Here is a 45,753-nt window from a genome sequence, read left to right as displayed (position 1 = left end):
GTATAGCGAAGGCGCTCTTATTTATAAAACCCGGTTCTATTGGTGAGGACGATATACCATACAATGGAACGGCTTTTTGCCATCTGGAGTCTGACGTTCATAGGTATCCGTCAGCTCGAACCCAGCGGCCTTGTAGGCTCGGATAGCCCGCTGATTCCAAGTAAGCACCTCTAGGTCAATTTCATTCTGCGGATGGCGTCGTCTGGCTTCCTCGGCAATGGCCCGGACAAAGGCGGAGCCTTGGCCATGTCCACATCTGTCGGGGTGCATTCCAAGACCCAGCCGGGTCACACCGACCATAGGGAAATATTGAGCAAATCCCGTCAGCTCATTCTCTTCAATTAGTACGGCAACATATTGCTCTTGGCGAAGCGTGGGACTTCCAAATTCGACTTCAAGTGCCTTCATTTGTTCCCAGGGAAGCCAACCGTATATGTTATAGGGGGGATCATAGCGCCACTCGCAGATTTCAGCTGCTTGATGCTCGTCCATCGGTACGATCCGGTAGTTGGATATTGAGGCAGGCACTTTTCATTCCTCCTTGTGCAGGTACTTCAATCATTAACAACAGATTGTAGACAAGTTGTAGGGGAATGGCAAGCGTGTTTATTTCGTACCTAAGTCGGGTATACATTCAATAAGAAGGATTTACTGCTCATATGCTCCCCCCAGCGGTGACGGTAAAACCGACGATGTTCGCTAAAACTGAAACCTTTTGAGGAGTCAGTTCGTCAGTAATGATAATGATTACTGATATTGTGAACATAAAAAACCGCAATTCGATTCCGGCCAGAATCAAATTGCGGCTAGGGTTAGCTTGCTGAGCGGTAGTTATTCTACGTTGTCGTCATCAGGAATGTCTGAAGCTACGGAATGGTATGCGTCTGTGCTCATAATTCTTTTTGCACCGACATAACGGTTAGCGTAATAATTTTCGTTCAGTGAGCTAACTACTACACCACGTGAAGTCGAGGAGTGGGCAAATTTCCCTTCACCTACGAAGATACCTACATGAGAAATGCCTCTCCCTGTGGTGTTGAAGAACACCAGGTCGCCTGGTCTCATTTCATCGCGAGATACAGAAGATCCCATTTTGAATTGTGATCCAGATTGATGCGGCAGTTTAATTCCCAATTTGTTGAATACATACATTGTGAAGCCGGAGCAATCGAATCCCTCGAGTGTAGTGCCTCCGCTTCTGTAGCTTGTTCCTTTGGCATCTTGGATGACCTGGTCCATCTTGGAGTCTGCAAATGCACTGCCCCCACCGAATGTAAAAGATGTAAATGCAATGGCGAGACCCATGGCTGCGATCGTTAGCTTCTTCTTCAAAAAAAATATACCCCTTCCAATGCCTGCGAGGTTAGCTTAAGGATTCGGTAGAAGGTTCCCCTATGACCACTCTGTTGCGAGATCAATTCACCCAAACTGGTTCCCCCGCTTCCTAGGTGCCAGGAATTAGGCTTAACTTAAGATGTGCACCTTGGAGAGCAGTATTCACGATAACGATGTTTTTAAGATAAAGGTTACAATAAAGATTACAAAGTTGTTACTATCAGTTCACTGCGATTATTGTAACAAAGACAGCAGGCTTTGGCAAATGTTTCATTGCAAAAAGTTACAAAAAAAATCTGTTCCTGACGCTACAGGAACAGATTCTGTTAACAGTATTCAGTTATGTGCTGTTTGCGCGGATAAGAAAAAAGTTTTTTCGACAGCCGAAAATGCAGGAGAGAGCACAAGGGAGGGGCTAACCTCTGCTGGAGATATCGATATGCCATAGCCGGTACTGTGAACTGATATGCCACAGCCTGACCAGACTGGTAACAAAATGATACGATTGCTGGAGAATCAGCGCCAGCATACCCGTCCAAATCATCGCCACAGTGCCAAATAGACCGAAGACCAGTAGCACACAAGCACCAAGCAAAAGGGATACGCCTACAGCCGGAAGAAGCTGATGAAAGAAGGCGAGCAGGGACGATAGGATGGCGTGCCCACTGACAGTGCCTAGCTGCATATACAGGATGCACTGCCGAATGAACCATCCATAAGCTACATATCCAACGGCATAGGGCAGCAAATGCATCAGATAAGAGGGAGATTGCAGTGCTCCTGCTACAATAGGATAGAGTCTCGGTACCACCCAAAAGGCGGGAAGCAGCAGCAGACCCAACTCAATGATGTAATACAACATCGACGACATACCATGGCGTTTCATCCCCTTGAAGAAAGACAGGCTTTGTGGTTCGGATGCATCGGTATGCAGGCTTTGATATATGCCAGCTCTAATGAAGGGAGTGATCAGCATGCGTATTACAGTTGCCGCTAATAATATCCACAAATACACATGCACTTCTTGGCTGTCCATTAAGGCGATCTGGCTCTCCATCCAAAACAAGGTTTTCCCCAACTCGTTTTGGGTCTGATCAGGATAGCGAAGCAGCAGCGGGATAACGGCAGACTGCACCAGCCGATAGAGAAATACTCCCCATAGCAGACGATACAGAAATAAAATAATAACGATATAAAAGCGTATGCGCACCAGCGCCCAGCCTTCTTTTATAACAGTCCGCATCTATAGACACCTCACCATGACAGACTTCCAAGCAGTGTCTCCAACAGCTTGGTTACACTCACACTCCAACGGGTTTGTTGTTTTTCGTTTAATTCAGCCTTCAGATTATTATTAATATGCTTGTTCTCCAGTGCAATAGTGTATAGAGGATCAACGGTCACAGAGGACACGGGGGAGGCGCTTTTGAGCCGAAAAGTTGTGCTTTTGCCCGTACCGTCCCATGCCTTGAATATCGTTGTGCCATCCTTGAAGGTAAATTGAACAGGGATCTTAGGATAGTCCCCTCCTTTTTTGCTGAGCGTCACGACTGCTTCATATCCATTCTCCAACTTGCGGTTCATGATACGATCGACTGAAAAGTCCGCCATCTGTCCGTCATATACATACTGTTCAAAATAGTGGCTCCATGAACGTCCAGTGACCCTCTCCACAACACGCTGAAAATCCTGTGAGGTCGGATGCTTGAATCGGTAAGTCTGGACGTAGGTCCGCATAATTCGGTCCATCTTTTTCATACCCACCTGACGTTCAATGCTTCGTAGTACCAATTTGCCTCGGGAATAGGCATTTTGTGCATATTCAGCTGCCGATCCGTACTTCCAGGACTCGCGGTTTAGCGGCTGTGGAGAAGCTACCTGTCCCGACTGTAATGGCAAGTTGGGGGTAAGCCCATATTCTTGTTCCATGAGCCGTTCTTCTGCATAGGAGGTGAAGCCTTCATCCAGCCAAGGCTCCTCAAATTCATTATTCGCTACCATTCCGTAGAAATATTGATGTCCAATCTCATGAACCAGCGTCCGTTCCAGATTGTAGCCGGGATTCAGTTGATCCGCAGCTGCGGCCGTGACGAGTGTCGGATACTCCATACCGCCGGCTCCACTGCCTGTTTTGGGTGGAATGACGATGGATAGCGTGGAATATGGATAAGGCCCGTACCATTTGCTGTAATACGAAAGGGCGGCCTTGGCTGCGCTCATGTATCGTCCTTTGAGCTCCTTATGGGACGGGTCCAGATAGAGCTTAATTTTGACACCAGGAATCTCAGTAGAGGAAAAGGGTTCTTCTACGGCTACAAAGTTGGACGAAGCGGACCAAGCGAAATCGTGTACATCATCGGCATAAAATTGATATATTTTCTGACCGTTCTGTCGTACTGCACCCCGGGTGGGAAATCCGGTCGCTGCAACGATGTACGTCTCAGGCACTCGAATTCGTACACTGTAAATCCCAAAATCCGCATAAAACTCGGAGTTGCCATGATACTGATGGAGGTTCCAGCCCTCCTCAGCGCGCCCGCGTTGTCCTGCGGTCTCATAGACGCTCAGCTTTGGAAACCACTGTCCAGCCATTACAAAATCATCTGTCGCACCCATACGAGCGAAGATGGCAGGCAGTTTGACCTCAAACTTCATATATAGTGTGATTTCCTCGCCACCTCTTACTGGCTTGGGTAGACGCACTTTCATAAGTGAACGGTCGCCTGCGTTGCCGTCATCTGGTTGTACATATTGGGTGCGATGCATGAGAGATAAACCGTCTTCAGTTTTTAGTTCAGTTAGCGTCATGGAGCCAAAGCCGTCCTTGGGCATTGTGTCCCCGCGCAGCTTTCCTCCGGATTCTTTCATAAAGGTGGTTTCCATGGAGGAGAAGGCATTCGGGTATAGATGAAGATACAAATCATTCACGGTTTTCTTACCCGGATGTTTCCAGGTCAATGTCTCAGTACCTCGCAAAACCTGTCCTTTTTCCAGAGACACGTCAATGTGGTACTCCACCACCCGTTTGCTGAGGATTTCCGTAGCGGACTGTGGAGGGTTCTTGGGTAGGTCAGGCAGGATGTTAGCCCCTAAGGGCTTGCCCATATTTGGCACAAGCGCAGACTCAGACTCGGAACCGTATAATGGTTTGCCTGCGGACTGAGGGGCGGATTGCGATTGGGGCTGCCAGGCCAACCATAACGTCCCTGCAAGGAGTCCGAGGGCTAGTGTGGACAATAAAACGATTTTGGTGCGTGCTGGGGTCATACAATGGATACCTCCCGTTGACAAGCATCTACAGCATGTATATGTTTGCTTTCGGGAGATTATTAGTTAAAATATTTATAGTGTAGAATGAGTGTGAAGACGGAAAATGGAGGCCTAGTGACGCATGAGTGAAAATCAGCCAGACGGCAAAAAGCAGATTGCACTGAATATTGTCAGTGGCAAGAGTAAACATAAGGGCTTCGGCGCAGGCTCAATCGACCTAAACAGCATGTCCCCAGTCATTATTGACCGAGGGGAGGCGAAAATTGATATCGGTGCCATGCATGCCAAAAGTAAAGTAGAACGTGGAATCAAATTCTCCACGAATAAAGAAGATGTACCGAACGGACGCCAGGTATGGCTGGTATGGGTAGCTGTCGACCGTACGCCTGAGGGACGTATGTACGGCGGCGCGACCGCTTGCGAGATGCTGATTGACGATGAAGCCAAACGCGGCTGGAAAGTTCTCGCTGATCATGTTAACCGTATGGATTATGCACTCAAGCGCCGTTTCATGCTGGATGATCTCAGCAGCGAAGACAAAGCAGCGCTCAGAAGCCTGCTGATTTCGCATAACCAGGAATGGTGGGACGCTTCACCTGAAGAATTGAAGCAAGCGCTGGAAGGATAAGCTTAACGTTAACGCAGTAATAGTATTGTAGAAAAGCAGCCCCATTTGTGGGCTGCTTTTTTTACTGTGGAGGGTGTCGTTGTTATGAAGTTATTTGAACTTATGATAAAGAAAGTGATACACATAGATTGTACTTATATACATAAAAATAATTTTCTCTGGGAGGGTTTTTTGAATACAAGGATTTCTGAGAAAGGTGAGAAGGAAAGACCTGTATTTACGTTATAAAATGAGTTATACTCAGGTAAGAATAGTAAAGGAGCCGTGCGTCAACACGACTCCAGTGTACACACCTGCTTAAAGAGCAGTCGGCAGTAAGGTTCAGAAGTAGACCGATACCTTGGTTGGGGGCGGTCTACTTCTTTTTCATGTAGGTAAGCAATGCTAGCAATGCTAGAATGAACATGCCAAACATGATCATCAAAGAAATTGCATCTTTAACCTCCATGGGCATCACCTCCCTTCGGGAGACTAGCCGACCGCCCTTTTAGCCGTATGTTGTACTAGAAGAGCATACCATGAAAAATCCGTTTTTTAAGATATAAAACACTTGAATACGTAATTCGTTAGAGCACCTCTAAGTTACCTAAAATTAATTGTGAAAATATATAGTTATGAACATCAGCGCCTTGACATCATGGAAAGGCATTCACTATAATTCAAATAGAAATCGGTTTCACTCCGGTTTTTATTTAATTAATAGTGGAACCGGTTCCTAAAAGGGTATAGTTATTTCTTATCGCTGTTTATGAATGTAATCTCTAAATAAGGTGGCATCGTTATGTTTAAATGGTTGAAAAAGAAGGCGGCTCCCCGTATTGAAGAATTCGACATGGTAGCGCCGGTTAAAGGAAAAGTGGTTTCCCTGGAAGAGGTTCCGGATCCTGCGTTCTCGACAAAAGCTATGGGGGATGGCATCGCTATTCATCCGTCTGAGGGTAGGGTCACCGCTCCTTTCGCGGGAAAAGTCGCCCATGTCATGGAGAAAAGCAAACACGCTCTGATCATTGAGCATGAATCCGGCGTACAAGTTTTGATACATGTCGGAATTAATACCGTTTCCCTCAAAGGACAGGGATTTAATCCTAAAGTCCAAGTAGGAGATAGCATTAAAGCAGGGCAATTATTGATGGAATTTGATCTGGATGCAATTCAACAGGGTGGATTACCTGTAATTACTCCAGTAATCGTTCCAGACGGGCAAGATATGATCAGTCATGTGGAAATACTGGATAATCCATCTGCTTCCTCAGATGTCCCTGTGTTAAGAGTTCACTTAAAAGCATAGTTAGTATTTTTGTTTCCTACTATCATGCTCATCGAAAAGATCTTTTGAGTGTAAACGTAAAATATGTAGAAGAAGACTAACCAGGAGATCTTGGTTGGTCTTTTCTTTTCATAAGTAAGTCCAGTTTAGAATAATGTAGAATGGTTTTGAAAGGGGAGATGTAGATTGAATGCAAATCGTATTTTAAAATTAGAAAAGGCGTTGTTTCAGGCTTGGTCTTTGGAGTCTAGCTCTAAATGGGCAGTCGATAATCCTGCCGCCGGACAATGTGGCGTCACAGCGCTTGTCGTTCAGGACAGACTTGGTGGTGATATTTTGAAAACATGGCTGGATAGCAGCTGGCATTATTATAATCGCATCGGTGAGGACATTATAGATTTTACGGAATCACAATTTTCAAGCCTTCCACAGTATCAGCATGTACAATCCAACCGGGAAGAGGCCTTTTCAGACACCAACGCAGAGCAATATGCAGCCTTAAGCCGGAGATTAGAGGAAACTCTCAGCGAAAAGGTATAAGTGTATTTTTGAGATATTTGACGATGAAAAGGCTGCAGTGATGACATCCAATATTCTTCATGCTACATCGCTGGAAGAGGGGACTTTTGCTCAGTTTAGAGGAGCAACAGTGAAATTTTTGAAGATAAAAGCTATTTCCTTTTCATCGCATTAGTCGTTTTTGAGATGTTAATTACTTAATTACGTTTTTTAAGGATAGCTATAGATTGAATCTAATGTAACCAATGACTGGGAACGCTTAAAGACGAGGGCAGTTTGGTTTTACAATTGCCTTTAGCCGAATTTAATTGCGCTTGTGTAAGAAAGATACTTCCTTCCAGATTAGCCCCACTTAAATCAGCATCTCTAAAATCTGCACCGATGAGGTCAGTCATGCTCAAATCAGCTTCTCGTAGGTCAGCAGCAATCAGTAAAACGCCTCTCAGGTTGGCCCCTCTAAGATTAACGCCTTTTAAGTTGGCCCCGATAAGGTCTCTACTTTTGATTTTTTTACTCAGTTTATGGTGCTCCATGTTTTTCTTACATTTTTCTCGCACTAACTCACTCGTTTGTACAAGTAAATCATTGACTAGCGCCCTATGGGTGGGTACATGAAGATCCATGAGGGATTTTGGATCTTGATCCGTAAGCTGCTCGGTTGTCGCCATTGCTTCTTGTAACTCGGTATAGATAGAGTGAGTTTCTTGTAAGCTAAGGGCTTCATTTAGGTAATAGAGCATTTCATGAAGCTGCTGCATGATGGGAAATAGATTGAACATTTCATCAGCTATTGCCGGGTCGTCTCGCCAGCTTTTTCCGTTGTATGTAACTTGGGAAATTCTTTGGCCTGCCCCAAAGCAGTCATATACTGTACAGCCTCGTAAGCCTTTATTCCTTAGGTTCTTATGAATGCCACAGCGATAATCCGCATTTAGATGTTGACAGGGAGTTCCTCCATCCTTGTTAAAGGCAAAATCAGTAGATTTGGCATAAGGCAAGGCGACACAGCATAAACTAAAACATTTTTCACAATCGGCAGTATACAATAAACACACATCCTTTTATCAGCACCTACTACATGTAATAGTACCAAAAAAAGATGAGGAATGGTCTATGCTAATTAAAATGGTCGGTTACCCTTTTGCCAGGTTTAATTGCCATGAAACTCCATACTTGTCTTCGACCCAGCCAAACTGTTGGCTTACGGGCGAAGCTTCAAGGGGCATTAAAATACGTCCTTCCTGAGACAGCTGACCAAACACACGATGAATTTCTTCTTCCGAGTCACAAGTGACGAATAGTGATAGAGCTGGGGTAAAAGGGTGCTTGTCCTGATGGTTATAGTCTATAGCCATAAAGGTTTGCCCTTTGAGGTTGAATACAGCATGTAACACAGTCCCATCCTCATGATGAAAAATACTCATGATACCAGACGGCTTAAATACAGAGATATAATATTGCATGGCTTCTTCTGCTTGGCCGGGGAACATGAAAAAGGTTGTGATTTTTGAGCTAGAATCCTGCATCGGATGATCAGTTCCTTTCAAAATGGATTATAGATGCTAACATTTTTTCTCTTTTATAATAGAAATATTCACGATTAGAGAAGTACTTCATAATGAAAGATAGGCATATCTGGGAAAGGAGAAAACCGGATGATAGACGCGACAGTAAAGCTTATTGATATGTTGGACTCAGGCAATAAACTGGATGCCAGCATCATTTCTGCCTATACGGATGTAGTTGCCCAATACGGAACCGTGGAGGATGCCTGGGAGTTATATCGGCTTTTTATAGAAGCTCCTGATCACTATGTCAGGGGTTTGTTACTTCAGCCGATCATGAGATGCGGAAATGTTGCGTTGGCGCAGGATATGTACGAGCGTTATGTTCGAAATCAGGCATCCCCGGAACATATACCTGATGGTGTGCTGCATGTGATAGGTTATTTGGGTTATGTGGAAGCTGCGGCTGATCTCGTCGCATGGGCGAACGGGTCCTATGGTGCAGTGTCTGTGGATGCTTGCTTGGGACTCGTGCATCTTCCATGCGAATCGTTCCGCGAACGACTGGCGACTGAATTGGAACAAGCAGTGGATCAGAATCTATTTAATGAGTTCTTGCCTCTACTGAGCTTTAAATGTACTACTGAGGATATGGTTCCGCGATTGGTGCATTGGGGGGAGCAACATGCTTCTGTAGACTGTAATGCAGGCATTATTGCTGGAATTGCATTGTTTGGAGAAGAGCAGAAGGATACGATCCGATCTATTTTGTGGAATCCGCTTTGGGAGGCTCATGGAACGGCTACGGGAAGTTGTGTGTGGTCATATATTGCTATGCAGCATGTGGGGCTGACCTTTAGGGAGCTGATTCAGGATATAAAAAGCTACGATGCATCCAAAGCAGATGTACAGGCCCTGGAGCACCGTTTGGATGTGTTGTATGAAATGTTGGAACTAAAGCTCAGCTATAGAGCTCGACCAATCCGGTTCACTCGCCGCAACGAGGAATCATTTGTTCAGCTCTATAGCGATTTGTTCAGCTGGTCCACGGAGCATAAGGATGACTCTATGATAGGTTGGATGAACGAGCATCTGGGGTATAGGCATCGACTGCTGGAGCAATATGATGAACTAAGGAAACGAGTCGAGATTAGAATGGTACATGAAATCGAACTGGAGCTATCTGCACAGGGATTATTTGAGCCGGGATATAAGAAATTTTGAAATAAAAAGACGGAATAAGGAAGTGTGACGAGGATATGGGGATTCGCCCAGTCCACGGGCTGGTGTCCCGCATAGGATACATCAGCCTAGAACACAAGGAGTGAAACACATGTCTTTACTGCCACAAGTTCCTATCGGAACGCAACCGGGTACTCCGGGTCCATTCACACCGTCAGGTCCTTCGATTCCACAATTCCCTGATATGCAGGGTTCTTTCTCGTCTCCGATAGGTCCGCCACCAGGACCAGGAGCATTTTCGCCACAGCCGTTCTCACCACCACCACAGGGGGCGTTCGGTCCGCAAGGGGGGCAGCAAGTTCAAGCACCAACTTCTCCACCACCGCAGTTTACGCCACCAAAGCCACTGGTTTCGACCTTTGCGGTTGATCCTGGAGCCATGTTCGGTTGCTTGTTCCGCTACACGTTTGTATGGCTGACGAATGGGGATCGTTTTTGGATGTACCCAGTCTTTATAGGCAGAACATCCGTAGCGGGATTTCGGTGGAGTGGACGTTTTTGGTTTTATTTTGGTGTAGACACCAATCGTATCGAGTCGTTTAGCTGCTTTTGGTAATAGCACTGCTTTAGGGAAGAACGGGACTTAACTGGGTGATGGCTGATGGCACTGGCAAGAGAGCTACAATGGGCGAATGAGATAAATGAATTAAAGATAAAAAAGACTGGGAGAGTGCCTATGGCGTTTTCCCAGTCTTTTTTGCTATTACTCCATCCACCATCGCTTAAAATTGCCCCACCACGATTTTTTTTCAGCCTGGCGCTCTGCTTGGTCGGTAGGTGTCGATGCCTGTGGGTTATTTTGTCCCGATAGGGTCTCCTTCGGCTCGGTACCGCTAACGAATACCTCCAGCCGCTTATCGGGGCTGTCCGGCGCAGCCAGCTTGCCGCTGGCTGGATCAATATAGGCGCTGACTACGCCGTCAGGTATAGGAAAGATTTTGGGCGGCACATTTTCCAGCGCTTTTTCCGTATACTGCGCAAAAATCGGTGCCGCCCGCCGGGCATCCTGCGTGCTGATGTCCTTGCCCTTGTCATATCCGACCCAAACAGCGGTGGATAGCTCGGGGGTGAAGCCGACCATCCAAGCGTCTGTATTGGTCGTGCCGCTTTTGCCGGCAACCGGGCGCTTGATCATCTTCGCGACCCGGTTGCCGGTGCCGCCTTCTTCGAACACGCCTTCCATAAGGCGTGTGAGGACATAGGCGGAGGCGGGCTTCACGACCTGCACGGGTGCGGCCTGCGGCGCTTCGTACAGCGATCGCCCGGCCGCATCGGTGATGCGCAGCACCGCTACCGGAGCCACCTTTTGCCCGCCACTGCTAATGACCGAGAAGGCCGAGGCCATCTCGAACGGGCTGACGGGCGACACGCCCAGCGCCAGCGATGGCACGGGCTTGAGCTCGCTCGTAATGCCCATTTTGCTGGCGAGGTCCATGACCTTATCTGCCCCCACCTGCAAAATGGTGCTTACAGCATAAATATTATCAGACGCCGCAATGGCGCGCCGCAGATCTATCTCGCCCAAATATTTATCTCCAAAATTTTTGGGTTTATAAGTCTTGCGGTTGTTGTCGTAGTGAAACAATGTCGGCCGGCTTTCGAACTTGGACGTACTTGTCAATTCACCAGAATCCAGCGCGCTGAGATACATTATCGGCTTAAAAGAGGAGCCTGGCTGCCGGGTTGTGGCTAGCGCATGGTTATATTGATTCCCTACATAGTTCGTTCCGCCGACCATAGCCTTGACATGTCCGTTCCGTGGGTCCATGGAGATTAATGCAGTTTCCAGCCCGTTGCTGTTCTTCATACCCTCGTTAACAGCCGCCTCGGCTGCCTGCTGCATATGCATGTCCAGCGTCGTATAAATGCTCAGCCCGCCATGCTCAAGCACCGCCTCGCTAATCCCAAGTTGATGCGTCACCAACTGGCGGACGTAATCGCGAAACCAGGGAGCAGCTTCCACTGTCCGACGCTGGCTCTCAGGCCGCAGGGGCAGTATTTCCTCATAAGCCTTGCTTGCTTCAGCCGGTGTAATTTTGCCGATGAGTGCCATGGAGTCCAGTACAATTTTCTGCCGATCCTTTGCATTTTTCATATGATTATATGGTGAATAATAGGTTGGCCCTTTCGGGATACCCGCCAATAGGGCGCTTTCGGCCAAATCGAGATCCTTTGCGGATTTACCGAAGTACATTTGCGAGGCCGCTTCAATGCCATAGGCGCCATGACCATAGTAAATTTCATTCAGATACATTTGCAGCAGCTCATCCTTGGAATACTTCATTTCAAGCTGTGCGGTATAGATGGCTTCCTTGGCCTTGCGCGTCCACGTTTTCTCGTGAGATAAGTACAGATTGCGTGCAAGCTGCTGAGTCAGCGTGCTGGCTCCTTGCGACATATCCCAGCGGGTTAGATTAACGATTACCGCTCGGCCCAGACCTTTAAAATCAAAGCCAAAATGATCGTAAAACTTCCGGTCTTCCACGGCCAGTGTAGCTGCTATTAAATCGGGCGAAATGTGATCAAGCTGGACGGGAATAGATTCCTTGCCTCCGGCAGAGAAGGTGGCAATGACTTGTCCCTGACTATCAAGCAAACGTGAATTTCGATCTGTATCGGCGAGCGGAAGGCTGGTTGTGTACAAATAGGCGAGCAGAATGCAGGCGGCGATGACCGTCAAAATCGTGAGAGACATCAGTCCTTGAAAGCATCGAAGCCAAAGCGGTTTACGCTTGGAGGATCGTCCGGTAGTATCGGTCATCATGCCACCCCCTTCCATAGTTGATGTTCTCAGTATAGTCAATCCGAAAGCGTCTATTCATCAGATGCGTATACGTATCTATTTTAAACAGGATTAAGTCCTAAAAATGCTTTTGCAGTCCATTCGGGTATCACTTATAATGCAAAAAGTGTGAAATTCAAGTGTGTTTGGTACAATAAATATAGCAGACTCGGCGTTTGCGTGTTGCAGTTATTAAGGGAAGTCCATGTTTATGCTACCGGATTGCCGGACACATACTTTGATAGGAAGAAGGTTGGAATGATGGACTTGTGGTTTACGGAGAAGCAGACTCCCTCTTTCGGCATTACAGCAAAAATCAAACAAACCTACGTCTCTGAGAAAACAGATTTTCAGGATCTGGCGATGATCGAGACAGAGGAATTCGGTAATATGCTTGTTCTGGATGGCATGGTGATGACAACGGTTAAAGATGAATTTGTATATCATGAAATGGTAGCGCATCCGGCGCTGAATACACATCCGAATCCGAAAAAGGTCTTGGTTGTGGGTGGTGGTGATGGCGGCGTTATCCGTGAGGTCATCAAGCATCCTGAAGTGGAAAAGGCTGTATTGGTTGAGATTGACGGTAAAGTCATTGAATATTCCAAAAAGTATTTGCCTGAAATTGCCGGGAAGCTGGACGAGCCTAATGTAGAAGTGCTGGTCAATGACGGGTACATGCATATTATCGAACACAAAAATGAATACGATGTGATTATGGTCGATTCGACCGAGCCAGTGGGTCCGGCAGCGCCGCTATTTGAATGCGGGTTCTATCAAGGTATTTTTGAGGCGCTGAAGGAAGATGGCATTTTCGTGGCGCAGACGGATAATCCGTGGTTCAAGGCTGACCTGATCCAGAAGGTCAACAAAGATGTAAAAGAGATTTTTCCGATTGTGCGTGTGTACGGTGCAAACATTCCAACCTATCCGAGCGGTCTTTGGACATTCACGTTGGGCAGTAAGAAATATGACCCGCTTGAAGTGGACGAGACTCAAATTCCGGAGATGGATACCCGATATTACAGTTCGCGTCTGCACAAAGCGGCGTTTGTACTGCCTAAATTTGTGGAAGATTTAACAAAATAAACATTTGAAGAAGCGTCTTAGTGTTCTTTATTGCCAGTGTAGGCGAGAAGAGCGCTATAGACGCTTTTTTGTGTTCAATCAGTTTATGGTAGGCATAAAAGTATAGTGGACACCGAATTTCCTTTTAAGATAAAAGAAGGAAATTTAAGGGTGTGTGTAGAACATACAAAAAACCAGACATTTAACAGATTTGTAATCGACAGGGGAAGTTTGGTTATGGGAATACATAATTTGGCGATGTACCAAAGAGGGGGAAACTTTTTTGATCAGACGCTCTTTTTATTACCTGTGGGGGTCTCAGACGATCTCCAACGCAGCAGATATCATCTACATGTTGAGTGTGGTGGTGCTGGTATTTAGTTCAAGTAATTCCTTAATGACGACTATTTTAATCCCGTTGTTCCGTTTGTCGGCTCAAGTGATTAGTGGGCTTGTTGCACCGATCGTGCTCGGTCGATTTCGACTGACGCAGGTTTTGCTATTTTCCCAGTTTGGGCAGTTTGTCATTTTCACGCTGTTACTTCTTTATTTATGGTTCGTACCTGAGCAGGGATCGTTTCTGTTTATTTTTGTGATGGTATTTGGTATGTCTTTTTTGGATGGATGGACTAATCCTGCGCGTAATGCGCTTGTACCCCGTCTGGCTACTGGCGAAGGACTTATGCGGGCTAACGGTATGGTGGCGGTTAGTGATCAGGTGGTCAGATGTGCAGGCTGGGCGCTGAGCGGAATGATTGTTGCTTGGCTGGGTTCCCTGAATACGCTTGTGATCGCATCCTGTTGTTATCTCGTGGCTGTAACTGTCACGTCCTTCATTCGTGATCCGCTGGATCATGAGGAATTAAACCCCGAAGCTTCAAAGTCCCCAACAGTTGTAGTAGAACCCGCAAAGGAAAAGGAAAAAGGCTCCCAGTGGAAAGAACTTGGGGAAGGATGGAAAATCATTTGGCATAACCGTCGTATTCGTTCTCTGATGATTGTCGATAGCGTGGATAGTATTGGGGGAGTCTCCTGGCTCGGCGTATTTATTTTGGCATACGTCACTCAAGTCCTGCATCGGGATGCGAGCTGGTGGGGTTTTATGAATGCGTCCTTTTTCTCCGGCACCATTTTGGGTGGATTGATTGTGGTTGGCTTGGTCAAGCGATTGCAAAAGAACAGCTTTTTGTACATGCTCGGAGCGTTGCTGGTGTATGTACTGATTACCATTGTATTTGCGCTGAATACCATTCCCGTGGCTGCGCTTGTTCTTTTCGCTGTATCAGGCTTGCCTGTTCAAATGGCGGGCATTATTCGCCGCACCTTGCTGCAAACCAGTGCACCAGCAGCCCAACTGCCCAAAGTGATGGCAGGGATTGATGTGCTTACCAATCTCGCTTTCGGCTTGGCCTTATTATTCATGGGCTGGTATGCTGACCGATTCGGTATGGTGCAGGTGTATTTACTGGCTGCGGCTATGACTACCGTTGCTGTTCTGATCGGCTGGTGGTATCGGCGTGATTTTCAGGAAGACGAACCGATTGATCATCCGACCACTACAGGCGCTGGGATTTAAGATTGATGTTCTCGTTAGGCATGATATTCATTCATTGGATGACTACATAATTAGTGCAGGTTTAAAATCGACCGTGACGATTGGGGAGAAAGTCTGCCAATTTCGTCAAATTTACAGGAACACCACTGGAATACGTTGACGGTGGTGTTCCTTTTAAAATTCTATAGCACCTCTGCTGATCGGGATGCGCCATTCCTAATGTCAGACCCGCTTGCTCGTAAGATATGTTTTAACGGCAGGAGGAGTATAATTTGTGAATTTATGTAGGATTCCTTGCGGAGTAGTATCCGTAATTACCATCGAATTATATTTTTCCTGCATAAATTGTTCCGTGGCCATACGATCAAACAAGGAAATAAGAGGATCGTAATAATAGTTAATATTTAAAAGCCCACATGGCTTTTCATGCAAGCCTAATTGTCCCCATGTGAAAATCTCAAAATATTCCTCCATCGTACCTGGACCACCTGGTAAAGCAATGAAACCGTCCGCCATCTCTGTCATTTTAGATTTGCGTTCGTGCATGGAATCAACAATGATTAATTCGCTCAGGCCATTATGTGCAATTTCACGGCTTTGTAAAAAGTGAGGTAGCACACCGATAACGTGGCCTCCAGCATGAAGTGCTGCGTCAGCCACTGCACCCATTAGACCAACACTTGCTCCTCCGTAAACCAGAGTTATTTCCTGTTTGGCAAGTTCCTTGCCCAGAGCAACAGCATGGTCTCGATAAACCTCAGACGCTCCATTACTAGAACCGCAAAAAACAGCAATACTTTTCATATGAGTTTCTCCTTATGTATATCTTTTTGCAAGTTTTTGCTGGTGTGTTCGAAATATATCCTCCAAGGTGATGTCATACTTGTTGGCGATCACGATGAGATTACCCAGTACGTCTCCAAGTTCTTCGGTTAAATGTTCCTTGTTCTCCTCGAATGAACCGTCGATCTCATCCGGCCGGTCTCTGCCAATTTCCAGAGCGCGAATAGCTCTCGCAACCTCCCCCGTTTCCTCTGCCAGGAAACCAATTCGGCCAAAGATGTCCAAGTCTGACCAGCTTCTCTCCTGATAATATTGCTTTACCCACTTTTGAAATTCATTAATGTCCATATTCAGTCCCCCAACTGCAACTCCCTGCCATAAATGTTGGTCAATCACAAAAACCATAAGGTTTAAGATGTGATGGAAACATTTGTTCGCGTTTTAATTATATAATATAAGGTGGGTTTTATCAACGAAAAATAAAAAAGCCAATTGCTTAAAAAGCAATCGACTTTTTTAAAGACGTTGACCATACTGATGCGACCTTATCCGCTCAGCCTTTTAAGCTGTAGTGAACTGGCTGTTATAAAGCGAGGCATAATGGCCGCCGCTTGCGAGCAGTCCTTCATGGGTGCCACTTTCGACGACATCGCCGTTTTTCATGTATAAAATTAAATCGGCTTCGCGAATGGTTGATAGCCTGTGGGCGATGACAAAGCTGGTACGCCCGTCGATCATTTTCATGAAAGCCTTTTGGATGCGGGCTTCTGTAAGGGTATCTATACTGCTAGTAGCTTCATCCAGAATGAGCATAGGTGGATCGACGAGGATCACCCTCGCAATGGTGAGCAGCTGCTTTTGCCCTTGCGACAAGCTGTCGCCCGATCCGCTGATGACCGTATCATAACCATGAGGCAGACGCTTGATAAAGCTATGCGCATTGGCAGCTGTTGCAGCCGCGATAACTTCTTCGTCTGTGGCCTCTGGCTTTCCGTAAGCGATATTGTCCCGAATCGTTCCGCTGAACAGCCATGTATCCTGAAGCACCATGCCAAAGTTAGTCCGCAGGCTGTCCCGGCTCATATCGTTGATATTCACTCCGTCGATGGAGATCGAACCGCTGTCTACATCGTAAAAGCGCATGAGCAGGTTAACGAGTGTTGTTTTGCCTGCTCCGGTCTGTCCGACAATAGCTACGCGAGTGCCTGGTTTGACCTCCAAACTAAAGTTCGTAATGAGCGTCCGTTCCGGATTATAGGAAAATTTCACATGATCAAACAAAATCGTTCCTTTACTGTGCTCCAGCTGGACGGCGTTTGATTTTTCCGGTTGCTCCGGTGGCGAATCCAAAATAGCAAATATACGCTGAGCAGAAGCTGTAGCAGCCTGAAACTGAGTCAGCACACCTGTAATTTCATTAAAAGGCTTGGCGAACAAATTGGTGTATATGAGAAAGCTCGACAAACCGCCTACCGAAATCCCGCCCAAAATGATCGAGATACAGCCAATCATAGCGGTGACTGAAAAAGTCATGTTATTGACCAAACGGGTGGAAGGGTTGGACAAAGATCCATAAAACTGTGATTTCACTCCGGCCTGATACAATTGTTCGTTTCTGGCGGAAAATTCCTCAAGCGAGCGATTTTCGTAATGAAAGGCCGTAACTACCCGCTGTCCGCCAATCATTTCTTCCACATAACCGTTCAGGCTTCCCAAAATTTTGGCCTGTTCACGGAACATGCGTTGCGATCTTGTAGTAATGAACCGTGCAACGCCATATGTGATGGGGGCAGACACTAATACCACCAGCGTCATCACTGGACTGATATACAGCATGAGTACAATCGAACCAATAATAGTAATCAATCCGGTAATTAAGGTGGAAAAGCCCTGTAGCAAGCCATCCGATACGGCATCCATATCGTTCACAAAACGGCTAATGCTATCTCCTTGCGGATGATTGTCATGAAAGCTTAACGGAAGGATATTAAAATGATCGAATAGCTCCCGTCGCAAATCATTTACAGTCTGAAAAGCAATGCGGTTCGTCAAATATGTGAGCAGCCAGCTAAATAGACTGCCTACAACATATACAACGCCTAGTCCAGCTAGAATCTGTGCAATACCTCTAAAATCAACCGTTCCCTTATTCACCATATGGTCGATAGCCCGACCAATCATGTAGGGTCCGACCAGACTGGCAAGCACGCTTAGAATCGCGCTGACGATGACCCAAAACGTTGTTGATTTATATTGACCGACATAGGTCAACAATCTTCTCCAGGTTTCTTTGCCACTCATTGGTCCACCTCCTGCGTTGAGAGCTGGGAGCGATTAATTTCCTGATATACCTCCGAGCTGCTCATTAACTGATCATGTGTGCCGATCCCGACGATCCGGCCCTCATCAAATACAATGATTTTATCAGCATGCTGTACACTGCTTACTCGTTGCGAGACTAGCAAGACAGTCATGCGGGCGCTATTTTCCCGTAGTGATTTTCGGAGGGCAGCGTCAGTTGCAAAATCAAGTGCGCTTGAGGAATCATCCAAAATCAGAATTTCCGGATTGCCTACAATAGCTCTGGCAATCGTAAGTCGCTGCTTTTGACCGCCTGACAGATTAAGTCCTCCGCGGGTGATCGGAGCTTCGAATTTTTCCGGCAAGTTGGAAATAAACTCATCCGCTTGTGCGATAGCTGCGGCTCGGGCAACTTCCTCATCGGTGGCGTGTTCAAGTCCCCAACGGATGTTATCCGCTATAGATCCTGTGAACAGCAGTGCCTTTTGTGGAACAATTCCGATTTTCTGCCGCAATTGCTCCAGCTTATATTGTCGTACGTCAATGCCATCAACCCGTACACAGCCCTCCACCGCATCGTAGAAGCGGGGGATGAGATTCACGAAGGTGGATTTTCCCGAGCCTGTTCCTCCAATAATTCCAACCGTTTCACCTGGATAAATGTCTACCACTATATCGTTAAGTGCCCTTTGTCCTGTCTTATTGTAACCAAAGGAAACATGGTCAAAAGAAATGGCTGGTACATTGTCGTTCTTACTCAATCCTTCCCGGACTGTAGCTGCAGAATGGGCAGCATCGGTAATTGAAGCCTCTGTGTCTAGAACCTCTTGAATTCTCGCTGCTGAAGTGGCTGCCTTGGTGAACAGAATAATGAGATTCGTCACCACAATCAGGGCCAGTAAAATCTGTGTAATGTAATTAATAAACGCAATAATCTCTCCTTGTGTAAGAGAGCCATACTGGATATGGATACCGCCGATCCACAAAATTGCAATAATAGCTCCGTTGACCACCAGTAAGGTGGCTGGGCTTAGCAGGGCAGAAATACGTCCGACACGAATAGCGGTCTGAGTCAGGTCATCTGAGGCGGTATTGAACTTTACTCGTTCAGTTCCTCTTTTGGCAAATGCGCGTATAACCCGTACACCTGTGAGATTTTCACTTAGCACAAGAGCGATTTTATCGAGCTTTTTCTGGTATAGCTGGTACAGCGGAGAAGCCTTCGTAATGACCACATACAGGATCAAGACCAGAACGGGTGTAGCTGCCAGCAGCACCAATGCAAGGCGGAAATCCAGTATCATGGACATAATGATCGCCCCGATACAAATAAAAGGAGCGCGAATGACCAGACGAATCAGCATCGCCACAGCCGTTTGTAACTGATTGACATCATTCGTAATTCGGTTGATAAGAGAGGGCGTACCGAATTTATCGAGATCTGCATAAGAAAACGATGAAATATGCTTAAACATGGTATTGCGCAGCGTGGTTCCGAATCCTTGGGAAGCACGAGCTGCGTAAAACTGACACACTAGAGAACTGCCAAAGCCCAGTATTGTCATAAGCAACATCAAAAGACCCATCTGCCATACATAATGGGTGTCTCCCTTGCCGACGCCATGATTAATCATTAAGGCCACCATAGTAGGTAGCAACAATTCCAGAATGGCCTCAATCAGCTTAAACAGAGGTCCAAGAATCGTTTCCTTTTTATAGGGTTTCAAAAAAACAGCAAATTTCAGCAAATAAACCATCACCTAACCTAAATATTGTATAAAGTTTCCTAGCGGTATTGCATATCTGAGTATAATTATGGCATATCCCCAACCATATGAATAATATTTAATATATATTAGAGATATAGGTTTTAGATATGTCAGAACCGGAGGTTCATGATGGAATTGAGACATCTCAAGTATTTTTTAGCGATTGCCGACGCTGGACAGATCACGGCGGCAGCCAAAAAGCTGCAAATCGCACAGCCTCCCTTAAGCCAACAGCTTATGCAGCTGGAGCAGGAGCTCGGTGTAAAGCTGGTGCATCGAGGCTCGCGAAGCATCCAACTAACAGAGGCTGGAGTCATTTTACGGAACAGGGCCAAGCAGATTTTGGAGCTGACAGATGCTACGACAAGGGAAATAAACGATTTTGCCATGGGAATGAAGGGGACGCTCACCATTGGAACGGTCTCTTCCTCTGGGGCAACCCTGATGAAAGACAGGCTTTCCGAATTTCACAAAACCTATGCGGGTGTAAAATTTGAAATACATGAGGGGAATACCTTCAGGATTCTCGATCTTCTGAACAAAGGAATTATTGAGGTGGGTATTGTCAGAACTCCTTTTAATACCACTGATTTAGGGTGTAGATATGCTTCCACTGAGCCAATGGTGGCAGTGATGACGGAAGAACATGATTGGAGTCCCGAACAGAAGACCATTTCATTGGCGGAGCTGAAGAACAGACCACTGATTGTATATCGTCGTTTTGAGCAATTGATTCACGACACCTGTATGAAGCATGGCTTTGAGGCGAATTTCTTTTGCAAAAATGACGATGCCCGCACCACACTTCATTGGGCCAACGAAGGGCTGGGTATTGGCATGATTTCGCAATCTGCATTGTCTTTGGGCAGCAACAATCATCTAATTGTTAAGGAAATTATGTGTGAAGAATTGCACACTCGTGTGGCAGCGGTCTGGTTGAAGGATAAATACATGTCTTCTTTGGCTTCCCGGTTCATTGAAAGTTTTAGCCAGGCATCCAGTGCAGCTGACCTTCAATAGTTGAATTTTTTAAGGATGAAAGCATCTTTTTGTAAAAACTCATTTGAATTGCAATCGGGAACTGGATATAGTAGTACAGTAGGATAGCGATAGAATGGAGTTTGAACACATGCCACACAATGCAAAGGTTCGAATCCGTCTTCATAGTCATCATGACGGAGAAGATGTGGTACAGGAGCTTCCTGGAGAAGCAATCGTTCGCGGGAAGCATCTATATATAAGGTATGAGGAGCCGCAAGAGAGTCCTGAGGGCGGTTCGATACGGAACACACTCAAGATCGGACCGGATGAGCTAAAGCTGATTCGTCACGGTGAGGTACAATCAGAGCAGTCGTTCGCGTTGGGACGCAGATTGCCTGGATTTTACCGCTCGCCTTATTTAAGCCTGAACATGTCTGCGCATACGCAGAAGCTCGATATTCGGATGGATGGATTCAACGGACATGTGAGCTGGACTTATGATCTATACGTATTTGAGGATTTCTCGGGGCATTTTGCCATCAGTTTGCATATACAGGAGGAGCAACAATCATGACAAGCAATCCACTTGAACTTATTAATCAAAAGGTGGCCTCGGCAATCGAGGCAGCGGTGCTGGCTGCTGGAATCGTCAGCCGCGAAGAGCTACCAACCATCACGCTGGAGGTACCTAAGGACAAGTCACACGGTGACTTGGCTACCAACGTAGCCATGCAGCTCACTCGCATTGCGAAGAAGAACCCGCGTCAAATCGCTGAAGATTTGATCGCAAATATGGACTTGACTTCCGCTTCTATTGAAAGTGCGGAAATCGCCGGACCGGGCTTTATTAACTTTCGTCTGAACAAGAGCTACCTCTATGCAGTTATTGGACAAGTGCAGGAGCAAGGAGCGGATTATGGACGTGTACAGGTAGGGGCAGGCAAAAAGGTACAAATCGAATTTGTCAGCGCCAATCCGACCGGTAGTCTTCACTTGGGTCATGCACGTGGCGCAGCTGTAGGGGATGCGCTCTGTAACGTGCTTGATTTTGCAGGATATCAAGTTACTCGTGAATATTACATTAATGATGCAGGGAATCAGATTTACAATATGAGCCGTTCCATTGAGGCACGCTATTTGCAGGAGCTGGGACAGCCTGCGGAGATGCCGGAGGATGGATACCATGGTGAGGATATCATCGGGTTCGCCAAGGAACTGGTGGCCGAGAAGGGCGATTCTCTGTTGTCCATGGAACCGGGAGATCGTGCTGCTTTTTTCCGTGAATACGGTTTGGAAAAGGAACTGAATAAGATCAAGCGTGATCTGGAGCGCTTCCGTGTACCTTTTGACTCCTGGTTCAGCGAAACATCGCTGTATGATAACGGCGAAGTGCTTAAAGCGCTGAATGAGCTGCGTGACCGTGAGGAAATTTATGAGAAGGACGGAGCTACCTGGCTGAATACGACTAAGTATGGCGACGATAAGGACCGTGTATTGATCAAAAATGACGGTACTTATACGTATCTGACTCCGGATATTGCTTACCACCGAGACAAATACGCTCGTGGGTATGACACGATCATCAACATCTGGGGAGCGGATCACCATGGCTACATTCCACGGATGAAGGCCGCAATGGAAGCACTGGGTAATGACCCGGATAAGCTTAAAGTGCTGATTGCCCAAATGGTCAGCTTGTTCCAAAACGGGGAAAAAGTAAAAATGTCCAAGCGTACTGGTAAGGCCGTGACGATGGAGGATCTGATGGAAGAAGTGGGCGTAGACGCGATCCGTTACTTCTTCACCATGCGTAGTATGGATTCGCATCTGGACTTTGATATGGATTTGGCGATTTCCACTTCCAATGAGAATCCGGTATTCTACGTGCAATATGCACACGCACGTGCATGCAGCGTATATCGTCAAGCCGAAGAACAGGGTATTGCTGTGCTTCCGCTGGCAGAAGTTGACCTGTCGAAGCTGACGGCTGAGCATGAATACGATCTGTTACGCAAAATTGGCGAGTTGCCAGAGGAAGTATCCGTAGCAGCTGCAAACTTTGCACCGCATCGTATGATTCGCTATGTCTACGAGCTGGCATCATTGTTCCACAGCTACTATAAGGCAGAGCGTGTCATCACAGAGGATGCTGCTCAAACGCAGGCTCGCTTGGCGTTGTTTGGTGCGGTTCGCACGACCATTGCCAATGTACTGAAGCTTGTGGGTGTGTCTGCACCGGAACGTATGTAAGTAGACAATTGCAACGTATGACCTTGTAGCCATATGTATAATAGTAAAAGGAACCGTTCGTGCTGTCCTCTACAGGGCGGCTCGTACGGTTCCTTTTTAGGTTTCAGTAGCTTAATAGCGTTCCAGTACCAGATTCGTTTTTAGAGAATCGGCGGGAATCAGCCATCCTTTAGACTGCAGCAGATTAATCAGCTTGGTTCGGTTGCTTGCGGCAATATTGTAATCCGAAGTTTTGAAGGAGATTTCGATGATATTGTCGGTACCCGATCCGCTTGCGCTGCGAATAGGCCAGATTTCGACGTCAGTACCCAAGCCCTGAAAGCTGCCCTCATATTTGCTGACTTCTACAGGACCGCGCACTCTGGCGTTTGCCAAGGTTTGTTTACCCCAGTTGCTGCTTTTCCAGTTTTGCAGCTTGCCCGGAAGGTTGTCCTGCAATTGCTTTAACGCCTGATCTGGGGAAGGCAGAGATAATCCTTTGGAGGCGTTCGTTTTCTTGTCATTGGAAAAGCTTAGTGTCTGCTTGTTGTATCCCCAATCCACCTCAGCCTCATAATTATCATCAGACGCACTGAACCCTTCCTTATTTGCTTGGGTAAGTGCTGCGTCGATATTCCCACCTGTGACTGTATAGCGTTTTTTGTAGGTTAATTCATAATTTTTTTTATCCTCTTTCTTGCGGAATCTAACGTTCCAGCCCTCGTCATTCAGTTGCAAGGGGTCTGTGTCAAAATACTCGACCTTTAAGCGTTGCGCATCCTCGCCGATTTGGAATTCATTTACGATGCCGCTTTTTAAAGAACCATCCGCGTTAAGGACCTGAGCTGTATCCAACAGCAGCTTAACCTCATAGCTTGGCGTGGCGTTGGCAGCGGCTTGTACGGGCTCAGCACCTTTCCATCCTGTTACGAGCAACACTGTACTCAGAGTTACTACAGACATAATTTTAGTGATACGCAGGCTTGTTTTCATTTCATCCTCTCCTGTTCGTTCAGATTGGTTACATGCTCCACTTTACGGATGTTTTGTCAGTCGTATGTCAAGGCAAGAGGGGAGTCTGGTTAAAAAATACCATAATTTATATATAACAACTAAGATTTAATCTTGGTTCCATCCTAAATATTCAGTGAATATGTGAATCAGCGCGGAGCGATGACGATCTCTATTACTAACCATATAAATGTGGCGCTCAACAGGTTGTCCCGGAATAGGCCTTACAACCAGTAAACCCCGCTTAACCTCTGATTGAACAGCAATGCGAGAGACAAAGGAGATGTGTTCTCCCAGCATAACTGCCTGTTTGATGGCCTCTAGTGAATCCAATTCCAGATAGGATGGAAGCCGTCGTCGCCCGCGCTCCAGCCATTTGTCAGTCACGTGGCGTGTGCTGGAATCCTTTCCATGCAATACAAAAGAAGAAGAAGCGATACGCTCAGATGTCAAATCAGTTTCGTTAGCGAGCGGATGAGTGGGTGAGCAGATAAGCACCAGTTCATCCACTCCCAGGGATTCTGAGAGTAGCGTGGGGTCTTGAAACGGCTCTGCTGATATAACGCCAAGGTCAATTTCGTGGCGAGCGAGCATGTCCTTGATCACGGGCGCTGTTTTCACAGACAAGGCGATGTGAATACCCGGATGCTCGCGGGCAAAACGGTGCAGCACAGCAGGAAGCAGATAGGTAGCTGGTACATAGCTTGCGCCAATACGTATGCTCCCTCGTTGGAGCGTATCGAACTCACGGACGACCCGCTCAGCCTCAGCTGCAAGCGCATTAATCTTGGTGGCGTAGTGCAGGAGCGCATTTCCGGCATCCGTCAGAATGATTTTACCCATACGTGTATCAAATAGCTTTACTCCAAATTCACGCTCCAGATTTTTCATATGAAAAGTAACAGTGGGTTGCTTTAGGCCGAGAAGCTCGGCTACGGTAGTGATTTTGTGGTGCTTATTCAGCAGCTCTACAATATGTAACTTTAGAAGACTTAAGTTCACTTAGAATGCCCCGCTTTCAGGTTGATCGAGCAATTATGCTTATTCTCTGGGTAGTAGAATCAATCCCCTCTATATAGATTAAATCTATGAGTGTTAACACAATTCATTGAAATAATTAATTTTGTTTTAACTTTCCAATAACACAGGTTGCGAATTCAAGCTTTACACTGGGGTCAGTCACAAGAACAGGCAGGTAATGCGATGAATCAGGATCTATATATTCGCGGATTAAGTAAAACCTTTGGTCATACTACCGCGCTGCATGAGACGAATCTGGTCGTACGACGAGGCAAGTTCACCACACTGCTCGGGCCATCCGGTTGTGGGAAGACGACGCTCTTGCGCTTGATTGCTGGTTTGGAGACCCCAGACACCGGCACAATTACGATGGGAGAGGAAATCCTCTTTTCAGCCGAGCACAAAAGGGATATTCCCGCACATCTCCGCCGCTTTGGTATGGTCTTTCAGGATTTTGCGCTGTGGCCGCATATGACAGTGTTTGAAAATGTGGCCTTCGGCCTGCGAGCGAGCAAGCGAGGGAAAGGGACCGCCAGTGTACGAGGCAAGGAACTGCAGGCTGTAGTGCTCGAGGCACTCGAAAAGGTGAGGTTGTCAGGGATGGAAGATCGCTATCCCCATCAGCTGTCCGGTGGCCAGCAGCAACGGGTTGCTTTTGCAAGAGCAGTTGCTATCCGGCCTCGGCTGGTTTTGTTCGACGAGCCGCTCAGTGCGCTGGATGCTGTGCTACGGGAAGAAATGCGTATTGAGATGATATCGCTTGTGCGCGACCTGGGGCTGACCGCCCTATACGTTACCCATGATCAGATTGAGGCCATGTCCATGTCGGATGAAGTAGTGGTTATGAAAAGTGGACATATTTTGCAGACCGGAGCACCGGAGGTGATCTATAGTCGCCCAACTCATCCAGAGGTGGCAAGGTTTATCGGCAAATCCAACTGGCTCGAGTTGGAACGGACACTATTTCGGCCTGAACATGTCCGTTGGGCACAAGAGCAAGCGGATCAGCACACTTTTACAGTAGAGATTCTCCATGTCAGCTATGTTGGCGATCGCTATGAAATCCGTCTACTAGCCGAAAGCGGTGAGCAATGGACTGCATATCATTCCACCCGCTTGCCGATAGGCGAAAAAATGCATATTTGGATATCACCGCAATACATCCACCAACTTGAAGTATAGAAAGGGGTATACAAGATGATGAATAGGTGTGGTTTTCGTGCAGGATGGAAAAAGGGGGCTATGCTTGCTTTAACATTGACCTTTGGGCTGACTGTGGCAGGCTGTGGAACCGCTACGACATCGAAGGATGGGGCGCAAGCAGACGGAACAGCCAAACCAGCAGGAGCAGCGGCGTCCACTGATCAGAAGCTGGTTGTTTACAGCGCAGGCCCGGATGGACTGGCGAAAAAGCTGGTAGCGGGATATGAGGCGCAGAGTGGAGTTAAGGTAGAGCTATTTCAGGGAACGACAGGTAAGATTTTAGCCCGCATGGAAGCGGAGAAAACGAATCCAGTAGCAGACGTGGTTGTGCTGGCATCGCTTCCGTCTGTACAAGGCTTGAAAAAGGAAGGACTCACGCTCCCCTATCCGGACGCTAAAAATGCGGACAAGCTAAACCCCGACTGGTCTGATAAGGAGGGCAACTATTTCAGCACCAGTGCTTCTGCTTTAGGCATTGCTTATAACACAAAATTGGTGAAATCCCCTCCTACTTCATGGGCCGACTTGGCGAAGCCTGAGTACAAGGACCAGGTTAACATTCCCGATCCATCGCTGTCCGGCTCAGCGCTGGATTTTATGACAGGTTACCTAAGCGCTAAGGGCGATGGAGGCTGGACACTGTTCGAGGAGTACAAAGCTAACGGTGTGGCCATGGCTGGTGCCAATCAGGAAGCGCTAGATCCAGTGATTACCGGAGCTAAAGGTGTAGTCGTCGCTGCGGTCGATTACATGACTTACAAGGCTAAAGCCAAAGGTGAACCGATTGATATCGTCTACCCGACAGAAGGAACGGTTATTAGCCCGCGTCCTGCCGCAATCCTCAAGTCCACACAGCATGAGCAAAATGCCAAAGCGTTCATTGACTATCTGTTGTCGGACGAGGCACAAAAACTAGTGGCAGATGCTTCCCTGCTTCCTGGACGCACGGATATCAAAGCTGACCATCGTGCCAACCTGGATGAAATCCCATTGCTAAAAACCAATTGGGAATGGATGGGTGAGCACGGCTCAGACGTGACGGAAAAGTTCACGCAAATGTTCAAATAAGCCGATGGGAGGTTTGTCTGTTAAACACATCAGGGGATGGTCCCTGACACTTGCTCTGGTCGCGCTTCTTTTCCTAATTTTATTGCCGTTGCTGCAAATCTTCATCCAAAGTGTGTATGTTGAAGGGGAATTTCAATGGGCGGCGCCTGTTCGAACGTTAGCTGCCTCTCCATTTGCAGGAGTGCTATTCAGCTCGATTTGGCTAGGCATCTGTGTAATCGCCGGAACGACCGTCCTTGCACTCCCACTAGCCTGGATCATGTCCAACACCCGACTCGCACACTGGCGCTGGTTGGATGTGGTGCTGCTGATTCCATTTATGACTCCGCCCTATATCGGGTCCATGGGGTGGATTCTGTTTATGCAAAAAAACGGGTATCTGGAGCAGATGTTTCCGAATCTGCATTTCTTGACAGCTTCCTTCTTTAGTCTTGGCGGCATGGTGATGATCATGAGCCTGCATCTGTTTCCATTCCTGTACCTGCTACTGCGCGGGGCGCTGATGAGGATTGGCGGCAGTCTGGAAGAAGCGGGTGCCGTCATGGGCGGAGGCTTTCTGTACAGGTTCCGTCGAATCATTTTACCGCTACTGCTATCGGCATACGGAATGGGTGCGTTGCTCATTTTCGTTAAAACGATTGCCGAGTTTGGCACACCTGCTACCTTTGGCCGACGTATCGGGTATGAGGTCATGACTTCTGAAATTCACAAATATATTTCCAGCTGGCCCATTGATTTTGGCAAAGCGACATCAATGGCATCGGTGTTGTTAACGGCCTGCCTGCTTATGTGGTACGTGCAATCGGTGATCAACCGAAAGTTCACATACAGGCTGGTAGGGGGTAAAGGCTCGCGACCCTCCCGTCTGCGTGTATCCAACTGGACTACGGGACTGAGTGTCACATTCATTTTATTGCTGCTCATCGCAGCTATTGGTATCCCTTACTTTTCAATTATCGCGGCTTCCTCCATGAAGCTACGGGGAATCGGATTGGCGTGGAATAACCTTACACTCGACTATTACAAGGAATTGCTGTCGTGGGGTTCAGAAAGCATGGAGGCATTACTGAACAGCGTATTTCTCTCTTTGGGTGCATCGACGGTTGCGGTGGTGCTGGGCACCTGGTTTGCGCTTGTCATTGGTGGCTCACGTACGAAAGTCCAACGTACAGTTGATGCGTTCAGCTTGCTTCCGAATACCGTACCGGGAATTGTTATGGTGGTTGGTCTGATCTTGTGGTGGAACTCGCCATGGATGCCGATTCCGCTGTATAACACATACGGCATGGTCATTCTGACATATGTTATTTTGTTTATTCCTTATACGGTTCAGTATGTCAAAAGCGCATTTACACAGGTGGATCATGTCCTTTTTCAAGCGGGACAGGTATTCGGCGGGCGTCCGTCTTATATATTCCGCCGGATTATACTGCCGCTCATTGTACCGGGGATGCTCGCAGGTTGGATGATGACCTTTACCATTGCTTCACGGGAACTGGTAGGATCATTGCTGATTTTACCGCCATCCGTTCAGACGTCTGCAACCTATATATTTGCCCAGTTTGAGCAGGGACAGGTGTCGCTTGGCATGGCGATGGCTGTGATATCGGTTGGGTTGACCACACTGCTATTGGTTTTAATGGAAAGCTTAAACTCGCGAAGAAAGTGGAAATGATGATGACCAAGCTTAGAATTTGGGGCGGAGCGGGCGAACATGGCCGCTCCTGTTATGTTTTTGAAGGAAAGCAGCATCGGATCATGCTGGATTGTGGCGTAAAAAAGGAAGGAACCGGGCAGTATCCGGTTTTTCCGCCGCAGAAGGCGAAAGAACTAACTACTGTATTGCTGTCTCATGCGCATGAGGATCATTCCATGGGGCTCCCCTTGCTGTACAAGTATGGATACCGTGGAGAAGTCTGGACGACCAAGGCCACCGCTGAGCAGTTAGGCTCTTATTTTCGCTCCTGGCATACTTATGTTGAATCGAGAGGTGGCGAATTGCCATACGGAGAAGAGGATATCCAATCCATTACCTATCGCTATCTAGAAGACGAAGTGCCGTCAGGAGTGTGGCATGAAGCTTGTCCGGGTGTGAGAATAATGTGGGGACGCAGTGGACATTTGGCTGGTGCAGTGTGGTATATCATAGAAATGGAAGGGAAGCGGTTGTTTTTTTCTGGAGACTATAGCCGTGAATCTGAGCTTCTTGCTGCCGATGCACCTGGCTTGTGTATAGGGGAGGGGATAGATGCCCTTCCTGAATGTAAGCCAAAGTCCAGTCTAGTGGACATATCCATCATGGACAATGCCTATGGCATGGATATAGACCCGCAGCCTGTTAAGCTGGAGCGGCTGAGGGTCGAGATGGAGCAGACATTATTGTCTGGCGGTCATGTGTTGTTGCCGGTGCCTGCCTTCGGCAGAGGACAGGAGTTGATCGTATGGGTCAGTGAGCAATTCCCTGAACAAGCAATAATTGTAGAGCCTGACCTGTGGCATGGATTGAAACAGTTAATTGAATGGAAAGAATGGTTGCGACTGGAAGCTCCCGCGCGAATACTACATGTGCTAAACAGTAGCAGGGTGTTCGTGCCTCGTGATGTTGCGGAACGAATAAGTCTGCTGGAACGGAACAGGGCCACTATTATCGTAACAAGAGATGGTATGATGGATTCCCCGCAGGCGCGTTGGTATTATCAATATCTGTCGGATACACGCAACATGATGAATGCTATGGATCGTAGAGTAAACATGAAGAACAGTGTGATGTTGACTGGACATGCCTCAAATGGCTCTTTTGGTAAGCAGCTGTTGGAACGTGCGGACTCAAATGACATTTGTATAGCTCGGCATTTGATTTACAAGGTGCATCAAGGGTTATTGGATGTGAGGCGAATGTTGAAGGAGATGCCTAGCAAACAGGTTGTACTCGTTCATGCACCAAAACTACAGACCGACCTTGTACGAGATGAGCTAATAAAAGAAGGAAATAATAGACATGGAGGTCCTGCCAGAGAAGTTCATTCCTTGGAGCCAGGCACAATGATAGAGGTTTAGTACATTAGATGGTGGTTCACTTTGTACCTTCCTGCATCAATCGGAAGGCATCCACTTCTCCGAGCTTGGTAGAAATGGAACTGCGCCCAGCACTTTTACGAAGGCGTAGCGGTGTGGCGGTGCGCTTAAGTAGTGCCTTAATCTCTCCAGGCTCCAGCTCCGGTCTCAGTGAAAGAAGGAGTGCGATACTCCCGGTCACATGGGAAGTAGCCATAGAGGTGCCGCTCATTTCATGATACTTTCCATGAATCCACGAGGATCTGATCTTCTCGCCAGGCGCATATACGTCTACGAATTGCCCCCGATTGCTAAAGGGTGCAATACGTCTGTATTTGTCGGTAGCTCCGACTGAAATGGTCTGGGAATAACGGGCTGGATAGTCGATACTTCGACGCTTGCCCTCATTTCCCGAGGAAGCTACGATTACAATGCCGTTATGATACGCTTTATTCACCATATCAAGGAGTGCCTTGCTGCGCGACTTCATACCAAAGCTCATATTAATAATATCGACACGATTTAATACACACCAGTCGATACCGAGAATGATGTCAGAGACATAGGCGGCTCCATTATGATCAAATGCTTTTACAGGGTGAATTAAAGCCCGTGGTGCTACGCCAACCATACCTTCGTCATAATTGGATGCCGCGATGGTTCCAGCAATATGAGTACCGTGGCCGTTGTCGTCATAGGGTAACATGGTCCGGTTCAATAAATTAATACCTCTGGCAAGGGAATGGCGAAGATCAGGATGATGAAAGTCCGCTCCTGTATCGATCACGCCGATCCTGACCCGATTTCCTGTCGAGGAGGGCCAAGCCTTGTATGCACGTACCTGTTTAACTCCCCATGGCATGGAAAGGCTTTTTTCAGCCTTCGGTATATAAGCCGTTTCTGCGTGAACTTTTATGCGGGTATCTTCTTCAACCGTAACACCGTGATGATATTTGCCCAGCCTGTCTCCCCCTGAAAGCGGAGCGATGAGAGCACGGATTAGCCGAGCCGGCTGCACTTTCCGTAACCCCGCCAGCTCAGGTTTCAACTTCCTGAGATAGGACAAGCATTCTAGGTATTGTTGAGGCTTATCGAACGTGATAATCTGTTTGTGCCGTCCGCTGCTGGACGGCTCCGAAATATCCTCATGCAAACGCTGCAAAAAAGCCGGATAGTCCATTTGAGACGGTCCCCCTCCGATGAGCCATGCTGAGGTATTGTATGAGCAAGCGTCAACTGCGGCATGGGGAACCTGCCCCTTTTTTATGGAAATAGGCCTGCTTGTCGTGTCAAAGTAACTGTGGACACATACGATACATGGAGGGCATACGCTCTTGTGCAACAACTTTGGGAGGCCTCTCCCGAAGCGGATACAGTCGAGGACGGGGGGAACCCCGTCTTTTTTACGTGTATTGTCTTGTGCAATAGGGGGATATTATTGGAAATTGTGACGATACCCATGTTTAACTTGCAATTTGCTTCCAAATAGGTTTTACTTAGTTTTGATAATGGATATGTTAGTATTGCATGTATCGTGTATGCTCTGAAACATGTTCTTGTGAATTACGTGTGAGAGGAAGTGTCCCTAGGTGAGTACACCACTCAACTTAAAGATTGACCAGGAGAAAGTCCATGAGACTCCAATGGTGGATTTGGCATTTATGGTATTGAAAGCAGCCAATACTCCATATTATTACCGTGACCTGATGAACGAAGTCGCCAAATTACGCGGCTTGTCCAACGAAGAAATTAATGACGTTATTGCTCAGCTATATACTGAAATCAACATTGACGGGCGTTTTGCCTGTGTCGGTACGAATCTGTGGGGCTTGAAACGTTGGTATCCGGTAGATAAATCCGAGGATGCCCTGACAGGCGCCAAGCGTCCTCGTATTATTAACGATGAAGACGATGACGACGAAGATGACTATCATGAGGAAGAAGAAACTTACAACTCCGATGATGACTTCGATGCAGACAGCGAAGACGAGGACGGCGAAGACGAGCTGTTCGACGGAGAAGATGACGATGATAGTGACGATGACGTGGTTATTGACGATGAAGACCTCAGCGATGAGGAAGATACAGATGATGAAAACGACGATGAGTCGATGGACGACGACGATTCACTTCGTTAGAAACAGGCTGCAAGGGGAGATACGCTCTCCCCTTTTTCATGACCGTTTTCTTGAAACCCCTGCTGATTTATAGCTTTCAAATAGATTTATTCCAATCTGGTTCAATGGAGAAATTAACACAGATAACTTCCTTGACAGCGGATTGGACACGGGGTAAACTATTGCTTGGGCTTATGATTGATTCACTTATATGTTTGCTTTTTTGTATAAAAGTGCCCCGTACTACGGGAGTGCTTTTTTGTTTTTTATAGGGGTGTTTTCACTCATGAAAGAAGGCTAAGGGCGGCGGATTGGAAAATATAACCGCTGCCTTCTTCATGGATGATAATCCGTGCAAACGGGTTACGATAACATCATAATGTCGCCTGAATTTTGCATCTTATCTAGGAGGGTTTTGAACAGTGACGAAGTATATTTTTGTGACAGGCGGGGTTGTGTCTTCCTTGGGCAAAGGGATTACGGCAGCTTCACTGGGGAGGCTTTTGAAGAACAGGGGACTGAAGGTAACGATTCAAAAATTTGATCCTTACCTGAATGTCGATCCGGGTACCATGAGCCCTTACCAGCACGGTGAAGTGTTTGTAACGGATGATGGTGCCGAAACGGATCTTGACTTGGGACACTATGAGCGCTTTATTGATATTAATCTGTCCAAGAACAGCAATGTCACAACAGGCAAGGTATATTCCAGCGTGATCAGCAAAGAGCGTCGCGGAGAATATTTGGGGGGTACAGTGCAGGTTATCCCTCATATTACGAACGAAATCAAGGAGCGCGTGTACCGTGCAGGCCGTGAAGCGGGTTCGGATGTCATTATTACGGAAATCGGCGGTACTGTAGGCGATATCGAAAGCTTGCCATTTTTGGAAGCCATTCGTCAGCTCAAAAGTGAAGTTGGACGCGAGAATGTGATGTACATTCACGTAACGCTTATTCCTTATATTAAAGCTGCTGGTGAGGTTAAAACCAAACCAACTCAGCACAGCGTAAAAGAACTGCGCAGCATCGGCATTCAACCGAATGTCATTGTTTGCCGTACAGAACATGAATTGTCCTCCGACATGAAGGCTAAAATTGCATTGTTCTGCGATATTGATGCGAATGCAGTGGTAGAATGCCGCGATGCTTCGACTCTCTACGAGGTTCCGTTGAACCTGCGTGAAGAAGGTTTGGACGAAATCGTAGTTAACCACCTGAAGCTGACAACACCTGCACCGGATATGACTGAATGGGAAGGGCTCGTTGATCGAATCAGCAAGTTGGACAAAACGGTTGAAATTGCTATTGTTGGTAAATATGTTGCATTACATGATGCATACTTAAGTGTTGTCGAGTCACTTTCCCACGCTGGATTTGATGCAAATGCGGACGTGAAAATCCGTTGGGTGAACGCTGAAGAAGTAACGGATGAGAACGTAGCTGACATGCTGGGCGGCATTGGCGGTATTCTCGTACCGGGTGGCTTCGGCGATCGCGGAATTGAAGGTAAAATCAGCACTATTCGTTATGCACGGGAGCATAAAATTCCGTTCTTCGGTATTTGCCTGGGTATGCAGGTATCTGTTATTGAGGTTGCCCGTTCCCTGGCTGGTCTCGAAGGAGCCAACAGCTCGGAAATCAACCCGGCTACCGATTATCCTGTCATTGACTTGCTTCCTGACCAAAAAGACATCGAAGATTTGGGCGGTACCATGCGTCTTGGCCTGTATCCATGTAAGCTGGTGGAAGGTTCTCTGGCAGCGGCTTGCTACAACGACGAGCTGGTGTACGAGAGACATCGTCACCGGTACGAATTCAATAACGAATATCGTGAAGTTATTGAAAAAGCAGGTCTTCGTATTTCTGGTACTTCACCGGATGGACGTTTGGTGGAAATTGTGGAACTTCCTGAACATCCATGGTTCCTGGCGGTACAATTCCATCCAGAATTTACTTCCCGTCCGAATCGTCCACAGCCTTTGTTCCGTGAATTTGTAAAGGCGGCATTGCAGCTTCAAGGTTAATGCCATAGCCTGAAAGACCTCCTTTGGGAGGTCTTTTTTTATCCCATGCTTCCTGATTATGAAAGAATATTCCACAATTATGTATATGAGAAGGATTTTCTTTTTGCAGGAGCGAATATAGTTTTAGGTATGGGACGGATATTGTACGTCATCGGACGCTGTTATGGCAATAGCTGCATGATCCTCGTTTTAAGATCTTAGGAGGTTAAAACATTGGAAAAGAAAAAAGTATTAATCGTCGATGACCAGAATGGAATACGGATTTTACTGATGGAAGTGTTCGGAAGTGAGGGTTATGAGACCTTTCAGGCAGCGAACGGGAAAATTGCTCTTGAAATTGTGGAGAAGGAACCACCCGATCTGGTTCTGCTCGATATGAAAATTCCAGGTATGGACGGACTCGAGATTCTGAAGCACCTAAAAAGCATGAATCCCGACATCAAGGTCATTATGATGACAGCATATGGAGAACTGGACATGATTAAAGAGGCGACGGAGCTAGGTGCACTTATGCATTTTACCAAGCCCTTTGATATTGATGAAATGCGGATCGCTGTGAACAAACAACTTAGAGGTGACTAGGTAAGTCGTTTTGGTTAGAGAACTCTGTTAACAAAACAGGGTTTTTTGTTTGTGATTATGGGAAATACTGAAAGTAAATCCTCTCCTTATACAATTCTATGGAAAAACGGCGTCCTGGGCGTGATTTTTGTATGTGTTGATATGCAAAAGCTTGTTTAGTATTTAACATGGGTTGTGGTATAATAAGCCCGTATGTGATGTCGGCTAAAAATATAGACAAACCCAAACACCTTTAGGAGGATGTAACCATGCCATTGGTATCTATGAAAGACATGTTGAACAAAGCACTCGAAGGAAAATATGCAGTAGGTCAATTCAATATTAATAACCTGGAGTGGACTCAAGCTATCCTGGGCGCTGCTGAAGAAGAAAAATCCCCAGTAATCTTGGGTGTTTCTGAAGGCGCAGCACGTCACATGGGCGGATTCTACACTGTTGTTAAAATGGTAGAAGGTCTTATTCATGACATGAAAGTTACGGTTCCAGTTGCAATTCACCTGGACCACGGTTCTAGCTTTGACAAATGTAAAGAAGCAATCGACGCTGGTTTCACATCCGTTATGATTGACGATTCCCACAGCCCAATCGAGAAAAATATCGAAACAACGAAGAAAGTTGTTGAATATGCGCATTCCAAAGGCGTTTCTGTTGAAGCTGAAGTTGGAATGGTTGGCGGTCAAGAAGATGATGTTGTAGGTGACGTAATGTACGCTAAGCTGGACGATTGTGTACGTATCGTTAAAGAAACAGGCATCGACACACTGGCTCCTGCACTGGGATCTGTCCATGGACCATACAAAGGCGAGCCAAACCTGGGCTTTAAAGAAATGGAAGAAATTCGCGATGCTGTTAAACTGCCACTCGTTCTTCATGGCGGAACAGGTATCCCTACACACGATATCCAAAAATCCATTTCCCTGGGTACTTCCAAAATCAACGTAAACACTGAGAACCAAATTGCATTTGCGAAAGTAGTTCGTGAAGTGCTTGCTGCAAAACCAGATGCTTACGATCCACGTACATTCATCCAACCAGGTCGTGAAGCGATCAAACAAACAGTTATCGGTAAAATCCGTGAGTTCGGTTCCAACAACAAAGCGTAATAATGTTTCAACTGGTCATGCGTCTGCATAGACTGAATGCATTTCTTCGTTGTAGCTGTATTTATGCTGCACAAAACAATTAAGTCTGTACAGTTGAATAGTTTGGTATGGAAAGCACACCGCTTAGCCGGTGTCTTTCCATTTTCACCACTAAAAAAGTTGAAAGTTTATAGTTTCAGTTCATTGTTTGACCGACTGCAAAACACGTAGGGGGACCCTCAAGCTTATGGAAAAATTGATGATCACCGGTGGACGGCCGCTTCAGGGTACAGTATCCATCAGCGGTGCCAAAAACAGTGCCATCGCCTTGATTCCCGCAGCCATTCTGGCAGAGTCGGAAGTCATTTTGGATAATTTGCCGCTGCTTAGTGATGTGGCGGTGTATTCCGAAATATTGGAGGAGCTTGGTGCAAAGGTTACTTGGGAAGGTAGCCAGATGAAGATAGATCCTTCCTCCATTAAATCCATTCCTATGCCGAATGGACCTGTTAAAAAATTACGAGCCTCTTATTATATGATGGGGGCCATGCTGGGTAGATTCAAGGAAGCGATCATCGGTTTGCCAGGAGGATGTAATTTTGAACCCCGGCCCATTGATCAGCATATCAAAGGTTTTGAAGCGCTGGGTGCCACGGTTACGAACGAGCATGGCGCTATTCATCTGCACGCCAAAGAACTGCGCGGCACCAAGATTTATTTGGATGTCAGTAGCGTAGGAGCAACTATTAATATTATGCTGGCGGCCGCACGTGCCAAAGGCGCCACAACTATCGAAAATGCGGCTAAAGAGCCTGAGATTATAGATGTAGCAACTTTGTTAAACTCCATGGGGGCGATTATTAAAGGCGCCGGTACAGAGACGATTCGTATTGAAGGTGTGTCGGAACTACATGGCTGCCGTCATTCCATCATACCTGACCGTATACAAGCAGGCACATACATGATTGCTGCTGCGGCAACCCGTGGGAATGTATTGATTGACAATGTGATTCCCAAGCATATGGAGGCCCTCACTGCAAAAATGCAGGAGATGGGTATTGGCATTGAGGAATATGATGAAAGTATTCGTGTACTGGGTGCACCTTCCTATGGACATGTCGACGTTAAAGCCTTGGTATATCCGGGCTTCGCCACAGATTTACAATCTCCCATGACCAGCTTGCTGACTCAAGCTCAGGGTGTCAGTGTGTTGAGCGACTTTGTGTACAGCAATCGCTTTAAGCACGTGCCTGAACTGGTGCGAATGGGAGCTAAAATTCGTGTAGAGGGACGGTCCGCCATTATTGAGGGTGGTCAACTGAATGCAGCTAAAGTAAAAGCGGCAGATCTACGCGCCGGGGCGGCTCTTGTCATTGCTGGACTTACAGTAAGTGAAGGGGTAACCGAGGTGGCGGGTGTTGAGTATATTGACCGTGGTTATGATCATCTTGTTTCCAACCTGCGTCTTTTGGGCGCTGATGTATGGCGGCAGACTGAGTAATTGAACTATGTATTATGTTCGAGCTCCTCGTAACCCAAGCGATGGAACAGATAGCATCTATGCAGCCACTGTTTGATATAAGATTTGGTTCATACCTAACAATCTTTTATCGGAAAACCGGAATAATTCGGTATAATTCAGGCAGGTGGCTGCATAACTTTATGTGTTTTGGTTAAAATTATGTTGATGGTGTTAATGATATCATTGTCTATCATTTAGATGTATGAATGGACTTAATAATTGAATAGGTGGTTATTATATGGATCTGCAAATTTCCGATCTGGAAGAAATGAAGCTGACCGACCTGTACAAGCTGGCCAAGCAATACCAGATCCCGTACTACGGAACGCTCAAGAAGAAAGAATTAATTTTCGCGATCCTGCGCGCACAAGCTGAGAAGAGCGGATTGATGTTTATGCAGGGTGTTCTGGAAATACTTCCTGAAGGTTACGGCTTTCTGAGGCCGATCAATTATCTCCCGAGTACCGAAGATATTTACATCTCTGCTTCACAAATCCGCAAGTTTGACTTGAGAACAGGCGATCTCGTTTCAGGTAAATGCCGAACACCAAAAGAAAATGAACGATATTTTGGATTACTTCAAGTTAACGCCGTCAATGGAAGAAGTCCTGAGCAAGCTGCTGAGCGGCTACATTTTCCTGCACTGACTCCACTGTATCCGCAAACCAAATTAGTCCTTGAAACTTCCCCCAACCATTTGTCTACGAGAATTATGGATGTACTGGCCCCTGTCGGACTTGGACAGCGCGGACTTATTGTGGCACCTCCCAAAGCTGGGAAGACGCTTCTCCTCAAAGAAATTGCCAATAGCATTTCTACCAACAATCCCGAGATTGAGCTATTTGTCTTGTTGATTGATGAACGCCCTGAAGAAGTGACTGACATGCAGCGTTCTGTCAAAGGCGAAGTTGTGGCCTCTACGTTTGATGAACTTCCTGAAAATCACATCAAAGTGGCAGAACTGGTGTTGGAGCGTGCACTGCGTCTCGTAGAACATAAAAAGGATGTCGTTATCCTGTTGGACAGCATCACACGGTTGGCTCGTGCGTACAATCTCGTTATCCCTCCGTCTGGTCGTACTTTGAGTGGGGGTATTGATCCGGCAGCATTTCACCGTCCAAAACGCTTTTTTGGTGCAGCTCGGAATGTGGAGGAAGGCGGCAGCTTAACGATTCTTGCCACAGCGCTGATTGATACAGGGTCTCGTATGGATGATATCATCTATGAAGAGTTCAAAGGTACAGGTAATATGGAGCTGCACTTGGATCGCAAACTGGCAGAACGTCGTATCTTTCCTGCAATTGATATTCGTCGTTCTGGTACACGTCGTGAGGAAGTGCTGTTAAATAAGGAAGAATTAGATACGATCTGGGCTATTCGTAAAAATATGACGGAAAGCCATGACTTTGTGGAAGGCTTCCTCAAAAAGCTGCGTAACAGCAAAACTAACGCTGAGTTTTTAGCCTCGTTTGATTTGACAGCACCTTCTACTAGCGGCTCGCAAAGTGCTGGTGGTCAACAACGAAGAACTACGCGTTCTACTACAGCGTCAGTTCCGGCCACAACCAACTAAAACCCAACTATGTATTTTATCTGTTCCGTAAGAACACAGCCGTTACCATTCATTTGGTTAATGTTGCGCTTTACAGAACGAAAGGAGCTTCATAATGTATTTGGTGTATGCCGACGAAAAAGGCAATGTATATGACCATGCTTCTTTGTATGGGCTTGCCCGTAGCGCAGACATGATTGTTGAAATCATGGAAGATGAGCTTATTCCGTTACCGGAAGGAGCTACGCTGGTAGGCTTGCCCAGCACCCGCCCGGTCGGTATGAACCCTGAGACAGGGGAAATGGTCTCTCTTCCGGGAGATGTGCAGGCAGTAGGGGCTTTGTTACCGCAAGGCTTTACACGCCTATGTCTGCCGGGATATGTGAAGACGGATAAGGAGTATAAACTCCCTTTGTTCGGTTATTCGGCCGTTGTCTGGAAAGACGGGGCGTTTTATGTAACAGCAGAGCAGAGCGACAGTCCTTCCAAATGGAATCCTGAGAACTGTGACCGCAATCAAGTTAAATTGGGTGTTCAGCGAATGACAGAGCAGTATCCCGAAAATAGGCTGTACCAGCATTTGTCTAACTGTGCGCTGGGATACGAATGTCTTACTTCCTCGAATACATTCCTGAATCGCTGGGAAGGGGGAGTTCCGGTATCTTATTCTTGTAATGCGGGTTGCTTTGGCTGTATATCTGAACAGCCGGATGACAGTGGTTTTGTATCTCCGCAGACAAGAATGAACTTCCGTCCCCGCGTGGAAGAGATTGTAGAAGTCATGTTGGAACATTTGAAAACACCTGAGTCTATCATCAGTTTTGGGCAAGGTTGTGAAGGTGAGCCCTCCACTCAAGCCAAACTGATTATTGATGCGATCAAAGAAGTACGTTCCGTTACAGATATGGGATATATTAATATCAACACGAATGCGGGATTGAATGATCATATCCGGGGAATTGTGGATGCGGGTCTTGATCTCATGCGAGTAAGTACAATTAGTGCATTGGACGACCATTACAATGCGTATTACAAGCCGCGCGGTTACACGCTGGCTAATGTGGAAAAGTCACTCCGCTATGCGTCCGAGCAGGGAGTGTATACGTCCATTAACTATTTGATTTTTCCGGGTGTAACTGACCGGGAGGAAGAAATCGAGGCAATGATTGAATTTGCCAAACGCACTAAGCTCAAGCTGATTCAAATGCGTAATTTGAATATTGATCCTGAAAGCTATCTGGAGTTGATTCCGCCGGCTCAAGGGGAGATACTTGGTATGAAGCAAATGCTTGAGATCTATCGTGAGGAATTGCCAGATGTGGTAATCGGTTCTTATACTCATGTGCCTCCGCAAGGGAAGGCGCGTCCCAAATTTGCCAGAACCTAAACGGTTGGGAGTTATTTGAAACATACCGATCTTACACTGTTTTGTGTGCTAAAAAGAGTGGTTGAAACACTCATATTCAAGTGCTATAATTTGAACATGTGTTCATACAACTCTGGACTGATAGGACGTTCAGGGCGGAAAGAGGTGAAAGTTAATGCAACAGGCTATTCAACCGAAGTATAACGTAACTAATGTTACTTGCGCTTGCGGGAATACGTTTGAAACTGGTTCTGTGAAAGAATCTCTGCGTGTGGAAATTTGCTCCGCTTGCCATCCGTTCTTCACAGGTAAGCAGAAGTTTATTGATGCTGGTGGACGCGTGGATCGTTTCAAAAAGAAATACGGTATGTAATAAGCTACCGCAAGTTATAAAGTTATTAGAGCCTTCTGCAATTGCAGGAGGCTCTTTTTGTCGGTATTTGCTATTTGCATTTTGTGCAACCATGAGATATACTTATTTTCACCGTGCTAGATGGGGAGGTAGCGGTGCCCTGTAACTCGCAATCCGCTATAGCGAGGTTGAATTCCTGTTAGAGGTGTTGTTGATGTGAGGCTGGTCCCTGCGCACAATGTTGACGGTTGGGTCCTCCGCAATGAGTACTTGTGAACCTGGTCAGGTCCGGAAGGAAGCAGCCATAAGCAAGCCCACTCTTGTGCCGGAGGGTCGCCTAGCCCGAGTTGTTGCTCAGGGTTGCCGCTCGGATCACAACGATCAATAACAGGTGCACGGTATATACTTAGGAATTGGAACATCTTGGCGAATATGCGAAGGTGTTTTTTTGTGCTTATAAATTGAAATGTGTCTGGTTTAGATTCGGACGGGAGTATAGTATAATGAAGTGACCATGAATGGTCATGAAAGTGAATGGGAAAGAGGGAACGCGCATTGGAACATATAGCGTTGTACCGTGCTTGGCGGCCGCAGGCCTTCAAGGACATGGTAGGACAACAGCATATTATCCAGACATTGCAGAATGCCATCCGCGAAAATCGCACGTCCCATGCCTACCTGTTCAGTGGTCCGCGAGGAACGGGCAAGACCAGTGCGGCCAAAATTTTGGCCAAGGCAATCAACTGTGAGCATGGACCTGCGCCGGAGCCTTGCAACGAATGCGAAGCCTGTAAACGGATCACAGCCGGAGCGGTCATGGATGTGCAGGAGATTGATGCAGCCTCTAACCGGGGTGTTGAAGAGATTCGTGATTTGCGCGATAAAGTCAAATATGCGCCCACAGAAGTGCGGCACAAGGTTTATATCATTGATGAAGTGCACATGCTGACGACGGAAGCGTTCAATGCGCTGCTCAAGACGCTGGAAGAGCCGCCGCCACATGTAATGTTCATATTGGCGACGACAGAGCCGCATCGGATTCCTGCGACAATTATTTCACGTTGCCAGCGTTTTGACTTCCGACGAGTCTCGTTGGAAGAGCAGACGGAGCGGCTTGACCTGATATGCCAACAGGAGAACATTCAGGCTGATTTGGATGCGCTGCAATATATTGCGCGTCTTTCAGACGGCGGGATGCGAGATGCGGTTAGCGTTTTGGACCAAATATCTTCATTTACTGATGGTCGGGTTACGTATCAGCAGGTGCTGGATATGACGGGCGGGATCGCATCCGAGCAATTCGGTAAATTGGCATTGGCATTGCTGAAGGAAGATGTGGGCACAGTGCTCCAATTGATCGAGAACTTTATGCAGGAAGGTAAAAGTGCGGATAAGTGTATGGAGAATCTTCTGTACTACTTCCGAGACCTGTTAATGATCAAGATGGTGCCGCAGGCAACAAAAATGACCGAGAGAGTGCTGAACCCGGAGCAGTTTAAGGAAGTTGCAGATGCTTTTACCAAGGAGCAGCTCTTTGCAATGATCGACACTCTTAATCGTTATCAGAGCGAGATGAAATATGCCGTTCAGCCTCAAACATTATTTGAGGTAGCTCTATTGAAGTTATGCAGCATTCCGGGGGAAGCAGGAGCTGTTGCTCAGCCAACTGCACAGCGCTCTGGTGCTGCGGCTGGCCAGGAAGATGTGGCCATGTTAAAGCGCCAGCTTGCTGAGCTGGAAAAGAAACTGGAACGTGCAATGCAAGGTGGCTTGGCCGCTGGAGCGGGCCAGGAGGCAGCGTCAGGCGGTCGTCAGGCTTCTGGTGGCCGTGCTCCTGCTCCACGTCTTTCAACGCCAGCCAAGCTCCCTTCTCAGTTGGACCGCTATATCGCTGAGAAGTCAAGTGAAGCATTTGCAGCAGTAGGGCGTAAGTGGAGCCAGATTTTGCAAGGGGTAAAAGAGGCGAAGGTTACGGTTCATGCTTGGTTTATGGACGGTGAGCCGGTTTCTGTGTTAGAGGACAGTGTGCTGGTCGCGTTTAAGAACAACATTCATCGTGAAACTACCGAAAAGCCTGCCAATAAGCAGGTCATCGAGAAGGTTTTGCATGAGCAGTTGGGTCATTCTTATCGTTTGGTAACGATGATGCAGAAGGATTGGAATGCTGCGATTGAAGGAGTTTCCGACCAGCCTGCCGAAGAATTGCAACTGGAGCCGGAGCATGATGCGCCGGGAAAGTCCAAGGAGCCCTGGATTGATGAAGCCATTCAGCTTTTCGGGGAAGATCTGGTAGTCATTAAAGAATAATCAAAAGTAAATGTATACTTCATTAAAGGAGATGATTGAAATGAACAATATGAACCAAATGATGAAGCAAGTGAAAAAAATGCAAGAACAAATGCTGAAAGCACAAGAAGAGCTTGGTGGGAAAGTAATCGAAGGTTCTTCTGGCGGCGGTGTGGTAACTGTAGAGGTAAGTGGACATAAAAAAGTGTTGTCCATCACGATTAAACCGGAAGCAGTAGATCCTGATGATGTAGAAATGCTGCAAGATCTCGTGCTCACTGCAGTCAATGATGCTTTGTCCAAAGCGGATGAACTGGCTAATGATGATATGGGTAAGTTTACAGGTGGTATGAAAATTCCGGGCTTGTTCTAGTCTGCTCATAAAGGAGAAACACACTATTGCATTATCCCGAGCCGATTGCAAAGCTGATTGACGCTTTTACGCGCCTGCCGGGAGTAGGCCCAAAAACAGCTGCCCGGTTGGCTTTTCACGTACTGAAAATGAAAGAAGACGATGTGATTGATTTTGCCAAAGCGCTGGTCAATGTAAAACGCAACCTTCACTTTTGTTCAGTTTGCGGCAATATTACGGACACGGACCCTTGTCGGATCTGTCAGGATAAGACGAGGGATGCTTCCGTCATATGTGTTGTTCAGGATGCCAAGGATTTGGTGGCTATGGAGCGTACCAAGGAGTTTGATGGTTTGTACCATGTACTTCATGGGGCAATCTCTCCAATGGAGGGAATTGGTCCTGAGGATATCAAACTCAAGGAGTTGCTGACCAGGCTCAGTGATGAACGCGTCAAGGAGTTGATCCTGGCTACGAATCCGAACATTGAAGGAGAGGCCACGGCTATGTACATTTCCCGGCTAGTGCGTCCTTTTGAAATCAAGGTTACACGTATTGCTCACGGATTGCCCGTAGGCGGGGATTTGGAGTATGCCGACGAGGTCACCCTGTCCAAAGCGTTGGAAGGCCGTAGAGAGCTCAATTAGTAGGTGTAGTTATACGTTACAAGTGAAGAGTCTGAAATGTCCGACATTCTTGACTCGCTTAGGGAGCCGCTACGGCTCCTTTTTTATTTGCAGTTATAGATGGTTTTATAATCGTTCCTGGTTCTAAGTTTGTCCTTTATTCAATAAGTATGAATAGGGTAGTCTTTCAGACTGTACACATAGTTCGGCTTGTGAGGAGGATGAATGAATGTGGGAACGGATGAAACGAAATTTCCGTCGTCAAGAGAGTGGAAAAACAGAAGCGGAGTATCGCCAGGAATTGTTTGCACAGATTCGGGCTTCGCATGCAGAGTGGTTAAGAGCGCATCGTTTATTTCATGAAGCTACGGGTAAGGATGAAATAGACTACGCTATTTTTGTGCTGGAAGCTGCGGAACGTAAATATCAAATACATTTAAAAAGTGCAAAACAGCAGGGGCTACATCGATTTCATTTGCCAGCCGATGAACCGGGGTATGCGAATGATACAGACCGGGTTCACAAGCGGAGGGCGGAATGAGAGGGGCTGTATGGCTTGTTCTGATTGCCTGTGCTGGAATACTGATGTACCTAATGCTGAAAAAACGTCTGGGGATTGGTTGGTTTGTAGTCTTCGGAGCGCATATGGCTCTGGCAGCCATTGCACTGTATATTATTAATTATTCAGGGTGGATTACACAGGTGTACATTCCGATTAATCCAGTGACGATGGGAGCGGTAACGATATTAGGCTTGCCGGGGATTGCGCTACTACTGGGATTGAAAATAATATTGTTCGGACAGGCCGTATGAGAAGCATTATTGTAGCAGTTATTATGGCAAAGGGAGAAGTGCCAAACAAGTGAGTTTTGGTGGCTCGGATGTGTTAGGGTTTTATTTTTTAAATTATAGTTGACGACGAATTCAAAAATGTGATACATTAATTCTCGGCCTTTAAAGCCCGGGAATTTTTTTGTGAGGGCAATGCTCAAATAGCATCGAAAAATAATTTCAAAAAAGTGTTGACTTAAATCCCGAATGTATGTTATATTAATTAAGTCGCCGCTGAGACGCGGTGGTGAAACAAAGCGAAGAATAATGGACGTTTGATCTTTGAAAACTGAACAACGAGTGAGTAAATGATTTTGTTCGCAAAATCAACAATGAGATATTTTATCTCGTCAGTTTCAAAATGAGCTAATCGCTCTTTCTATAAACCAGCTTCGGTTGGTCTTTAATGGAGAGTTTGATCCTGGCTCAGGACGAACGCTGGCGGCGTGCCTAATACATGCAAGTCGAGCG

The 45,753-nt window shown here is 46.7% G+C and carries 43 protein-coding genes, 1 rRNA gene, 1 other RNA gene and 1 riboswitch; of the genes, 30 read left to right on the top strand and 15 right to left on the bottom strand.

What is annotated here, in order from left to right:
* Window positions 1-36 precede the first annotated feature (36 nt).
* On the bottom strand, window positions 37-528 hold the full coding sequence (locus ABEW32_RS25545; protein ID WP_430192996.1) for a GNAT family N-acetyltransferase: 492 nt from the start codon (window positions 526-528) through the stop codon (window positions 37-39).
* 303 nt (window positions 529-831) lie between these two features.
* Entirely contained in the window at window positions 832-1,332 is a 501-nt protein-coding gene (locus ABEW32_RS25540) for a C40 family peptidase (protein ID WP_430192994.1), read from the bottom strand.
* Window positions 1,333-1,337: 5 nt separating this feature from the next.
* Window positions 1,338-1,475: riboswitch (cyclic di-AMP (ydaO/yuaA leader) on the bottom strand.
* Window positions 1,476-1,483: 8 nt separating this feature from the next.
* Here ABEW32_RS25540 and ABEW32_RS25535 point away from each other — a divergent pair.
* Entirely contained in the window at window positions 1,484-1,783 is a 300-nt protein-coding gene (locus tag ABEW32_RS25535; RefSeq protein WP_430192992.1) for a hypothetical protein, read from the top strand.
* Here the strand turns inward: ABEW32_RS25535 and ABEW32_RS25530 are convergent.
* Both ABEW32_RS25530 and ABEW32_RS25525 read right to left on the bottom strand, forming a co-directional pair.
* Window positions 1,751-2,578 (bottom strand): hypothetical protein, encoded by an 828-nt coding sequence (locus ABEW32_RS25530; RefSeq protein ID WP_430192990.1) that lies wholly within the window; start codon window positions 2,576-2,578, stop codon window positions 1,751-1,753. The genes ABEW32_RS25535 and ABEW32_RS25530 overlap by 33 nt on opposite strands.
* An 11-nt stretch (window positions 2,579-2,589) precedes the next feature.
* The gene (locus tag ABEW32_RS25525; RefSeq protein ID WP_430192989.1) at window positions 2,590-4,602 is read right to left on the bottom strand and encodes a M1 family metallopeptidase; all 2,013 of its coding nucleotides are present in this window, start codon (window positions 4,600-4,602) and stop codon (window positions 2,590-2,592) included.
* Between the two features lie 124 nt (window positions 4,603-4,726).
* Between ABEW32_RS25525 and ABEW32_RS25520 the strand changes: the two genes are divergently transcribed.
* Window positions 4,727-5,233 carry a YwhD family protein gene (locus ABEW32_RS25520; RefSeq protein WP_430192987.1) on the top strand — a complete coding sequence of 169 codons (507 nt, stop codon included), beginning with the start codon at window positions 4,727-4,729 and terminating at the stop codon, window positions 5,231-5,233.
* A gap of 355 nt (window positions 5,234-5,588) precedes the next feature.
* Here the strand turns inward: ABEW32_RS25520 and ABEW32_RS25515 are convergent, their stop codons facing one another.
* On the bottom strand, window positions 5,589-5,681 hold the full coding sequence (locus ABEW32_RS25515) for a putative holin-like toxin (protein WP_430192986.1): 93 nt from the start codon (window positions 5,679-5,681) through the stop codon (window positions 5,589-5,591).
* Window positions 5,682-6,014: 333 nt separating this feature from the next.
* Here ABEW32_RS25515 and ABEW32_RS25510 point away from each other — a divergent pair, with 333 nt between their 5' ends.
* Both ABEW32_RS25510 and ABEW32_RS25505 read left to right on the top strand, forming a co-directional pair.
* Window positions 6,015-6,521 (top strand): PTS sugar transporter subunit IIA, encoded by a 507-nt coding sequence (locus tag ABEW32_RS25510; RefSeq protein WP_430192984.1) that lies wholly within the window; start codon window positions 6,015-6,017, stop codon window positions 6,519-6,521.
* 165 nt (window positions 6,522-6,686) lie between these two features.
* On the top strand, window positions 6,687-7,040 hold the full coding sequence (locus ABEW32_RS25505) for a YunG family protein (RefSeq protein ID WP_430192982.1): 354 nt from the start codon (window positions 6,687-6,689) through the stop codon (window positions 7,038-7,040).
* Between the two features lie 212 nt (window positions 7,041-7,252).
* Here ABEW32_RS25505 and ABEW32_RS25500 read toward each other — a convergent pair whose 3' ends face one another.
* Entirely contained in the window at window positions 7,253-8,065 is an 813-nt protein-coding gene (locus tag ABEW32_RS25500; protein WP_430192980.1) for a pentapeptide repeat-containing protein, read from the bottom strand.
* A gap of 87 nt (window positions 8,066-8,152) precedes the next feature.
* Complete coding sequence (locus ABEW32_RS25495; protein ID WP_430192978.1) at window positions 8,153-8,545, bottom strand: VOC family protein; 393 nt, start codon at window positions 8,543-8,545, stop codon at window positions 8,153-8,155.
* A gap of 129 nt (window positions 8,546-8,674) precedes the next feature.
* Between ABEW32_RS25495 and ABEW32_RS25490 the strand changes: the two genes are divergently transcribed.
* Both ABEW32_RS25490 and ABEW32_RS25485 read left to right on the top strand, forming a co-directional pair.
* The gene (locus ABEW32_RS25490) at window positions 8,675-9,748 is read left to right on the top strand and encodes a hypothetical protein (protein WP_430192976.1); all 1,074 of its coding nucleotides are present in this window, start codon (window positions 8,675-8,677) and stop codon (window positions 9,746-9,748) included.
* Window positions 9,749-9,857: 109 nt separating this feature from the next.
* Complete coding sequence (locus ABEW32_RS25485; RefSeq protein ID WP_430192974.1) at window positions 9,858-10,322, top strand: transporter; 465 nt, start codon at window positions 9,858-9,860, stop codon at window positions 10,320-10,322.
* Window positions 10,323-10,469: 147 nt separating this feature from the next.
* On the opposite strand, the gene ABEW32_RS25480 is transcribed toward ABEW32_RS25485, so the two are convergent.
* Window positions 10,470-12,527 carry a transglycosylase domain-containing protein gene (locus ABEW32_RS25480; protein WP_430193001.1) on the bottom strand — a complete coding sequence of 686 codons (2,058 nt, stop codon included), beginning with the start codon at window positions 12,525-12,527 and terminating at the stop codon, window positions 10,470-10,472.
* Window positions 12,528-12,809: 282 nt separating this feature from the next.
* Here ABEW32_RS25480 and speE point away from each other — a divergent pair, with 282 nt between their 5' ends.
* A complete protein-coding gene (gene speE / locus ABEW32_RS25475; RefSeq protein WP_430193000.1) occupies window positions 12,810-13,637 on the top strand; it encodes a polyamine aminopropyltransferase in 828 nt (275 codons plus the stop codon).
* A 262-nt stretch (window positions 13,638-13,899) separates the two neighbouring features.
* Complete coding sequence (locus ABEW32_RS25470; protein WP_430192972.1) at window positions 13,900-15,192, top strand: MFS transporter; 1,293 nt, start codon at window positions 13,900-13,902, stop codon at window positions 15,190-15,192.
* Between the two features lie 201 nt (window positions 15,193-15,393).
* Here the strand turns inward: ABEW32_RS25470 and ABEW32_RS25465 are convergent, their stop codons facing one another.
* From ABEW32_RS25465 to ABEW32_RS25450, 4 genes are all read right to left on the bottom strand, one after another.
* Window positions 15,394-15,975: an LOG family protein gene (locus tag ABEW32_RS25465; protein WP_430192970.1), complete on the bottom strand. Its 582-nt coding sequence runs from the start codon at window positions 15,973-15,975 to the stop codon at window positions 15,394-15,396.
* Window positions 15,976-15,987: 12 nt separating this feature from the next.
* Window positions 15,988-16,302, bottom strand: a complete 315-nt coding sequence (locus ABEW32_RS25460; protein WP_430192968.1) for a MazG nucleotide pyrophosphohydrolase domain-containing protein — start codon at window positions 16,300-16,302, stop codon at window positions 15,988-15,990.
* A 213-nt stretch (window positions 16,303-16,515) separates the two neighbouring features.
* The gene (locus tag ABEW32_RS25455) at window positions 16,516-18,255 is read right to left on the bottom strand and encodes an ABC transporter ATP-binding protein (RefSeq protein ID WP_430192966.1); all 1,740 of its coding nucleotides are present in this window, start codon (window positions 18,253-18,255) and stop codon (window positions 16,516-16,518) included.
* A complete protein-coding gene (locus ABEW32_RS25450; RefSeq protein ID WP_430192964.1) occupies window positions 18,252-20,003 on the bottom strand; it encodes an ABC transporter ATP-binding protein in 1,752 nt (583 codons plus the stop codon). Before ABEW32_RS25450 ends, ABEW32_RS25455 begins: the two co-directional genes overlap by 4 nt.
* Window positions 20,004-20,153: 150 nt before the next feature.
* Here ABEW32_RS25450 and ABEW32_RS25445 point away from each other — a divergent pair, with 150 nt between their 5' ends.
* The 3 genes from ABEW32_RS25445 (at window position 20,154) to argS (ending at window position 23,255) form a co-directional block, all read left to right on the top strand.
* Window positions 20,154-21,044 carry a LysR family transcriptional regulator gene (locus ABEW32_RS25445; protein WP_430192998.1) on the top strand — a complete coding sequence of 297 codons (891 nt, stop codon included), beginning with the start codon at window positions 20,154-20,156 and terminating at the stop codon, window positions 21,042-21,044.
* A 94-nt stretch (window positions 21,045-21,138) separates the two neighbouring features.
* A complete protein-coding gene (locus ABEW32_RS25440) occupies window positions 21,139-21,579 on the top strand; it encodes a YwiB family protein (RefSeq protein ID WP_430192962.1) in 441 nt (146 codons plus the stop codon).
* Window positions 21,576-23,255, top strand: a complete 1,680-nt coding sequence (gene argS / locus ABEW32_RS25435; RefSeq protein WP_430192960.1) for an arginine--tRNA ligase — start codon at window positions 21,576-21,578, stop codon at window positions 23,253-23,255. Before ABEW32_RS25440 ends, argS begins: the two co-directional genes overlap by 4 nt.
* Window positions 23,256-23,366: 111 nt before the next feature.
* On the opposite strand, the gene ABEW32_RS25430 is transcribed toward argS, so the two are convergent.
* Complete coding sequence (locus ABEW32_RS25430) at window positions 23,367-24,227, bottom strand: hypothetical protein (protein ID WP_430192958.1); 861 nt, start codon at window positions 24,225-24,227, stop codon at window positions 23,367-23,369.
* A 126-nt stretch (window positions 24,228-24,353) separates the two neighbouring features.
* Window positions 24,354-25,247: a LysR family transcriptional regulator gene (locus ABEW32_RS25425; RefSeq protein ID WP_430192956.1), complete on the bottom strand. Its 894-nt coding sequence runs from the start codon at window positions 25,245-25,247 to the stop codon at window positions 24,354-24,356.
* A gap of 201 nt (window positions 25,248-25,448) precedes the next feature.
* On the opposite strand from ABEW32_RS25425, the gene ABEW32_RS25420 reads away from it, so the two are divergent.
* The 4 genes from ABEW32_RS25420 to ABEW32_RS25405 are packed head-to-tail and all read left to right on the top strand — an operon-like array spanning window position 25,449 to window position 30,593.
* A complete protein-coding gene (locus ABEW32_RS25420) occupies window positions 25,449-26,447 on the top strand; it encodes an ABC transporter ATP-binding protein (RefSeq protein ID WP_430192954.1) in 999 nt (332 codons plus the stop codon).
* A gap of 15 nt (window positions 26,448-26,462) precedes the next feature.
* Complete coding sequence (locus ABEW32_RS25415) at window positions 26,463-27,536, top strand: ABC transporter substrate-binding protein (RefSeq protein WP_430192952.1); 1,074 nt, start codon at window positions 26,463-26,465, stop codon at window positions 27,534-27,536.
* A 4-nt stretch (window positions 27,537-27,540) separates the two neighbouring features.
* Window positions 27,541-29,211: an ABC transporter permease gene (locus ABEW32_RS25410; protein WP_430192950.1), complete on the top strand. Its 1,671-nt coding sequence runs from the start codon at window positions 27,541-27,543 to the stop codon at window positions 29,209-29,211.
* The gene (locus tag ABEW32_RS25405; protein ID WP_430192948.1) at window positions 29,208-30,593 is read left to right on the top strand and encodes an MBL fold metallo-hydrolase; all 1,386 of its coding nucleotides are present in this window, start codon (window positions 29,208-29,210) and stop codon (window positions 30,591-30,593) included. The genes ABEW32_RS25410 and ABEW32_RS25405 overlap by 4 nt, the downstream gene beginning before the upstream one ends.
* Window positions 30,594-30,609: 16 nt before the next feature.
* Here the strand turns inward: ABEW32_RS25405 and ABEW32_RS25400 are convergent, their stop codons facing one another.
* Entirely contained in the window at window positions 30,610-31,770 is a 1,161-nt protein-coding gene (locus tag ABEW32_RS25400) for a S8 family peptidase (RefSeq protein WP_430192946.1), read from the bottom strand.
* A gap of 409 nt (window positions 31,771-32,179) precedes the next feature.
* Here ABEW32_RS25400 and rpoE point away from each other — a divergent pair, with 409 nt between their 5' ends.
* From rpoE to ABEW32_RS25325, 15 genes are all read left to right on the top strand, one after another.
* Window positions 32,180-32,728: a DNA-directed RNA polymerase subunit delta gene (gene rpoE / locus ABEW32_RS25395; RefSeq protein WP_430192945.1), complete on the top strand. Its 549-nt coding sequence runs from the start codon at window positions 32,180-32,182 to the stop codon at window positions 32,726-32,728.
* A gap of 401 nt (window positions 32,729-33,129) precedes the next feature.
* Complete coding sequence (gene pyrG, locus ABEW32_RS25390) at window positions 33,130-34,731, top strand: CTP synthase (protein WP_430192943.1); 1,602 nt, start codon at window positions 33,130-33,132, stop codon at window positions 34,729-34,731.
* A 213-nt stretch (window positions 34,732-34,944) separates the two neighbouring features.
* On the top strand, window positions 34,945-35,313 hold the full coding sequence (locus tag ABEW32_RS25385; RefSeq protein WP_014599366.1) for a response regulator: 369 nt from the start codon (window positions 34,945-34,947) through the stop codon (window positions 35,311-35,313).
* 248 nt (window positions 35,314-35,561) lie between these two features.
* Window positions 35,562-36,416, top strand: a complete 855-nt coding sequence (gene fba / locus ABEW32_RS25380) for a class II fructose-1,6-bisphosphate aldolase (RefSeq protein WP_430192941.1) — start codon at window positions 35,562-35,564, stop codon at window positions 36,414-36,416.
* Between the two features lie 226 nt (window positions 36,417-36,642).
* Window positions 36,643-37,896, top strand: coding sequence for a UDP-N-acetylglucosamine 1-carboxyvinyltransferase (murA, locus tag ABEW32_RS25375; protein ID WP_430192939.1), 1,254 nt, complete (start codon window positions 36,643-36,645; stop codon window positions 37,894-37,896).
* Window positions 37,897-38,155: 259 nt separating this feature from the next.
* Window positions 38,156-39,490 carry a transcription termination factor Rho gene (rho, locus tag ABEW32_RS25370; protein ID WP_430192937.1) on the top strand — a complete coding sequence of 445 codons (1,335 nt, stop codon included), beginning with the start codon at window positions 38,156-38,158 and terminating at the stop codon, window positions 39,488-39,490.
* 94 nt (window positions 39,491-39,584) lie between these two features.
* The gene (locus ABEW32_RS25365) at window positions 39,585-40,856 is read left to right on the top strand and encodes a radical SAM family protein (RefSeq protein ID WP_430192935.1); all 1,272 of its coding nucleotides are present in this window, start codon (window positions 39,585-39,587) and stop codon (window positions 40,854-40,856) included.
* Between the two features lie 154 nt (window positions 40,857-41,010).
* Complete coding sequence (rpmE, locus tag ABEW32_RS25360; protein ID WP_016818578.1) at window positions 41,011-41,208, top strand: 50S ribosomal protein L31; 198 nt, start codon at window positions 41,011-41,013, stop codon at window positions 41,206-41,208.
* 111 nt (window positions 41,209-41,319) lie between these two features.
* An RNA gene (gene ffs, locus ABEW32_RS25355) (signal recognition particle sRNA large type) lies at window positions 41,320-41,586 on the top strand.
* Window positions 41,587-41,742: 156 nt separating this feature from the next.
* Entirely contained in the window at window positions 41,743-43,494 is a 1,752-nt protein-coding gene (dnaX, locus tag ABEW32_RS25350; protein ID WP_430192933.1) for a DNA polymerase III subunit gamma/tau, read from the top strand.
* Between the two features lie 40 nt (window positions 43,495-43,534).
* The gene (locus ABEW32_RS25345) at window positions 43,535-43,846 is read left to right on the top strand and encodes a YbaB/EbfC family nucleoid-associated protein (RefSeq protein WP_013368784.1); all 312 of its coding nucleotides are present in this window, start codon (window positions 43,535-43,537) and stop codon (window positions 43,844-43,846) included.
* A gap of 26 nt (window positions 43,847-43,872) precedes the next feature.
* A complete protein-coding gene (gene recR, locus ABEW32_RS25340; RefSeq protein WP_016818580.1) occupies window positions 43,873-44,472 on the top strand; it encodes a recombination mediator RecR in 600 nt (199 codons plus the stop codon).
* A gap of 208 nt (window positions 44,473-44,680) precedes the next feature.
* On the top strand, window positions 44,681-44,992 hold the full coding sequence (locus tag ABEW32_RS25335) for a DUF2508 family protein (RefSeq protein ID WP_430192931.1): 312 nt from the start codon (window positions 44,681-44,683) through the stop codon (window positions 44,990-44,992).
* Window positions 44,989-45,264, top strand: a complete 276-nt coding sequence (locus ABEW32_RS25330; RefSeq protein WP_430192929.1) for a pro-sigmaK processing inhibitor BofA family protein — start codon at window positions 44,989-44,991, stop codon at window positions 45,262-45,264. The genes ABEW32_RS25335 and ABEW32_RS25330 overlap by 4 nt, the downstream gene beginning before the upstream one ends.
* Before the next feature lie 421 nt (window positions 45,265-45,685).
* Window positions 45,686-45,753 (top strand): 16S ribosomal RNA (locus ABEW32_RS25325); the annotation flags it as partial.

It is taken from the genome of Paenibacillus jamilae (assembly GCF_050482105.1).
Classification (GTDB): Bacteria; Bacillota; Bacilli; order Paenibacillales; family Paenibacillaceae; genus Paenibacillus; species Paenibacillus jamilae_B.
This window is presented reverse-complemented; position numbering and strand designations above follow the sequence as displayed.

Coding starts and splice junctions, on each gene's coding strand:
- ABEW32_RS25530 (WP_430192990.1), bottom strand. CDS start 2,578: ATGCGGACTGTTATAAAAGAAGGCTGGGCGCTGGTGCGCATACGCTTT.
- ABEW32_RS25525 (WP_430192989.1), bottom strand. CDS start 4,602: ATGACCCCAGCACGCACCAAAATCGTTTTATTGTCCACACTAGCCCTC.
- ABEW32_RS25520 (WP_430192987.1), top strand. CDS start 4,727: ATGAGTGAAAATCAGCCAGACGGCAAAAAGCAGATTGCACTGAATATT.
- ABEW32_RS25515 (WP_430192986.1), bottom strand. CDS start 5,681: ATGGAGGTTAAAGATGCAATTTCTTTGATGATCATGTTTGGCATGTTC.
- ABEW32_RS25510 (WP_430192984.1), top strand. CDS start 6,015: ATGTTTAAATGGTTGAAAAAGAAGGCGGCTCCCCGTATTGAAGAATTC.
- ABEW32_RS25495 (WP_430192978.1), bottom strand. CDS start 8,545: ATGCAGGATTCTAGCTCAAAAATCACAACCTTTTTCATGTTCCCCGGC.
- ABEW32_RS25490 (WP_430192976.1), top strand. CDS start 8,675: ATGATAGACGCGACAGTAAAGCTTATTGATATGTTGGACTCAGGCAAT.
- ABEW32_RS25485 (WP_430192974.1), top strand. CDS start 9,858: ATGTCTTTACTGCCACAAGTTCCTATCGGAACGCAACCGGGTACTCCG.
- ABEW32_RS25480 (WP_430193001.1), bottom strand. CDS start 12,527: ATGACCGATACTACCGGACGATCCTCCAAGCGTAAACCGCTTTGGCTT.
- speE (WP_430193000.1), top strand. CDS start 12,810: ATGGACTTGTGGTTTACGGAGAAGCAGACTCCCTCTTTCGGCATTACA.
- ABEW32_RS25465 (WP_430192970.1), bottom strand. CDS start 15,975: ATGAAAAGTATTGCTGTTTTTTGCGGTTCTAGTAATGGAGCGTCTGAG.
- ABEW32_RS25460 (WP_430192968.1), bottom strand. CDS start 16,302: ATGGACATTAATGAATTTCAAAAGTGGGTAAAGCAATATTATCAGGAG.
- ABEW32_RS25455 (WP_430192966.1), bottom strand. CDS start 18,255: ATGAGTGGCAAAGAAACCTGGAGAAGATTGTTGACCTATGTCGGTCAA.
- ABEW32_RS25445 (WP_430192998.1), top strand. CDS start 20,154: ATGGAATTGAGACATCTCAAGTATTTTTTAGCGATTGCCGACGCTGGA.
- ABEW32_RS25440 (WP_430192962.1), top strand. CDS start 21,139: ATGGAGTTTGAACACATGCCACACAATGCAAAGGTTCGAATCCGTCTT.
- argS (WP_430192960.1), top strand. CDS start 21,576: ATGACAAGCAATCCACTTGAACTTATTAATCAAAAGGTGGCCTCGGCA.
- ABEW32_RS25430 (WP_430192958.1), bottom strand. CDS start 24,227: ATGAAAACAAGCCTGCGTATCACTAAAATTATGTCTGTAGTAACTCTG.
- ABEW32_RS25420 (WP_430192954.1), top strand. CDS start 25,449: ATGAATCAGGATCTATATATTCGCGGATTAAGTAAAACCTTTGGTCAT.
- ABEW32_RS25415 (WP_430192952.1), top strand. CDS start 26,463: ATGATGAATAGGTGTGGTTTTCGTGCAGGATGGAAAAAGGGGGCTATG.
- ABEW32_RS25410 (WP_430192950.1), top strand. CDS start 27,541: ATGGGAGGTTTGTCTGTTAAACACATCAGGGGATGGTCCCTGACACTT.
- ABEW32_RS25405 (WP_430192948.1), top strand. CDS start 29,208: ATGATGATGACCAAGCTTAGAATTTGGGGCGGAGCGGGCGAACATGGC.
- ABEW32_RS25400 (WP_430192946.1), bottom strand. CDS start 31,770: ATGGACTATCCGGCTTTTTTGCAGCGTTTGCATGAGGATATTTCGGAG.
- fba (WP_430192941.1), top strand. CDS start 35,562: ATGCCATTGGTATCTATGAAAGACATGTTGAACAAAGCACTCGAAGGA.
- murA (WP_430192939.1), top strand. CDS start 36,643: ATGGAAAAATTGATGATCACCGGTGGACGGCCGCTTCAGGGTACAGTA.
- rho (WP_430192937.1), top strand. CDS start 38,156: ATGGATCTGCAAATTTCCGATCTGGAAGAAATGAAGCTGACCGACCTG.
- ABEW32_RS25365 (WP_430192935.1), top strand. CDS start 39,585: ATGTATTTGGTGTATGCCGACGAAAAAGGCAATGTATATGACCATGCT.
- rpmE (WP_016818578.1), top strand. CDS start 41,011: ATGCAACAGGCTATTCAACCGAAGTATAACGTAACTAATGTTACTTGC.
- ABEW32_RS25345 (WP_013368784.1), top strand. CDS start 43,535: ATGAACAATATGAACCAAATGATGAAGCAAGTGAAAAAAATGCAAGAA.
- ABEW32_RS25335 (WP_430192931.1), top strand. CDS start 44,681: ATGTGGGAACGGATGAAACGAAATTTCCGTCGTCAAGAGAGTGGAAAA.
- ABEW32_RS25330 (WP_430192929.1), top strand. CDS start 44,989: ATGAGAGGGGCTGTATGGCTTGTTCTGATTGCCTGTGCTGGAATACTG.